The sequence below is a fragment of the Acidovorax sp. NPDC077693 genome (assembly GCF_044542805.1).
Taxonomy (GTDB): Bacteria; Pseudomonadota; Gammaproteobacteria; order Burkholderiales; family Burkholderiaceae_C; genus Acidovorax.
On record NZ_JBITVD010000015.1, the window covers coordinates 57672 to 115342 of the forward strand.

The 57671-nt window shown below is 66.9% G+C and carries 48 protein-coding genes, 2 tRNA genes and 1 riboswitch (2 of these 51 cut by a window edge); of the genes, 16 read left to right on the plus strand and 34 right to left on the minus strand.

The annotated features are described in order from the left end of the window. Positions 1–711, plus strand: the end of a protein-coding gene (locus ACIGHN_RS20590) for an EAL domain-containing protein (protein ID WP_396505784.1). It extends 1515 nt beyond the left edge of the window; only the last 711 of its 2226 coding nucleotides appear in the window; the start codon falls outside the window, past its left edge; its stop codon occupies positions 709–711. Positions 712–963: 252 nt separating this feature from the next. Here ACIGHN_RS20590 and ACIGHN_RS20595 read toward each other — a convergent pair whose 3' ends face one another. The 6 genes from ACIGHN_RS20595 to ACIGHN_RS20620 form a co-directional block, all read right to left on the minus strand. Continuing rightward, positions 964–2001 (minus strand): amino acid ABC transporter substrate-binding protein, encoded by a 1038-nt coding sequence (locus ACIGHN_RS20595; protein WP_056422316.1) that lies wholly within the window; start codon positions 1999–2001, stop codon positions 964–966. A 21-nt stretch (positions 2002–2022) separates the two neighbouring features. Then, positions 2023–2595, minus strand: a complete 573-nt coding sequence (locus tag ACIGHN_RS20600) for a GNAT family N-acetyltransferase (RefSeq protein ID WP_396505785.1) — start codon at positions 2593–2595, stop codon at positions 2023–2025. Positions 2596–2780: 185 nt separating this feature from the next. Continuing rightward, complete coding sequence (gene glmM / locus ACIGHN_RS20605; protein ID WP_396505786.1) at positions 2781–4115, minus strand: phosphoglucosamine mutase; 1335 nt, start codon at positions 4113–4115, stop codon at positions 2781–2783. A 125-nt stretch (positions 4116–4240) separates the two neighbouring features. Further along, a complete protein-coding gene (folP, locus tag ACIGHN_RS20610; protein WP_396505787.1) occupies positions 4241–5086 on the minus strand; it encodes a dihydropteroate synthase in 846 nt (281 codons plus the stop codon). A 168-nt stretch (positions 5087–5254) separates the two neighbouring features. Continuing rightward, the gene (gene ftsH / locus ACIGHN_RS20615) at positions 5255–7177 is read right to left on the minus strand and encodes an ATP-dependent zinc metalloprotease FtsH (RefSeq protein ID WP_056413293.1); all 1923 of its coding nucleotides are present in this window, start codon (positions 7175–7177) and stop codon (positions 5255–5257) included. Between the two features lie 179 nt (positions 7178–7356). Further along, a complete protein-coding gene (locus ACIGHN_RS20620; RefSeq protein ID WP_056413296.1) occupies positions 7357–8019 on the minus strand; it encodes an RlmE family RNA methyltransferase in 663 nt (220 codons plus the stop codon). 70 nt (positions 8020–8089) lie between these two features. Between ACIGHN_RS20620 and ACIGHN_RS20625 the strand changes: the two genes are divergently transcribed. Beyond that, positions 8090–8563, plus strand: a complete 474-nt coding sequence (locus ACIGHN_RS20625) for a YhbY family RNA-binding protein (protein WP_056413300.1) — start codon at positions 8090–8092, stop codon at positions 8561–8563. Beyond that, positions 8563–9357, plus strand: a complete 795-nt coding sequence (locus tag ACIGHN_RS20630) for a glycosyltransferase (RefSeq protein WP_396505788.1) — start codon at positions 8563–8565, stop codon at positions 9355–9357. Before ACIGHN_RS20625 ends, ACIGHN_RS20630 begins: the two co-directional genes overlap by 1 nt. 155 nt (positions 9358–9512) lie before the next feature. On the opposite strand, the gene ACIGHN_RS20635 is transcribed toward ACIGHN_RS20630, so the two are convergent. From ACIGHN_RS20635 to carA, 5 genes are all read right to left on the minus strand, one after another. After that, complete coding sequence (locus ACIGHN_RS20635; RefSeq protein WP_396505789.1) at positions 9513–9983, minus strand: DUF4149 domain-containing protein; 471 nt, start codon at positions 9981–9983, stop codon at positions 9513–9515. A gap of 11 nt (positions 9984–9994) precedes the next feature. Further along, on the minus strand, positions 9995–10471 hold the full coding sequence (gene greA / locus ACIGHN_RS20640) for a transcription elongation factor GreA (RefSeq protein ID WP_056413507.1): 477 nt from the start codon (positions 10469–10471) through the stop codon (positions 9995–9997). Positions 10472–10646: 175 nt separating this feature from the next. After that, entirely contained in the window at positions 10647–13913 is a 3267-nt protein-coding gene (gene carB, locus ACIGHN_RS20645; protein WP_056413305.1) for a carbamoyl-phosphate synthase large subunit, read from the minus strand. A gap of 10 nt (positions 13914–13923) precedes the next feature. Beyond that, positions 13924–14346, minus strand: coding sequence for a hypothetical protein (locus ACIGHN_RS20650; RefSeq protein WP_056413308.1), 423 nt, complete (start codon positions 14344–14346; stop codon positions 13924–13926). A gap of 17 nt (positions 14347–14363) precedes the next feature. Continuing rightward, on the minus strand, positions 14364–15536 hold the full coding sequence (gene carA, locus ACIGHN_RS20655) for a glutamine-hydrolyzing carbamoyl-phosphate synthase small subunit (RefSeq protein ID WP_396505790.1): 1173 nt from the start codon (positions 15534–15536) through the stop codon (positions 14364–14366). A gap of 300 nt (positions 15537–15836) precedes the next feature. Here carA and ACIGHN_RS20660 point away from each other — a divergent pair, with 300 nt between their 5' ends. Beyond that, positions 15837–16655: a hypothetical protein gene (locus ACIGHN_RS20660; protein WP_396505791.1), complete on the plus strand. Its 819-nt coding sequence runs from the start codon at positions 15837–15839 to the stop codon at positions 16653–16655. A 79-nt stretch (positions 16656–16734) separates the two neighbouring features. Here the strand turns inward: ACIGHN_RS20660 and ACIGHN_RS20665 are convergent, their stop codons facing one another. From ACIGHN_RS20665 to rpsB, 16 genes are all read right to left on the minus strand, one after another. Continuing rightward, on the minus strand, positions 16735–17508 hold the full coding sequence (locus ACIGHN_RS20665) for an RNA methyltransferase (protein WP_056413320.1): 774 nt from the start codon (positions 17506–17508) through the stop codon (positions 16735–16737). 37 nt (positions 17509–17545) lie between these two features. Then, positions 17546–18172 carry a ribonuclease HII gene (gene rnhB / locus ACIGHN_RS20670; protein WP_056413323.1) on the minus strand — a complete coding sequence of 209 codons (627 nt, stop codon included), beginning with the start codon at positions 18170–18172 and terminating at the stop codon, positions 17546–17548. Beyond that, positions 18138–19301 (minus strand): lipid-A-disaccharide synthase, encoded by a 1164-nt coding sequence (gene lpxB / locus ACIGHN_RS20675; protein ID WP_396505792.1) that lies wholly within the window; start codon positions 19299–19301, stop codon positions 18138–18140. The genes rnhB and lpxB overlap by 35 nt, the downstream gene beginning before the upstream one ends. A gap of 10 nt (positions 19302–19311) precedes the next feature. Next, a complete protein-coding gene (lpxA, locus tag ACIGHN_RS20680; protein WP_396505793.1) occupies positions 19312–20100 on the minus strand; it encodes an acyl-ACP--UDP-N-acetylglucosamine O-acyltransferase in 789 nt (262 codons plus the stop codon). 30 nt (positions 20101–20130) lie between these two features. Further along, positions 20131–20571: a 3-hydroxyacyl-ACP dehydratase FabZ gene (fabZ, locus tag ACIGHN_RS20685; RefSeq protein WP_056413333.1), complete on the minus strand. Its 441-nt coding sequence runs from the start codon at positions 20569–20571 to the stop codon at positions 20131–20133. A gap of 16 nt (positions 20572–20587) precedes the next feature. Further along, positions 20588–21571 carry a UDP-3-O-(3-hydroxymyristoyl)glucosamine N-acyltransferase gene (gene lpxD, locus ACIGHN_RS20690; RefSeq protein ID WP_396505794.1) on the minus strand — a complete coding sequence of 328 codons (984 nt, stop codon included), beginning with the start codon at positions 21569–21571 and terminating at the stop codon, positions 20588–20590. A 24-nt stretch (positions 21572–21595) separates the two neighbouring features. Continuing rightward, positions 21596–22120 (minus strand): OmpH family outer membrane protein, encoded by a 525-nt coding sequence (locus ACIGHN_RS20695; RefSeq protein WP_056413339.1) that lies wholly within the window; start codon positions 22118–22120, stop codon positions 21596–21598. After that, positions 22120–24417 carry an outer membrane protein assembly factor BamA gene (gene bamA, locus ACIGHN_RS20700; RefSeq protein ID WP_056413342.1) on the minus strand — a complete coding sequence of 766 codons (2298 nt, stop codon included), beginning with the start codon at positions 24415–24417 and terminating at the stop codon, positions 22120–22122. The genes ACIGHN_RS20695 and bamA overlap by 1 nt, the downstream gene beginning before the upstream one ends. Before the next feature lie 43 nt (positions 24418–24460). Beyond that, the gene (gene rseP, locus ACIGHN_RS20705) at positions 24461–25825 is read right to left on the minus strand and encodes an RIP metalloprotease RseP (protein WP_396505795.1); all 1365 of its coding nucleotides are present in this window, start codon (positions 25823–25825) and stop codon (positions 24461–24463) included. Positions 25826–25857: 32 nt separating this feature from the next. Further along, positions 25858–27036 carry a 1-deoxy-D-xylulose-5-phosphate reductoisomerase gene (gene ispC / locus ACIGHN_RS20710; RefSeq protein ID WP_396505833.1) on the minus strand — a complete coding sequence of 393 codons (1179 nt, stop codon included), beginning with the start codon at positions 27034–27036 and terminating at the stop codon, positions 25858–25860. A 9-nt stretch (positions 27037–27045) separates the two neighbouring features. Beyond that, positions 27046–27909 (minus strand): phosphatidate cytidylyltransferase, encoded by an 864-nt coding sequence (locus ACIGHN_RS20715; RefSeq protein WP_396505796.1) that lies wholly within the window; start codon positions 27907–27909, stop codon positions 27046–27048. A gap of 27 nt (positions 27910–27936) precedes the next feature. Further along, a complete protein-coding gene (gene uppS, locus ACIGHN_RS20720) occupies positions 27937–28668 on the minus strand; it encodes a polyprenyl diphosphate synthase (protein WP_056413351.1) in 732 nt (243 codons plus the stop codon). Between the two features lie 33 nt (positions 28669–28701). Continuing rightward, entirely contained in the window at positions 28702–29262 is a 561-nt protein-coding gene (frr, locus tag ACIGHN_RS20725; protein ID WP_056413354.1) for a ribosome recycling factor, read from the minus strand. Positions 29263–29313: 51 nt separating this feature from the next. Beyond that, positions 29314–30036: a UMP kinase gene (gene pyrH, locus ACIGHN_RS20730; RefSeq protein WP_056413356.1), complete on the minus strand. Its 723-nt coding sequence runs from the start codon at positions 30034–30036 to the stop codon at positions 29314–29316. A gap of 65 nt (positions 30037–30101) precedes the next feature. Continuing rightward, complete coding sequence (gene tsf / locus ACIGHN_RS20735; RefSeq protein ID WP_056413359.1) at positions 30102–31031, minus strand: translation elongation factor Ts; 930 nt, start codon at positions 31029–31031, stop codon at positions 30102–30104. Between the two features lie 123 nt (positions 31032–31154). Continuing rightward, positions 31155–31910 (minus strand): 30S ribosomal protein S2, encoded by a 756-nt coding sequence (gene rpsB, locus ACIGHN_RS20740; protein ID WP_056413362.1) that lies wholly within the window; start codon positions 31908–31910, stop codon positions 31155–31157. 239 nt (positions 31911–32149) lie between these two features. On the opposite strand from rpsB, the gene ACIGHN_RS20745 reads away from it, so the two are divergent. The 3 genes from ACIGHN_RS20745 to ACIGHN_RS20755 all read left to right on the plus strand — a co-directional run bounded on the left by ACIGHN_RS20745 (position 32150) and on the right by ACIGHN_RS20755 (position 36542). Then, positions 32150–33484 (plus strand): amidase, encoded by a 1335-nt coding sequence (locus tag ACIGHN_RS20745; RefSeq protein WP_396505797.1) that lies wholly within the window; start codon positions 32150–32152, stop codon positions 33482–33484. Between the two features lie 49 nt (positions 33485–33533). Continuing rightward, the gene (locus ACIGHN_RS20750) at positions 33534–34766 is read left to right on the plus strand and encodes an FAD-dependent oxidoreductase (RefSeq protein WP_396505798.1); all 1233 of its coding nucleotides are present in this window, start codon (positions 33534–33536) and stop codon (positions 34764–34766) included. A gap of 243 nt (positions 34767–35009) precedes the next feature. Next, a complete protein-coding gene (locus tag ACIGHN_RS20755; RefSeq protein WP_396505799.1) occupies positions 35010–36542 on the plus strand; it encodes an NAD(P)H-hydrate dehydratase in 1533 nt (510 codons plus the stop codon). A 208-nt stretch (positions 36543–36750) separates the two neighbouring features. Here ACIGHN_RS20755 and ACIGHN_RS20760 read toward each other — a convergent pair whose 3' ends face one another. Beyond that, positions 36751–37500, minus strand: a complete 750-nt coding sequence (locus ACIGHN_RS20760; protein ID WP_396505800.1) for a helix-turn-helix domain-containing protein — start codon at positions 37498–37500, stop codon at positions 36751–36753. Between the two features lie 146 nt (positions 37501–37646). Here ACIGHN_RS20760 and ACIGHN_RS20765 point away from each other — a divergent pair, with 146 nt between their 5' ends. Further along, complete coding sequence (locus ACIGHN_RS20765) at positions 37647–38687, plus strand: alpha/beta fold hydrolase (RefSeq protein WP_396505801.1); 1041 nt, start codon at positions 37647–37649, stop codon at positions 38685–38687. A gap of 128 nt (positions 38688–38815) precedes the next feature. Here ACIGHN_RS20765 and rnr read toward each other — a convergent pair whose 3' ends face one another. Then, complete coding sequence (gene rnr, locus ACIGHN_RS20770) at positions 38816–41155, minus strand: ribonuclease R (protein ID WP_056413380.1); 2340 nt, start codon at positions 41153–41155, stop codon at positions 38816–38818. A 19-nt stretch (positions 41156–41174) separates the two neighbouring features. Here rnr and ACIGHN_RS20775 point away from each other — a divergent pair. Both ACIGHN_RS20775 and ACIGHN_RS20780 read left to right on the plus strand, forming a co-directional pair. Continuing rightward, positions 41175–41259, plus strand: a tRNA-Leu gene (locus ACIGHN_RS20775). Positions 41260–41624: 365 nt separating this feature from the next. After that, a tRNA-Leu gene (locus tag ACIGHN_RS20780) sits at positions 41625–41709 on the plus strand. 204 nt (positions 41710–41913) lie between these two features. On the opposite strand, the gene ACIGHN_RS20785 is transcribed toward ACIGHN_RS20780, so the two are convergent. Together ACIGHN_RS20785 and ACIGHN_RS20790 are read right to left on the minus strand one after the other, a co-directional pair. Continuing rightward, positions 41914–42387: a GNAT family acetyltransferase gene (locus ACIGHN_RS20785; RefSeq protein ID WP_396505802.1), complete on the minus strand. Its 474-nt coding sequence runs from the start codon at positions 42385–42387 to the stop codon at positions 41914–41916. 45 nt (positions 42388–42432) lie between these two features. Then, positions 42433–45222 carry a DUF349 domain-containing protein gene (locus tag ACIGHN_RS20790; protein WP_396505803.1) on the minus strand — a complete coding sequence of 930 codons (2790 nt, stop codon included), beginning with the start codon at positions 45220–45222 and terminating at the stop codon, positions 42433–42435. Between the two features lie 935 nt (positions 45223–46157). Between ACIGHN_RS20790 and ACIGHN_RS20795 the strand changes: the two genes are divergently transcribed. The 4 genes from ACIGHN_RS20795 (at position 46158) to ACIGHN_RS20810 (ending at position 50346) form a co-directional block, all read left to right on the plus strand. Then, on the plus strand, positions 46158–47000 hold the full coding sequence (locus ACIGHN_RS20795; protein WP_056413384.1) for a lytic transglycosylase domain-containing protein: 843 nt from the start codon (positions 46158–46160) through the stop codon (positions 46998–47000). A gap of 94 nt (positions 47001–47094) precedes the next feature. Further along, positions 47095–47246, plus strand: a riboswitch (ZMP/ZTP riboswitch). 36 nt (positions 47247–47282) lie between these two features. Then, positions 47283–48527 (plus strand): serine hydroxymethyltransferase, encoded by a 1245-nt coding sequence (gene glyA, locus ACIGHN_RS20800; RefSeq protein WP_056413387.1) that lies wholly within the window; start codon positions 47283–47285, stop codon positions 48525–48527. 27 nt (positions 48528–48554) lie between these two features. Next, on the plus strand, positions 48555–49004 hold the full coding sequence (gene nrdR / locus ACIGHN_RS20805) for a transcriptional regulator NrdR (protein WP_056413391.1): 450 nt from the start codon (positions 48555–48557) through the stop codon (positions 49002–49004). 439 nt (positions 49005–49443) lie between these two features. Next, positions 49444–50346 (plus strand): DMT family transporter, encoded by a 903-nt coding sequence (locus ACIGHN_RS20810; protein WP_396505804.1) that lies wholly within the window; start codon positions 49444–49446, stop codon positions 50344–50346. A gap of 12 nt (positions 50347–50358) precedes the next feature. Here ACIGHN_RS20810 and ACIGHN_RS20815 read toward each other — a convergent pair whose 3' ends face one another. Further along, positions 50359–52203: a bifunctional metallophosphatase/5'-nucleotidase gene (locus tag ACIGHN_RS20815; protein WP_396505805.1), complete on the minus strand. Its 1845-nt coding sequence runs from the start codon at positions 52201–52203 to the stop codon at positions 50359–50361. A 105-nt stretch (positions 52204–52308) separates the two neighbouring features. Next, complete coding sequence (gene aroC, locus ACIGHN_RS20820; protein ID WP_056413400.1) at positions 52309–53406, minus strand: chorismate synthase; 1098 nt, start codon at positions 53404–53406, stop codon at positions 52309–52311. 139 nt (positions 53407–53545) lie between these two features. Here aroC and ACIGHN_RS20825 point away from each other — a divergent pair, with 139 nt between their 5' ends. Further along, positions 53546–55777 (plus strand): EAL domain-containing protein, encoded by a 2232-nt coding sequence (locus ACIGHN_RS20825; RefSeq protein WP_396505806.1) that lies wholly within the window; start codon positions 53546–53548, stop codon positions 55775–55777. 75 nt (positions 55778–55852) lie between these two features. Here ACIGHN_RS20825 and ACIGHN_RS20830 read toward each other — a convergent pair whose 3' ends face one another. Further along, on the minus strand, positions 55853–56302 hold the full coding sequence (locus ACIGHN_RS20830; RefSeq protein WP_056163554.1) for a CBS domain-containing protein: 450 nt from the start codon (positions 56300–56302) through the stop codon (positions 55853–55855). 153 nt (positions 56303–56455) lie between these two features. Here ACIGHN_RS20830 and ACIGHN_RS20835 point away from each other — a divergent pair, with 153 nt between their 5' ends. Beyond that, a protein-coding gene (locus ACIGHN_RS20835) for an O-acetylhomoserine aminocarboxypropyltransferase (RefSeq protein ID WP_396505807.1) crosses the window boundary here: on the plus strand, positions 56456–57671 show its 5' portion. Its footprint extends 95 nt past the window's final position; 1216 of the gene's 1311 nt are visible here — the first part of the coding sequence; it begins with the start codon at positions 56456–56458; the stop codon falls past the right edge of the window.

Consider the following 57671-nt stretch of genomic DNA (forward strand, 5'->3'; position numbering starts at 1 on the left):
TACCAGCCCCAGATGAGCCTGACCACGGGCGCCGTGCGCAGCGTGGAGGCCCTGCTGCGGTGGAACCACCCGCAACTGGGCGGCATATCGCCGGCCGAGTTCATCCCGATCGCCGAGGACAGCGGCCAGATCCTGCAGATTGGCGAATGGGTGCTGCGCACCGCGCTCGCGCAGCTGAAGGTGTGGCGCGCGAGCGGCTTCCCCCGGCTGATGATGGCGGTCAACCTGTCGGCCATCCAGTTCCGGCAGCCGCAGCTGCCCGAGATGGTCAGCCGCACCCTCGCCGAGTTCGACCTGCCCCCCGATGCGCTGGAACTCGAGCTGACCGAAGGCGTGGCCGTGGACGACCCCCATGCCGCCGTGGCCACCATGGACCAGCTGCATGCGCGCGGCGTGCGCATGTCGATGGACGACTTCGGCACGGGCTATTCATCACTGAGCCAGCTCAAGCGCTTTCAGATCTTCAAGCTCAAGATCGACCAGTCGTTCGTGCGGGACCTGGGCGACGCGGGCAACGACCGCGCCATCGTGAGCGCCATCATCCGCATGGCGCAGGCGCTGGGCATGCGCACCACGGCGGAAGGCGTGGAAACCGAAGGGCAGCTCGCCTTCCTGCTGGAACAGGGCTGCGACGAAGCGCAGGGCTACCACTTCAGCATGCCGCTGGCCGCGCCCGAGCTGGAAGCCTTCATGCGCCGGCTGGCGCACTGACACGCCAGCAGGCACGACGGCAGCGCTGCAGCACAGCCGGCAGAACGCGAGGGCCGCGCCGGCCCGCGCCCGCCCAACCATCGCCTTCAGATAAAAACAGGCTCCACCGCTTGATGGACAAGCGCGGGCAGCTATATTTTCAATAGCAAACGTTGCTACACCGAGGCACGGGGCATGTCAGCCCATGCGACCGTGGCCACCATGGCGCCATGGCGCCCACGCAAGGCGTGCGCAACCCCCACCACCACGCGCTCAGCGGATCGGTACGGCGTACATCAGCCCCTGCTTGTTCCACTGGTTGTTCAGGCCGCGCGGCAGCCCCAGCGCGGACTTGGGGCCGACGTTGCGCTCGAAGATCTCGCCGTAGTTGCCGGTGGTCTTCACCGCCCGCAGCAGCCAGTCGCGGTCCAGGCCCAGCAGCTTGCCCGTGTCTTCCGACGTGCCCAGCATGCGCTGCACCACGGGATGGGTGCTGCTGGTTTTCAGCTGCTCCGCATTCGCCTGGGTCACGCCGTATTCCTCGGCCTCGATCAGGCCGTAGATCACCCACTTCACCACGGCGAACCACTCGTCGTCGCCCCGGCGCACCAGGGGCCCCAGCGGCTCCTTGGAGATCAGCTCAGGCAGGATGGCATGGGTGGCGGCGCCATCGCGGATGGTGCTGCGCAGCGAGGCCAGGCCCGACGCATCGGTGGTGTAGGCCGTGCAGCGGCCGGCCAGATAGGCACTGGTGGCGGCATCGATCTTCTCGAACATCACCGGCTTCACGTCCAGGCCGTTCGTGCGGGAGTAGTCGAGCAGGTTCTTCTCGGTGGTGGTGCCCGACTGCACGCACACGGTCTGCCCCTTGAGCTGGCGGGTGCTTTTGATCTTGCTCTTGGCGGGCACGATGAAACCCTGCCCGTCGTAGTAGGTCACCACGGTCTGGTGCAGGCCCAGCGAGGCGTCGCGGGTGAGCGAGAACGTGGTGTTGCGCGAGAGCACATCCACCTCGCCGGACTGCAGCGCGGTGAAGCGCTGGGGCACGTCCACCGGCACGTACTTGACCTTGTGCCCATCGCCGAGCACGGCCGCAGCCAGGGCGCGGCACACGTCCACGTCCAGGCCCGACCACTTGCCGCTCGCGTCCGCCATCGCAAACCCGGCCAGGCCGGTGTTGACGCCGCACACCACCTGCCCCCGCGCCTTGATGCCGTCGAGCGTCTTGCCTGCATGCGCGGCAGGCACCGCGGCCACGGCCGCCAGCGCGGCCCATCCCATCACAGCGATCCGGTGCCAAGATGTCTTCATGCGGAGGTCTCCGGGGAAAGTTCAGAGTGCGGGCGCTGCGGCGGGCCCGGGGCCGTGCAGCACCTTCTGCAGGAATTGCGCCTGCCCCATGCCGGGGTCCAGAGTGTAGGCCGCGAAGCCTTCGCGCTCGTACGCGCGCAGGGCACTGTGGTTGCCCGACAGCACCTCCATGGTCAGCTTGCAGGCGCCCCGCTCCCGGGCGATCACCTCCACCGCCTGCAGCATGCGCTGCGCGATGCGGTGGCCGCGCCACCCGGGCGCCACGGCCACGTCGTGCACGTTAACCAGCGGCTTGCAGGCAAAGGTGGAAAACCCCTCGAGGCAATTGATCAGCCCCACCGGAACCTCGCCGTGCGGCGCGGCAGCGTCTGCAGCCCAGGCGATCACGCTGAAGGCCTGGGGACGCTGCCGCAGGGCCGCGGGCAGCCCCTGCTTCACTTCGTCGCTGAGCGGCTCTCCGCCGCCCGCTGCGTCGCGTGCATAGCCATCGAGCAGATCGACCAGCGCCCGGGCATCGCGGGCGTTGGCAAAGTCGACGCGGCGGACGTGGATGGCCAGGGGTGTCGAGGTGGAAGTCAAAGCGGCAGACGGCATGAGAGGAATCCTGAGCGGCGGCCGAGGAGCTTCAGCCGCAAAAGTGACAGCGTACCGGATCGCCCACCCCGCCCGCTCGCCGCCAGGCCGAGCGAAATGGATGAACTAGGGATGGAGGACTGCGCGGCGGCGGTGAACGGCGTTTGGGGCTCGGCGTGCCGGAAGCGAGGTGCTTGTTGGCGCGATCAGCCCGCTCGGGCCGCATCCGCGAGCCTTTGCGCGCACAGGCTGGCCTGCTGGGCGTCGCGCGCCTCCACCATCACACGCAGCAAGGGCTCGGTGCCGCTGGCGCGGATCAGCACCCGGCCTGACGAGCCCAGCTCTTGCTCCACGCAGCGCGTGGTGTCTTCCAAAAGGCGATTGGCTTTCCAGTCCTGGCCCGGCGCCAGGCGAACGTTGAGCAGCACCTGCGGGTACAGCGTGATCTCGGCCAGCAACTGGGACACCGTACGGCCACTGCGCACGCAGGCCTGCAGCACCTGCAGCGCACTCACCAGGCCGTCGCCCGTGGTGTGGCGGTCCAGGGCCAGCAGGTGGCCGGAGCCCTCCCCGCCCAGCACCCAGCGGTGGCGGGCCAGCTCTTCCAGCACGTACCGGTCGCCGACCTTGGCGCGCACGAACTTCACGCCGCGTGCCTGCAAGGCGACTTCCACCGCCATGTTGGTCATCAGCGTGCCCACCACGCCAGGCACATGCTCGTCGCGGCCCATGCGGTCGGCGGCCATCAGGTACAGCAGTTCGTCGCCGTTGTACAAACGGCCCGTGGCGTCCACCACCTGCAGGCGGTCGGCGTCGCCGTCCAGGGCAATGCCGTAATCCGCGCGGTTGGCACGCACCGCCCGCACCAGCGCATCGGGGTGCGTGGCGCCCACGTCGCGGTTGATGTTGAGGCCGTCCGGCGAGCAACCGATGGACAGCACCTCGGCCCCCAGCTCGTGGAATACCTTGGGCGCCACCTGGTAGGCCGCGCCGTGTGCAGCATCGACCACGATCTTCAGGCCCTTGAGCGTGAGGTCCTGCGGAAAGGTGCTCTTGCAGAATTCGATGTAACGGCCGGCCGCATCGTCCAGGCGCCGCGCCTTGCCCAGGTTGGCCGAATCGGCCCACACCGGCGGCTCGGCCAGGGCGGCCTCGACGGCCAGCTCCCAGGCATCGGACAGCTTGGTGCCCTGGGCACTGAAGAACTTGATGCCGTTGTCAGGGTAAGGGTTGTGGCTGGCACTGATGACCACGCCCAGGCTGGCCCGCTGGGCCCGCGTGAGGTAGGCCACGCCCGGCGTGGGCAATGGGCCCAGTAGCACGACGTCCACCCCGGCGGAATTGAAGCCGGACTCGAGCGCGCTCTCCAGCATGTAGCCCGAGATGCGGGTGTCCTTGCCGATCAGCACCGTCGGGCGCTCTTCGGTGCGGCGCAGCACGCGGCCCACGGCATGGGCCAGGCGCAGCACAAAATCCGGGGTGATGGGGGGCTGGCCCACCGTGCCGCGGATGCCATCGGTTCCAAAGTATTGGCGCGTCATGTTGGAGCGTCTCCTCGTGTATCTCGTTGTTGGTTGTTGGCTATTTATTGGCTACCGGTCGCGGGCCACCCTCGGCGCCCTCGAATCCGCTGCGCCTGCGCCTTCGGGCGCCGGCTGCATCCATCTCACTGCATCAGCCCCCGGCTTGCTGCATGGCACGCACTCCACACCTTCAATGCCGAGGCGGTGTCTCGCACGTCGTGCACGCGCACGACCGACGCACCGCGCTCCACCGCCAGCACGGCAGCGGCCACGCTGGGCACCATGCGCTGGTCCACCGGGAGGTCCGTCACCGCACCCAGCGACGACTTGCGCGACCACCCGGCCAACACTGCATGGCCCGCATCGCGCAGCCGTTGCTGGTGCGCGAGCAGGGCGAAGTTCTGCGCCACGGTCTTGCCAAAGCCGATGCCCGGGTCGACCACGATGCGATCCTTGTGCACGCCTGCGGCCAGCAGATTCTGCGCCGACAGCTGCAAAAAAGATAGCACCTGCGCCACCACATCGCCCTCCATCGGCGCGGCCTGCATGGTTTGCGGATCGCGGTGCATGTGCATCAGGCACACGCCACAGCGCGCGTGCGCGGCCACGGCGGCAACAGCGCCCGGCTGCCGCAGGGCCCAGATGTCATTGACGATGTCAGCACCCAGGTCCAGGACAGCCTGCATGACCTTGGGCTTGTAGGTATCTACCGAGATCGGCACGCCGAAGCTGACGGCATCACGCACCAGCGGCACCACACGGGCAAGCTCTTCATCCAGAGGCACCGCCGGGCTGCCAGGGCGCGTGGACTCCCCCCCGATGTCGAGGATGTCCGCGCCGTCTTGCAGCAACTGCTCGCAGTGCCTCAATGCGGCCAGCGTGGACCCATGGTGTCCGCCGTCGGAGAACGAGTCCGGCGTGACATTGACGATCCCCATGATCTGCGGACGGCTGAGGTCGATGACGAAACGGGAGGTCTGCCAGATCATGGTCTATCGCAGGAAAAAGACTCTGTGGAATTGGGCTGGAGCGGGACGGCCCGCCCAGATCGCGTGGATCGGAGCGGCCGGCAAACGCGGGGCATCATCCGGCGCGCTGAAACAGAAAAACGGGGCACAAGGCCCCGTTCGTTCAGCGATGGGAACGCACCCCAGCCGTCAGGCAGCCGAAGGAGCGGTGTCCGTGGCAACGGCCGGTGTGCCGCCGCTGGAGTTGTCGCCACCCGACGAGGGGGGCGTGCGTGGCGTCCAGTCCTTGGGTGGACGTGGTTCCTTGCCAGCCATGATGTCGTCCAGCTGCTCGGTATCGATGGTTTCCCATTCGAGCAGGGCTTTGGCCATGGCGTGCATCTTGTCGCTGTTCTCTTCGATCAGGCGGCGGGCCAGGTTGTACTGCTCGTCGATGATGCGGCGCACTTCCATGTCGACCTTTTCCATGGTCTGCTCGCTCATCGTGGTGGTCTTGGTGACCGAACGGCCCAGGAACACCTCGCCTTCGTTTTCCGCATAGACCATCGGGCCCAGGGCATCCGTCATACCATAGCGGGTGACCATGTCGCGCGCAATGTGCGTTGCACGTTCGAAGTCGTTGCTGGCGCCGGTGGTCATCTGGTTCATGAACACTTCTTCAGCGATGCGGCCACCGAACAGCATGCTGATCTGGTTGAGCATGTACTCGCGGTCGTAGCTGTAGCGGTCCTGTGCGGGCAGGCTCATCGTCACGCCCAGGGCACGGCCACGGGGAATGATGGTGACCTTGTGCACCGGGTCGCACTTGGGCAGCAGCTTGCCGATCAGGGCGTGGCCGGACTCGTGGTAGGCCGTGTTGCGGCGCTCTTCCTCGGGCATGACCATGCTCTTGCGCTCGGGACCCATGAGGATCTTGTCCTTGGCCTTCTCGAAGTCCTGCATTTCCACCGTGCGCGCATTGCGCCGGGCCGCCATCAGGGCCGCCTCATTGCACAGGTTGGCCAGGTCGGCACCGCTCATGCCGGGCGTGCCACGGGCGATGATGCCGGGCGCCACGTCCTGCCCGATCGGGATCTTGCGCATGTGCACGTTCAGGATCTGCTCGCGACCCCGGATGTCGGGCAGCGTCACGTACACCTGGCGGTCAAAGCGGCCGGGGCGCAGCAGGGCGGCGTCCAGGATGTCCGGGCGGTTGGTGGCAGCCACCACGATCACGCCCAGGTTGGTCTCGAAACCGTCCATCTCGACCAGCATCTGGTTCAGGGTCTGCTCGCGCTCGTCGTTGCCGCCGCCCAGGCCCGCGCCACGCTGGCGGCCCACGGCGTCGATTTCATCGATGAAGATGATGCAGGGAGCGTTCTTCTTGGCGTTGTCGAACATGTCGCGCACACGGGCCGCGCCCACACCGACGAACATTTCCACGAAGTCCGAGCCCGAGATGCTGAAGAACGGCACCTTGGCTTCGCCCGCGATGGACTTGGCCAGCAAGGTCTTGCCGGTACCGGGAGGGCCGACCAACAGCAGGCCGCGCGGAATGCGCCCGCCGAGCTTCTGGAACTTCTGCGGGTCCTTGAGGAAATCCACGACTTCCTTGACTTCTTCCTTGGCCTCGTCGCAGCCAGCCACGTCCGCGAACGTGACCTGGTTGTTGTTCTCGTCGAGCATGCGCGCCTTGCTTTTACCGAAGCTGAAGGCACCGCCCTTGCCGCCGCCCTGCATCTGGCGCATGAAGTACACCCACACACCGATCAGCAGCAGCATGGGACCCCAGCTGACCAGCAGGGTCATGAGCAGGGAGCCCTCTTCGCGGGGCTTGACGTCGAACTTGACGTTGTTGTTGATGAGGTCGCCCACGAGGCCGCGGTCGAGGTAGGTGGCGGTCGTGCGGATCTTGCGGTCGTCGTTGGTGACGGCCACGATCTCGGTGCCGCCCTGGCCTTCCTGGATGGTTGCACTCTTGATGCGGTTGCTGCGGACTTCCTCGAGGAACTCCGAGTAGCCGACGTGGCCTGCGCTGGCGCCTGCACGGGTGTCAAACTGTTTGAACACCGTGAAAAGCACCATGGCGATGACCAGCCACACGGCAATTTTTGAAAACCACTGATTGTTCAAGCGGGGCTCCAGTTGCAGGAAACAGAAAACGGACACACTGCCGTCACGTCACGGCTTGCATGTGTGGCCCATTTTAGGTCTTTCAAGCCACCCGGCCATAGCTATTCCCCCTATCGGCCATGGAAACAGCACGGACTTTGTGGCCATCCGTCACGCTTCTTGACCCCGGACAAGGCAATTCAGGCGGTTTTCTTGAGCCCCATCCCGACCAGGAAGGTTTCCGACGACTTGTCGCGCGACGCCTTGGGCTTCAAGGGTTTCACCACCTTGAAGGTCTGCTTGAAAAGCGTCACCAGGTCGCTGTAGCCGCTGCCATGGAAGAGCTTGACCACCAGCGCGCCATCCGGTTTCAAATGGTTGCAAGCAAAATCCACCGCCAGCTCCACCAGATGGGCGATTCGCGCTGCGTCGGCCGACTCGATCCCCGACAGATTGGGCGCCATGTCGGACACCACCACATCCACCACCTTGCCTGCCAGGGCTTCTTCCAGCCGTGCGAGGACATCGGCCTCGCGGAAATCGCCGTTCAGGTACGTGACGCCTTCGATGGGCTCCATGGGCAGGATGTCCAGCGCGATGATCGTCCCGTTGAGCTGCCCCGCTGCCGCCCCGGCGGGTGACATGCGGCGGCGCAGGTACTGGCTCCAGGCGCCGGGGGTCGAGCCCAGGTCCACCACGGTGTGGCCCGGCTTGACCAGCCCCAGTTGCTCGTCGATCTCCTTGAGCTTGTAGGCCGCCCGTGCGCGGTATCCCTCCTTGTGGGCCAGCTTGACGTACGTGTCGTTCACGTGGTCGTTCAACCAGGCTTTGTTGACCTTCTTGCTCTGCGTTTTGACTTTCATACGGCCGTATTGTCTCCCGACACGCAAGATGACCGGGGCACCGGACGGCAGGCCGCGGATAATACGGCCCATGCCCCAAATTCAACTGACCCCCGCCGAGCGCCGATTTCACCGCGCTGATGCCCACCATCTGGACCCCGTGGTCCTGGTCGGCGGCGACGGCCTGACCCCTGCCGTCAAAAAAGAGATCGACGCTGCGCTCAATGCCCACGGCCTCATCAAGGTCCGTGTGTTCGGCGATGACCGCGCAGCCCGCGAGCTGATGTACCAGGAGCTTGCTGCCGACCTCAACGCCGCCCCCGTGCAGCACATCGGCAAGCTGCTGGTGCTTTGGCGCCCCGTGCCCGCCAAGGAAAAGGCGGTGGATGAAGACCGCATGCCCGGCCCGCGCGACGTGAAGGTGCTCAAGTTCAGCAAGCGCGGCGGCCAGCGCCCGGAAATCAAGCAATTGCGCGTGCTGGGCAACCAGCGCCTGACCTCCGGCGGCCAGATCAAGCGCGCCAAGCCCAAGCAAAAGTCCATCAAGAAGCGCCAGGCCGACTGATGAGCGTCCCTGCAGCCTCTGCAGGAACTGCAGCTTCTGCCGCCCCACCCGGCCCGGCCGGCCCGGCGCCCGTGCGCCACATCCTGTGCATGAAGTGGGGCACGAAATACGGCCCCGAGTATGTCAATCGGCTGTATGCGATGGTGCGAAGGCATCTGGCGGGGGACTTCCGCTTCGTCTGCCTGACGGACGACAGCGCGGGCATTCGCGCCGAGGTGCTGTGCCTGCCCATTCCGGCGCTCGACCTGCCGCCCGGCATTCCGGAGCGCGGCTGGACCAAGCTGGCCACCTTCGCCGCCGATCTGCACGGGCTGCGGGGCACCGCCTTGTTCCTCGATGTGGACGTGGTCGTCACCGGTAGCCTGGAGGGGTTCTTCACCCAGCCTGGCCAGTTCCTGATCATTCACGACTACAAGCGCCCGTGGCGCATCACCGGCAATTCGTCGGTCTACCGGTTCGAGCTGGGTGCGCACCCGAACGTGCTGGAGCATTTCCGCGCGCACTTTGCCGAGATCCGGCAGGAGTTTCGCAACGAGCAGGCGTACCTGTCGGACTTCCTGCACAAGCAGGGCAAACTGCAGTACTGGCCCGCCGAGTGGTGCCCGAGCTTCAAGTACCACGGCATCCCGCCCTGGCCCACCAACTACTGGCGGCCCCCTTTTGTACCGCCGGGGGCCCGCATCGTGATCTTTCACGGGGAATGCAATCCGCCCGATGCACTGGCAGGACGGCGCAACCGGCGGTTTCGCTATATCCGCCCGGCCACGTGGGTGGCGGAACACTGGCGGGAATAAGACAGACGAGGCGCGGGTTGCAGGGCACTGCACCGCCCCCACGACGCCAGGCGTTGCGGTGACTGGCTGACGGCGGCACCGAAGCTTGGGCGCGCACGCCACACAGCACCGCCGCCCGCCCCGTGCAGCGCCCCTTCAAACGGTTCGACGCAGCGTCAGTGCCCGTCGACAGGCGCGCCGGCCGCATCGTCCGCTGGCGACCCGGGCGCATCGGTGGCCCCGGGGCGCAAGGTGCTCCAGAGCACCGCCAGGGCGCAGCCCCACTGCAGCACATACATGACGGACCCCACGCTGTGCCAAAGGCGCAGATCCTGGCGGGCCACGATGCGCGGCGCCACGCCGAACTGGGACAACAATGCCAGCAGCATGCCCCCCAGTATGAAAACCATAGCAGCCTGCGCCCACAGGTATTGCCGTACCGCTTGTTTGGGACGCGACATCAGCAGCAACACCACGCAGCATGCGACCGCCACCCAGGTCTGCGCGGCGAACAGCCTGGCGGCCATGTTGCCGGCGATGGACGGGGACGGAAGGTGGGCAAAAAGCAGCGGCACCACCAGGAATCCGATGGTGGTGAGGCTGCCCCACCACAGGGCCGCCACGAGGGCGGGAAGACGCTGGCGCATGCCCGGGCCGGTCACTGGTAGCTCACGCCCACCACTTCGTAGCGGCGGATGCCACCGGGCGCCTGCACTTCGGCCGTGTCGCCCTCTTCCTTGCCGATCAGTGCACGGGCGATGGGGCTCGAAATATTGATCAGGCCCTGCTTCAGATCCGCTTCGTCCTCGCCCACGATCTGGTACTTGACGGCTTCGCCGGACTCTTCGTCCTCCAGCTCGACCGTGGCGCCGAACACCACCTTGCCGCCGCCGTCCACAGCGCTGGGGTCGATCACCTGCGCCACCGAGAGCTTGCCTTCGATTTCCTGGATGCGGCCTTCAATGAAGCCCTGGCGGTCCTTGGCCGCGTCGTAGTCGGCGTTTTCGCTCAGGTCGCCCTGCGCACGGGCTTCGGCGATGGCGGTGATCACTGCGGGGCGTTCCACGGTCTTGAGGCGGTGCAGCTCCTCCTTGAGCTTCTCCGAGCCGCGCTTGGTGATTGGAATGGTGGCCATGTTTTTCGTCTCCATAGGTCAACAAGGCCGGCGCCTGCCACGGGGGCACGGCACCGGTCGGTCAGCCCGCAAGGCAAGCAATGCTGTGCGATTGGCGACCCTACAAAAGGAAACCGCCGCACGTTGCCGCGCGGCGGTGTTGTTCAGCGGCCAATTATGCCGCTTTTGGGGGCCTTCAGGCCGCCAGTTGCGCGTGCAGTTCCTGCACCGAATACACGTCGAGCTTGTCCATGTACTTCATGCCTTCCACCGCAGCTTCGGCACCGAAGATCGTGGTGAAGGTCGTGACGCGTGCGAGCAGCGAGCTCGTGCGGATCGCACGCGAATCGGCGATCGCGTTGCGGCGCTCTTCCACGGTGTTGATCACCATCACGATCTCGTTGTTCTTGATCATGTCCACGATGTGCGGGCGGCCCTCGGTGACCTTGTTGACCACCTTGACCGGCACGCCGGCCGCTTCGATCGCTGCGGCCGTGCCCTTGGTGGCCACGAGCTCGAAGCCCAGGGCCACGAGCTGGCGGGCGATGTCCACCGCGCGCGGCTTGTCGGCGTTCTTCACGGTCAGGAACACCTGGCCCGAGGTGGGCAGCTTGGTGCCCGCACCCAGCTGGCTCTTCACGAAGGCTTCGCCGAAGGTCTTGCCCACGCCCATCACTTCACCGGTGGACTTCATCTCGGGGCCGAGGATGGTGTCCACGCCCGGGAACTTCACGAAGGGGAACACGGCCTCCTTCACGCTGAAGTACGGGGGCGTCACTTCCTTGGTGATGCCTTGCGACGCCAGCGTCTGGCCGGCCATGCAGCGCGCGGCCACCTTGGCCAGCTGGATGCCGGTGGCCTTGCTCACGAAGGGCACCGTGCGCGAAGCGCGCGGGTTCACTTCCAGCACGTAGATCACGTCCTTGCCGTCCACTTCCTGGATGGCGAACTGCACGTTCATCAGGCCCACCACGCTCAGGCCCGCGGCCATGGCGGCGGTCTGGCGCTTGATCTCGTCGATGGTGGGCTGCGACAGGTAGTACGGCGGCAGCGAGCAGGCGGAGTCACCGCTGTGCACGCCCGCCTGTTCGATGTGCTCCATCACGCCGCCGATGAAGGTGACGCCTGCGGAGTCGCGCACGCAGTCCACATCGCACTCGATGGCGTTGGAGAGGAAGCGGTCCAGCAGCACGGGCGAGTCGTTGCTCACCTTGACGGCTTCGCGCATGTAGCGCTCCAGGTCACGCTGCTCGTGCACGATTTCCATCGCGCGGCCGCCCAGCACGTAGCTGGGGCGCACCACCAGGGGGTAGCCCAGGGCGGCGGCCTTTTCCAGGGCCTCGGGTTCGGTGCGCGCAGTCGCATTGGGCGGCTGGCGCAGGCCCAGTTCGCCCAGCAGCTTCTGGAAGCGCTCGCGGTCTTCGGCCGCATCGATCATGTCGGGGCTGGTGCCGATGATGGGCACGCCAGCGGCTTCGAGGCCCAGGGCGAGCTTCAGCGGCGTCTGTCCGCCGTACTGCACGATCACGCCGACCGGCTTTTCCTTGTCCACGATCTCCAGCACGTCCTCGAGCGTCACGGGCTCGAAGTACAGGCGGTCGGACGTGTCGTAGTCGGTGGAGACGGTCTCGGGGTTGCAGTTGACCATGATGGTCTCGTAGCCGTCCTCGCGCATCGCCAGCGCCGCGTGCACGCAGCAGTAATCGAACTCGATGCCCTGGCCGATGCGGTTGGGACCTCCGCCCAGCACCATGATCTTCTTGTTGCTGGTGGGCTCCGACTCGCATTCCGCGACGCCGCCGTGAGTGGCGGCTTCGTAGGTGGAGTACAGGTAGGCCGTGTTGGTGGCGAACTCGGCCGCGCAGGTGTCCACGCGCTTGTAGACCGGGCGCACGTTCTGCGCGTGGCGCGCTTCACGCACGGCCTTTTCGGTGGTCTTGAGCAGCTTGGCCAGGCGGCGGTCGGAGAAGCCCTTTTGCTTGAGCGTGAACAGCGTGCCCGCGTCGAGCGCCGCCAGGGCACCCTCGCCTTTTTCGGCCACCAGCTTGTCGATGTCGAGCTCGATCTTCACGATCTGCTCGATCTGCACCAGGAACCACTTGTCGATCTTGGTGAGGTCGAACACTTCGTCGACCGACAGGCCCATGGCGAAGGCATCGCCCACGTACCAGATGCGCTCAGGACCGGGCTCGCCGAGTTCCTTTTCGAGCACTTCGCGGTCCTGGGTCTTCTCGTTCATGCCGTCCACGCCCACTTCCAGGCCACGCAGGGCCTTCTGGAAGGATTCCTGGAAGGTACGGCCCATGGCCATGACCTCGCCCACGGACTTCATCTGCGTGGTCAGGCGGCTGTCGGCCGTGGGGAATTTCTCGAACGCGAAACGCGGGATCTTGGTGACCACGTAGTCGATGGAGGGCTCGAACGATGCGGGCGTGATGCCGCCCGTGATCTCGTTGCGCAGCTCATCGAGCGTGTAGCCCACGGCCAGCTTGGCGGCGACCTTGGCGATCGGGAAGCCCGTGGCCTTGGAGGCCAGCGCCGAAGAGCGCGAGACGCGCGGGTTCATCTCGATCACGACCATGCGGCCGTCCTGCGGGTTGATCGAGAACTGCACGTTGGAGCCGCCCGTGTCCACGCCGATCTCGCGCAGCACTGCCAGGGACGCATTGCGCAGGATCTGGTATTCCTTGTCGGTCAGCGTCTGCGCGGGGGCCACGGTGATCGAGTCGCCGGTGTGCACGCCCATGGGGTCGAGGTTCTCGATGGAGCAGATGATGATGCAGTTGTCCGCCTTGTCGCGCACCACTTCCATCTCGTACTCCTTCCAGCCGAGCAGCGATTCTTCAATCAGCAGTTCGTTGGTGGGCGAGGCTTCCAGGCCGCGCTTGCAGATGGTCTCGAATTCTTCGGGGTTGTAGGCAATGCCGCCTCCCGTGCCGCCCAGCGTGAAGCTGGGGCGGATCACGGTAGGAAAGCCCACGCTCTTTTGCACGGCCCAGGCTTCGTCCATGCTGTGGGCGATGCCCGAGCGCGCGGAGCCCAGACCGATCTTGGTCATGGCGTCCTTGAACTTCAGGCGGTCTTCGGCCTTGTCGATGGCCTCGGGCGTGGCGCCGATGAGCTCGACCTTGTACTTGTCGAGCACGCCGTTGTGCCACAGGTCCAGTGCGCAGTTGAGCGCGGTCTGGCCACCCATGGTGGGCAGGATGGCGTCGGGGCGTTCCTTGGCGATGATCTTCTCGACCGTCTGCCAGGTGATGGGCTCGATGTAGGTGACGTCGGCCGTGGCCGGGTCGGTCATGATCGTCGCAGGGTTGCTGTTGATCAGGATGACCTTGTAGCCCTCTTCGCGCAGCGCCTTGCAGGCCTGTACGCCGGAGTAGTCGAATTCGCAGGCCTGGCCGATGATGATCGGGCCAGCGCCGATGATGAGAATGCTTTGGATGTCTGTGCGTTTTGGCATGGTGCGTCGATCAGTCGATCGTGGGTTCGGCTGCCTGGGAGCCAGGGGTCTCTACAGAGGGTGCGGCGTCCGCCTGCGGGCGGCGGGCGGTCAGCTTGGCAAGCAGCGCCTCGGCCCGGGCGGGGGGAAGGTTCTTCTGCATCAGTTGCAGCAGGCCATCCCCCTGGATCAGCGGGCGCAGGACTTCCTCTTCAGCGTCATAAAAGGTCACTTCCCAGTCCTGGAGCAGCTCTGCAAACTCTGCGTCGTCCAGCGTCTTGCCCTTGGCCACGAGCGTGATCAGGGGCATGGCCTTGTTCTCGACAAAGGCCTTCTTGTAGGGCTTTTGCGCCCATCGCTCGGTGAACCATTCGCGGTGGGGCGACGGCAGCGTCAGGACGCGCTTGTGGATCGCCTTTTCCAGGGTTGCGAGGGGGAAGCTGAAAAATTTCATGGCGCTGTTCCTTGATTTCAGGCCGCCTTGGCCGCGCGCATGGCGTCGGTGAAGCGGTCGAACAGGTAGGCGATGTCGTGCGGGCCGGGCGATGCCTCGGGGTGGCCCTGGAAGCAGAACGCCGGCTTGTCCTTGTGCGCCAGGCCCTGCAGCGTGCCGTCGAACAAACTGACGTGCGTGGCACGCAGGTGGGCCGGCAGCGACTGCATGTCCACCGCGAAACCGTGGTTCTGGCTGGTGATGCTCACGCGGCCGTTGTCCAGGTCCTTCACGGGGTGGTTGGCACCGTGGTGGCTGTTCGTCATCTTGAAGGTCTTGGCGCCCGCGGCCAGGGCCATGATCTGGTGGCCCAGGCAGATGCCGAAGGTCGGCACGCCGCTGTCGACGATGGTGCGGGTGGCGGCGATGGCGTAGTCGCAGGGCTCCGGGTCGCCAGGGCCGTTGGACAGGAACACGCCATCAGGCTTCAGGGCCAGCACATCGGCCGCTGGCGTCTGCGCGGGCACCACGGTGACCTTGCAGCCGCGCTGGGCCAGCATGCGCAGGATGTTCAGCTTCACACCGTAGTCGTAGGCCACCACGTGGAACTCGGGAGACTCGAGCTTGCCGTAGCCCTTGCCCAGCACCCACTCGGTCTGGGTCCACTCGTAAGTGGCTTTGGTCGACACCACTTTGGCCAGGTCCAGCCCGGCCATGTTGGGAGCCGCCTTGGCAGCGGCCAGGGCCTCGTCGATCAGAGCCTGCGTCACCGCCTGGCCTTGCGCCAGGCCGACGATGGCGCCGTTTTGTGCGCCCTTGCTGCGCAGCAGGCGGGTGAGCTTGCGGGTGTCGATGTTGGCGATGGCGACCGTGTTCTCGCGCACGAGGTACTGGGACAGGGTTTCCGTCTGGCGGAAATTGCTGGCCAACAGGGGCAGGTCCTTGATGATCAGGCCCGCGGCATAGACCTTGTCGGCCTCGATATCCTCGCTGTTGACGCCGTAGTTGCCGATGTGCGGATACGTGAGCGTCACGATCTGCTGGCAATAGCTGGGGTCGGTGAGGATTTCCTGATAACCGGTGATGGCGGTGTTGAACACCACCTCACCGACGGTGGTGCCGGTAGCACCAATCGAGTTGCCGATAAAGACCGTGCCGTCTGCGAGCGCCAGGATGGCGGGCGGGAAGTTTCCCTTGAGAGACAAAAGCACTGGGTTCTCCGGATGGTTACGGTCGCCCGGCGCCTGCAGGCCACTCGTACACGCAAACGTACGCAGTGCTGGTGGCTGCTCTCAGAAAAGATTTTTGCTTTGGGTGCGATCGGGCGACGCTGTTGCGAGAAAAGCTCCCGATTATACCCTTCGGGCGTCTTCGCCCGGCAAATGCATGTCTTGCATAACCTTGTTACGTAAGGAAGTGTTCCAGGCATTTCAATGCATCACTGCGCGCCTAGACTCCGCCCGGCGCCCATTCAACCATCAACGTTTTCAACCTTCAGAGAGGCTGTTTTCATGTTTGCTTTCATTCGTCCCCTTGCTGTCGCAGCGGCAGGTCTCGGCATCGCCTTGACCGCCCAGGCCATGGAGCTGGCCAAGTATCCGAAAGTCTTTGTGGGCCCGCAGGGAGTCGAAGTCGTTTTGGCCCCCAGCGTGGACGGCAAGCAGGCGCTGGTGCGCGTGAGCGGCATCAACGACCCGATCGACCAGGTGGTCTTTCTGAGCAACCTGGAGCGGCAAGGCGCAGCGCGCGACGTGTACTCCACCCGCATCGACGGCCGCAACTACGGCCTGCTGCACAAGCAGACCGACGCGTACGTCGGTGGCGACAACTATGTGGTCTACCTGCCTGGCAAGCGCGACGGCGTGGTGCTGGCCTTCCATGAAGACAAGACCAAGGCGTTCAAGCTGGCAGACCTGCAGGCGAGCTATGAGCGCCAGCAAAAGCAAGGCGTGCAGGAAAAGCTGGCCCGCTTTGACCGCAACAAGCGCCTGGCCAGCGCGCAGGCCGATCTGACCAAGGCCGATCAGGATGCCAGCGCCGCGTGCGGCACACCCGTCAAGACCACGGTCGACTGGGCGTCCATCGATGACGAAAAGCTGCAGACCCTGAGCATTGGCAGCTTCTGCGGCGTGGTCGCCTCGGAACTGGAGTCCCTGTGCCGCAACACCCCCGCGGCCAAGGCCAAGGCGGCCAGCCTGGGCCAGGTGCAGTGCAAGTTCGCATCCGCGCTGAAAATCCGCGTGGAAGGCCAGCAAGTGGTGTTCACGACCGAGAAGGACGCGCCCAACCAGGAAGACTTCGTGCGCCAGTTCCTGCGCAACCAGCAGTAATCAGCCTCCCGCGCCACCTCCGGGTGGCGCGAACCTGACCGGCACCCCCGGCAGGAATCTCCTGCCCGAGACCGGCCCTTCAGCGCGCAGCGCCGCTCGCGTGCAGGCAAATGGCGGCGGCGGCAGCCACGTTCAGCGACTCCTCGCCGCCGGGCTGCGCAATGCGGATGCGCAGGGCCGAGCGCTCTTCCAGCACCGGCGACACGCCCTGCCCTTCGTGCCCCATGACCCAGGCACAGGGCCAGGGCAATGCGGCGCGGTGCAGCCAGTCTCCGGCATGGGAGCTGGTGACGAGCAGGGGCACCTGCAGCGCCTGCAGCTCTGCGTGCTCCACACCTTCGATGAGATCCAGCGCGAAATGCGCGCCCATGCCGGCCCGCAGCACCTTGGGTGACCAGAGGGCCGCGCTGCCCTTGACGGCCACCACCTGGCGGAATCCAAACGCCGAGGCACTGCGCAGGATGGAGCCCACGTTGCCCGCGTCCTGCACACGGTCGAGCACCACGGTGGCAACCCCCGGCTGCAGCGACGCCGGCACCGCCCAGTCGATGACGAAGCCCATGCGCGCCGGCGACTCCAGCCCGCTGATCTCGGCGAACAAGGCATCCGAGAGCACTATGATTTTAGGAGCTGCTTGCGCCCACTCCACCTGCGCCAGCGGCCAAAAAGACTCTGCAAATACCGCCACCGCCGGGCGCTGGTGCCGCTCCAGCGCGGCGCGGCACAGATGGTCGCCCTCCAGCCACACCCTGCCCTGCTTGCGATAGGCCGTGCTGTCCTGCGCCAGGCGGCGCAGGTCCTTGACGAAAGCGTTGTCGCGCGAATGGATGGGGGTGACGGAAGGTGATGTCATCGGCAATGGGGTCACCTGGGCGGTCACCCGCAACGGGTCACAGGAACAGGTTTTGGGCCACCGGTGCGAACGAGCGCCGGTGGTGGATGCAGGCGCCGTGCTCGCGCAGCGCGGCCATGTGGATCGCCGTGCCGTAGCCTTTGTGGCCGGCAAAGCCGTAATGGGGGAAGTCCTGGTCGATCTGCGCGCACCAGCGGTCGCGGTGCACCTTGGCCAGGATGGAGGCGGCCGAGATGGCCTGCACCAGCGCATCGCCCTTGACGATGGCCTCGGCCGGCACGTCCAGCAGCGGCAAGCGGTTGCCGTCCACCAGCACCCGCACCGGCTTGAGCCGCAGGCCGATCACCGCGCGGCGCATCGCCAGCAGGGTGGCCTGCAGGATGTTCAGGCTGTCGATCTCTTCGACGCTCGCCTCGGCGATGGAGCAGCACAGCGCCTTGGCGCGGATCTCGTCGTAGAGCTTCTCGCGCCGGGCTGCGGTCAGGGTCTTGGAGTCCGCCAGGCCTGCGATGGGATGCAGGTCGTCCAGGATGACGGCGGCAGCCACCACCGGGCCGGCCAGGGGCCCGCGGCCGGCCTCGTCCACCCCGGCAAGAAGTCCGGGGGGATGCCAGGGCAGGCTGGCTTGCTCAGGCTGTGGGAGCGAGGATTTTCTGGATCGCATCGGCTGCCAGTCGGGGAGTGTTGCGGAGAAGGCTTTCATGCAGCGCGGTGAAGCGCTGCTCCAGCGCGCTGATCCGGGACGGATTGTGCCTGCGTGCGTCCAGCCAATCCAGCGTGGCGGCGCACAGCGCTTGCGGCGTGGCGGCGTCCTGGATCAGTTCGGGCACCACGAAGTCGCCGCACAGGATGTTGGGCAGCCCCACCCAGGGCTGCAACTGCTTGCGGCGCATGAGCCACCAGCTCACGGGCTGCATGTGGTAGGCGATCACCATGGGCCGCTTGAAGAGCGCGGCCTCCAGCGTGGCCGTGCCGCTGGCGATCAAGGTGGCATCGCAGGCCGCCAGCACCGTGTGCGACTGGCCCGCCACGATCTGCACCGCGTCCTGCAGGCCGCATTCCTGTGCGACCTGCGCAATGCGGCTTTGCAAGGCGGGTACCGCGGGCACTACCAATTTGATAGCTGGGCGCGCCTGACGGATCAGCGCTGCAGCCTCGAGGAATGGCTTGGCGATGTACTGTATTTCAGACGACCGGCTGCCCGGCAGGATGGCCAGGACCTCATCCGCATCCTGCAGACCCAGATGTGCCCTGGCGGCTGAGCGGTCGGGCACCATCGGGATCACACCAGCGAGCGGGTGACCGACGTAGGTCGCCTCGATGCCATGCTGGGCCAGCAGTGCGGGCTCGAAGGGAAAGATGCACAGCACGTGGTCGGCGCTGCGGCGGATCTTCTCGACCCGATCCGCACGCCACGCCCAGATGGAGGGGCAGACGAAATGCACGGTCTTGATGCCGGCAGCGCGCAGGTCGGCTTCGAGCCCCAGGTTGAAATCCGGCGCGTCCACGCCGATGAACACATCGGGCCGGCTCTGGAGGAGGTCGTTGCGCAACGACTTGCGGATGGCGAGCAACTCGCGCAGGCGCCGCAGCACCTCCATGCTGTAGCCATGCACGGCCAGCTTGTCGCTGGGCCACCGGGCCTCGAAGCCGCGGCGTGCCATCTGGGGCCCACCGATGCCAAAGGACTGCAGGGCGGGCCAGTGCGCCTGCATGCCGTCGAGCAGCAGCCCGGCGAGCAAGTCGCCCGACGTTTCGCCCGCCACCATGGCGATGCGGGGAGATGTCTGCATGCGCCGGACCTCAGCGGGCGATGCCGCGGCTGGAGCTGGACAGGAAAGCCATCACCAGCGCCACGTCCGCCGTGGCCTCGGGGTGCGCCACCGGCAGGTCCGCGATGGCGGCGCGGGCCGCCTCGAGCGTGAGGCCCTGGCGGTACATCAGCCGGTGGATCTGCTTGATCACTGCCACACGCTCCGCAGAGAACCCGCGGCGGCGCAGGCCCTCGGCATTCAGCCCCCGCACGGACAGCGGATTGCCATCGACCGTCATGAAGGGCGGTACGTCCTGCGACACGGCGCTGGAAAATCCGATCATGGCGTGCGCCCCGATCTTCACGAACTGGTGGATGCCGGTCAGCCCGCCCACCGTCACCCAGTCGCCGATCAGCACATGGCCGGCCAGCGTGGTGTTGTTGGCCATGGTCGTGTGGTTGCCCACATGGCAGTCGTGCGCAATGTGGGTATAGGCCATGATCCAGTTGTCGTCGCCGATGCTGGTCTTGCCGCCCGCGCCCGGCACGCCGCGGTTGAAGGTGCAGAACTCGCGCACCGTGTTGCGGTCACCGATGACCAGCTCGGTGTCCTCGCCCTTGTACTTCTTGTCCTGCGGATCGGCCCCCAGGGAGGCGAACTGGAAAATGCGGTTGTCCTTGCCGATGGTCGTGCGGCCTTCGATCACGCAGTGGGCCCCCACGGTGCAGCCCGGGCCGATCACGACCTGCGGGCCGATCACGGCATACGGCCCCACCGTGACGGAGGGGTCGATGCGTGCACCGTCCGCAATGATGGCGGTGGGATGGATATTGCTCACGGTCCGGTCAGCCCAGGTCGTCGCTGCGGCTCAGCCCACGCTGCGCATGGTGCACATGAGCTCGGCTTCGCAGGCCACATCGTCGCCCACGCTCGCCACGCCCTTGAACTTCCAGATGCCGCCGCGCACGCGGTCGATGGTGATGGTCAGGATCAGTTGGTCGCCCGGCTCCACAGGGCGCTTGAAACGCGCGCCGTCAATGCCGACGAAGTAATAGATGTTGTTCTCGTCCGGCACCTTGCCCATGGCATCGAAGGCCAGCAGCCCGGCCGCCTGGGCCAGGGCTTCGAGGATCAGCACGCCGGGCATCACGGGACGCCCTGGAAAATGCCCGCCGAAGTAAGGTTCGTTGAACGTGACGTTCTTGATGGCCTTGATACGGGTGTTGCTCTCAAGCTCGATCACCTTGTCTACCAGCAAGAAGGGGTAGCGGTGCGGCAGTTGCTTGAGAATTGCGTGGATATCCATCATCGAGTTCTTCTTCCGTTCATGCTGCTTTCAGGGCCTGCTCCAGCGCTTTGATGCGCTCTCGCAAGCTGTGCAATTGTTTGAGTGTCGCAGCGTTCTTTTCCCAGCGCGCATTGTCGTCGATGGGAAACATGCCCGTGTACTGTCCTGGCCGTGTGATGGATCGCGTGACGACCGTGGCCGCCGAAATGTGCACGTTGTCGGCCAGCTCCAGATGCCCCAGCACGATGGCGCCTCCGCCCACCGTGCAATGCGCGCCGATGGTGGCACTGCCGGCCACACCCACGCAGCCGGCCATGGCCGAGTGCTTGCCGATGCGCACGTTGTGGCCCACCTGGATCAGGTTGTCGAGCTTGACGCCGTCTTCGATCACGGTGTCCTGCAGGGCACCCCGGTCGATGCAGGTGTTGGCCCCGATCTCGACATCGTCGCCGATGCGAACGGCGCCGAGCTGCTCGATCTTGACCCACTGCCCCCTCTCCGGCGCGAAGCCGAAGCCGTCGGCACCGATCACCACGCCCGCATGGACGATGCAGCGCTCGCCGATGTGGCAGTCTTCGCCGACCGTCACGCGTGATTTGAGCACCGTGCCTGCACCAATGCGAGCGCCGCGCTCAACGACGCACAGCGGGCCGACAACAGCTGTGGGATGCACGTGGGCCGACGGGTCCACCACGGCGCTGGCATGCACCGAGCCCTGCACCACAGGCGATGTGTGCTGCCGCCAGAGCTGCGTGGCCCTTGCAAAATAGACGTAGGGGTTGTCCGCAACGATGCAGGGGCCGCGCGCCAGCGCCACCTCGCGCATGGCGGGCGCCACAATGACACAGGCCGCCCGGGAGGCGGCCAGTTGCTGTTGGTAGCGGGGGTTGCTCAGAAAACTGAGGTCCCCCGGGCCCGCAACCTCCAGTGGCGCGATGCGGGAGATGGTGGTGTCAGCCACCGCCCCCCCCTCCAGCGAACCACCGAGCGCATCAACAATGTGCCCGAGAAGCAAGCTCACGCGCCACCCGTCCTGCGCTGCGGCTTACTTGGTGGTGGCAGCGGCATTCAGCGCCTTGATCACCTTGTCGGTGATGTCGTGCTTGGGGTTGATGTAGACAGCCTCTTGCAGGATCACGTCGTACTTTTCAGCTTCTGCGACCTGCTTGACCACCTTGTTGGCGCGCTCGAGAACCTGGGAGAGTTCTTCGTTCTTGCGGGCGCTCAGGTCTTCCTGGAACTCACGGCGCTTGCGCTGGAAGTCACGGTCCTGGTCCACCAACTGGCGCTGGCGCGTGGTGCGCTGGCTCTCGGCCATGGTGGGCGCTTCACGTTCGAACTTTTCGCTGGCGGTCTTCAGGGTGTTGCCCAGGTCCACCAACTCTTTTTCACGGCGAGCGAATTCCTGCTCCAGCTTGGCCTGGGCCGCCTTGGCCGTGTTGGCCTCACGGAAGATGCGGTCGGTGTTGACGAAACCGGCACGGAAGGACTCTTGCGCTTGCACAGGCGCTGCAGCGGCGAATGCGCCGAGCAGCAGGGCCAAGGAGATATGGCGAGAAAAGGATTTCATTAGAAAGACGTTCCAATCTGGAATTGCAGTTTCTGGATTCTATCGCCAGCGAACTTGCGCACCGGTTGCGCAAACGCCAGACGCAGCGGACCGAGCGGGGAAATCCAGCTCAGGCCCAGACCCACGGAGGCACGCATGTCACTGAAGGTGACCTTGTCGTTCTCTCCGTACACGTTACCCACGTCGACGAAGGTAAACACGCGCAGGGTCCGGTCGTTCCCCGCGCCAGGGAACGGAGCGATCAGCTCCGCATTGAGGGTGACTTTCTTCGGACCGCCGAGAGACGCACCCGTCACGTCGCGCGGACCCAGCGTGCCCTGGTCGAAGCCGCGCACCGAGCCCAGGCCGCCCGAGTAGAAGTTCTTGAACACGGGGAACGGCCGGCCGTTCATCCCCTTGCCGATACCCGCCTCGCCGTTGAACGCCAGCGTGAAGCGCTTGTTCAGCGGAACGTACTGCTGGTACTGGTAGTTGGCGCGCACGTAGCGGGCGTCGCCTGCCACGGACCATTCGGAATTGAGGCGCTGGTAGCGACCCGAATTGGGCGCCAGCGCACTGTCGCGGTCATCGCGAGACCAGCCGACGGTCAGCGGAATGGAGGTACTGCTGTAGCCGAACCTGTCTGCATAGGCCAGGTAGGTGGCGGGGATGTTCGTGCCAGGCTTGATCTTGGTCTGCTCAAGGCCGCCACCGAAGAACACCGTGTCGGTCTCGCTGAAAGGCACGCCGAAGCGCAACGAACTGCCGGTGGTCACAAGCTGGTAGTTGCCGCCCTGGTCTTCGTAAGGCTTGTCCGTGCGGTAGTAGAGGTCCACCGTGCGCGAAATGCCTTCCTTGGTGAAATACGGGTCGGTGGTGCTGAACACCAGCGTGCGGCGGTACTTGCTGGTGTTCACATCGATGCCCAGGTAGTTGCCCGAGCCGAAGATGTTTTCCTGCTTGATGCCGAACGAGAGCGAGACCTTTTCCGCGCTGGAGAAGCCCACGCCCATCTGCAGCGAGCCCGTGGGCTTTTCGGCCACGTTGATCACCAGGTCCACCTGGTCGGGCGAGCCCGGCACTTCCTGCGTCTCGACGTTCACTTCGGTGAAGAAGCCCAGGCGGTCCACGCGGTCGCGCGACAGGCGGATCTTCTCGCCGTCGTACCACGAGGCTTCGTACTGGCGGAACTCGCGGCGGATCACTTCGTCGCGCGTGCGGTTGTTGCCGCTCACGTTGATGCGGCGCACGTAGGCGCGGCGCGATGGTTCGGCCTGCAGCACGAAGGCGACGCGGTTGTTCTCGCGGTCGATCTCCGGCACGGCCTCGACGCGGGCAAACGCAAAGCCGAAGCGCGCGAAATACTCCGAGAAAGCCTTGGTGGTCTCGGTGATCTGGTCGGCGTTGTAGGGCTCGCCTGCGCGGATCGTGACGAGCGACTTGAATTCGTCATCGCGGTCCAGGTAGTTGCCCTCCAGCTTGACGCCGGACACGACATAGCGCTCGCCTTCGGTCACGTTGACGATGATGGAGATGTCCTGCTTGTCGGGCGAGATCGCGACCTGCGTGGAATCGACGCGGAACTCGAGGTAGCCGCGCTGCAGGTAGTACGAGCGAAGGGTTTCCAGGTCGGCGTTGAGCTTGGCGCGCGAATAGCGGTCGGACTTGGTGTACCAGCTGAGCCAGCCGCCCGTGTCCTGGTCGAACAGGCCCTTGAGCGTGGATTCGCTGAACGCCTTGTTGCCGACGATGCGCACTTCCTTGATCTTGGCGGGCTCGCCTTCGACCACCGTGAACGTCAGGTTCACCCGGTTGCGCTCGATGGGGGTCACCGTGGTCACCACTTCGGCGCCGTAGAGGCTCTTGTTGATGTACTGGCGCTTGAGCTCCTGCTCGGCGCGGTCGGTCAGCGCCTTGTCATAGGGCCGCCCTTCGGTCAGCCCCACCTCGCGCATGGCTTTCTTGAGCGTGTCCTTGTCGAATTCGCGCGTGCCGGCGAAGTCGACATCCGCCACCGTGGGGCGCTCTTCCACCACCACCACCAGCACGTTGCCAGTGGCCTCCAGGCGCACATCCTTGAAAAGCCCCAGGCCGAACAGCGCCCGGATGGCGGCCGCGCCCTTTTCGTCGTTGTAGTCGTCGCCCACGCGCAGCGGCATGGATGCGAACACCGTACCGGGCTCCACGCGCTGCAGGCCCTCGACGCGGATGTCCTGCACCTTGAAGGGCTCCAGTGCCCATGCCGCATTGGCAGCGAAAATCATGGCTGCAACGGCCGATGCGGTACGCACGCCCAGGCGATTGATGTGTTTTTTCATGAATGAAGCTGGAGCCGCAGTTGCGTTGCAAGCGCGGCAAAGGTTAGCCAAAAAGCCGGGTGACGTCGTTGAACAAGGCTATGGACATCATGACAAGCAACACTGCAACGCCTCCGCGCTGCAGGCGTTCCATCCATGCGTCCGACACTCCCTTGCCCGTGACACCCTCCCAAAGATAATACATCAGGTGCCCACCGTCCAAAACTGGCAGCGGCAGCAGGTTCAGCACCCCCAGGCTCACGCTGATGAGCGCAAGGAAAACCAGGTACTGCGTGAGGCCCAGGCTGGCCGAGCGGCCGGCATAGTCGGCAATCGTGAGCGGCCCGCTGAGGTTCTTGAGCGACGCCTCGCCGATCACCATGCGGCCCATCATGCGCAGCGTCAGGATCGAGACGTCCCACGTCTTCACCACACCGCCCCAGGCCCCTTCGAGCACACCGTACTCCACGGTCACGAACTCGGGCGCCGCCCCCACATACGCACCAATACGGCCGACGGTCGTGCCAGCGTCCGTCCTGGCCTCGGGCACCACGTCCAGCGTCAGCACCTGGCCCGCGCGGTCGATGCGCCAGGGCTGGGCCACGGCTTGTGTGCCCTTCACGGACTGCCGGATCAATTCGCGCAGTTGCTGGCCGTCCACCACGTCGGTGGCGCCCACCTTCAGCACCACGTCGCCCTGGCGCAGCCCGGAGCGGGCGGCGGCGCCGTCGGCCATCACATCGCCCAGCACGGGCCGCGTCCACGGCCCCAGGATCCCGATCTTGCGAAACAGCTGTGCGTCGGCCTCGCGGGTGTCGATCTTGGACATGTCGAGCCGCACTTCGCGGTGCGCCGCGCCCGACTGGGGCTGCACGTCCAGGCGCACCGTCTCGCCCTCGAGCGCGCCGCGCGTAAGGAGCCAGCGCAGGTCTTCGAACGACCGCACGGGCTCCATGTCGTCGGTGCCCAGCGCAGCCTGCGCGACGAGTTCGCCACCGCGCAGCCCTGCGGCCTGCGCGACCGAACCCGCCACCGGGCTGGCCAGCACGGCCTTAGGCTCCTGCACGCCGTTCCAGTTGACGATGGCGTACAGCAGCATCGCCAGCAGCAAGTTGGCCATGGGCCCTGCCGCCACGATGGCGGCACGCGAGCGCAGGGGCTGGGTGTTGAACGCCAGATGCCGCTCTTCAGGCGCCACGGGCGCCTCCCGCTCGTCGAGCATCTTGACGTAGCCGCCCAGGGGAAAGGCGCCCAGCACGAATTCCGTCGGCGACCCCTTGGGCTGCCAGCGCAGCAGCGGGTGGCCAAAGCCGACCGAGAAGCGCAGCACCTTGACCCCGCACGCCACCGCCACGCGGTAGTGCCCGTACTCGTGCACGGCAATCAGGATGCCCAGGGCAACGACGAAGGCAACGAGGGTGAGCAGCATGGTGGGGTTTCCGTAGATCTCTGTGGAGGCGCTCAGGCCGCCATGCGGACTGCCGCGTGTTCTGCCGCATGCCGGGCCTGGGCGTCCAGGTCCAGCAGCGCAGCCAGCGAGTCTGGCTTGGAGGGGGACACCGCATCCAAAGTTGCAAGATTTACCGCATGGATACGGTCAAAACGCAGCCGGCCCTGCAAAAACGCCCCGACAGCCACCTCGTTGGCGGCATTGAGCACCGCGGTCGTTCCCTCGGCTGCCTTGAGCGCCTGCCAGGACAGGTGCAGGCCGGGGAAGCGAATGGCATCGGCATCCTCGAAGGCCAGGGCGGAAAGCGTGGAAAAATCGAGCCGGCTGGCGCCACTGGCGATGCGCTCGGGCCAGGCCAGGCCGCAGGCGATGGGCACCCGCATGTCGGGCGTGCCCAGTTGCGCCAGGATCGACGCATCCTTGAACTGCACCATCGAATGGATGATCTGCTGCGGATGGATCACCACCTTGATCTGGTCCGGGTGCAGGTCGAACAGCCAGCGCGCCTCGATCACTTCGAGCGCCTTGTTCATCATGGTGGCGGAGTCGACCGAAATCTTGCGCCCCATCGAGAAATTGGGATGCGCGCAAGCCTGGGCCGGCGTGATCTCCGACAGCGTGGCCGGGTCGCGCTGGCGAAACGGCCCGCCCGAAGCGGTCAGCAGGATGCTGTCCACCCGGTCAGGCCAGGTGGCAGGGTCTTCCGGCAGGCACTGGAAAATGGCCGAATGCTCGCTGTCGATCGGCAGCAGCGTGGCGCCGCCCTGCTTGACCGTCTGCATGAACAGCCCGCCGCCAACCACCAGCGCCTCCTTGTTGGCCAGCATCAGGCGCTTGCCGGCGCGGGCTGCCGCCAGGCACGGCGACAGGCCTGCCGCACCCACGATGGCTGCCATGACGGCATCCACCTCCGGGTGAGACGCTATCGTTTCAAGAGCATCTGCCGCTTGCAGGACTTGCGTGGGAATGCCATTGGCGGCCAGCTTTTCGGCCAGTTGGCGCGCGTGCGGTGCGCTGGCCATCACCGCAAAGCGCGGTGTGAACTGCGCGCACTGCGCAAGGATCAGGTCCACCTGCGTGGCCGCGCTCAGCGCGAACACTTCAAAGCGGTCCGGGTGGCGGGCCACCACATCCAGCGTGCTGGTACCGATGGAGCCCGTGGAGCCCAATACCGTGAGTCGTTGTTTCATCATTGCGAGCTACCGTGCTGCTGCTGTCGTCAGGCTGGTGAGCATCATGGCCAGTGGCAGGGTCGGCAGCAGCGCGTCCACCCGGTCGAGCACGCCGCCGTGGCCGGGCAGCAGGTTGCTGCTGTCCTTGACGCCTGCGCTGCGCTTGATGAGGGACTCCACCAGGTCGCCCGAGACGCTCATGGCCACCATGAACAGCGCCGCGATCACCAGCAGCCACCAGCCTTGCTGCGCCATGCGGCTGTAGAAACTGGGCACGGCAGCCTGCCAGTGCGCGTCAGCGGCCACCCAGACGAACGCCATGACCACCACGCCCGCCAGCCCACCCCACACGCCTTCCCAGCTCTTGCCGGGACTGATCGAGGGGGCCAGCTTGCCCTTGGTGAAGCGCAGCCCGAAAGCGCGGCCGGCGAAATACGCGAAGATGTCGGCCACCCACACCAGCAGCAGCACCGACAGCAAGAAATTGATGCCCACATTGCGCGCCTGAACGACCGCAAGCCAGGCCAGCCACAGCGCCAGCACGCCCGCCACCAGCCGCACGGCGGAAGGAATGCGCGGCCAGCCCGGAACCCCGGCCTTGAGCAGCCAGGCGGTGGACAGCACCCACAGCCCCCCGCCCACGACCCAGAGCGCCGTCAACGGCCGCTCCACCCAGCCCAGAGCCCAGGACCCCGCGCACAGCGCGACGCAGGCGGCGCCCACAGCCACCGAGCCTGCCTGTCCGAAACCGCTCAGGCGCCCCCACTCCCAGGCACCGGCGGCCATGAGCACCAGCACCACGACGGTGAACGGCACGGTGGACGCGTAAAAAAGCGCCGGCAGCAAGATGGCCAGCAGGACGAGGGCTGTGATGACACGCTGTTTGAGCATGGGACCTTTCAGAACCCGTTCAGGTTCTCAACCGGGCATCGGCTGGGGATGCGCGGACAGGATCTGTTCGGAGGTTTTACCAAAACGGCGTTCGCGGCCACTGTAGGCTGCAATCGCCTCATCCAGCGCCGACTCATCGAAATCCGGCCACAGCCGGTCACTGAAAATGAACTCGGAGTATGCAGCCTGCCACAGCAGAAAATTGCTGATCCGCATTTCGCCCCCGGTGCGGATCACGAGATCGGGGTCGGGCACGTGGGCCAGGCCCATCGCGCCGTGCAGGCTCGCTTCGGTGATGGGCTCTCCGCGTGCGGCCAGCGATGCCGCCGCCTGGGCGATGTCCCAGCGGCCCCCATAGTTGAAGCAGACGTTCAGAATCAGGCGGTCGTTGCCCGCCGTGGCGGCCTCCGCCTGGGCCAGGCCGCCCTGCACCTTGGGCGAAAGACCTGCGCGGTCGCCCACGAAGTACAGGCGCACGCCGTCCTTCTTGAGCTCGGGCACCTCGCGCGCCAGCGCCAGGGCCAGCAGCTCCATGAGGCCGGAGACCTCTTCCACGGGGCGGTTCCAGTTTTCGGACGAAAAGGCAAAGACGGTCAGCACCGCCACGCCCCGCTGCGCGCAGGCACGGGCACAGCGGCGCAGCGAATCCACCCCTTGCTTGTGGCCTGCCAGGCGCGGCAGGAAGCGGCGCTTGGCCCAGCGGCCGTTGCCATCCATGACGATGGCGATGTGGTGAGGCACCACCGGAGATTCAGACATGCAGAACGTTGAGAGAACCCTGGTAACGGGAACTCAGACCGCCATGATTTCCTGTTCCTTGGCCGCCACCAGCGCATCGATCTCTGCGATGTGCCGGTCGGTGAACTTCTGCACGTCGGTTTCGGCGCGCTTTTGGTCGTCTTCGGACGCGAGCTTGTCCTTGACCAGCTTCTTGACCGATTCGTTGGCATCGCGGCGCAGGTTGCGCACGGCGATCTTGGCGCTCTCGCCTTCGTTGCGGGCCAGCTTGGTCATTTCCTTGCGGCGCTCTTCGCTCATGGGCGGCATCGGCACGCGGATGAGGTCGCCCAGGGAGGCGGGATTCAGGCCCAGGTCGCTTTCGCGGATGGCCTTCTCGATCTTGGCGCCCATGCCCTTTTCCCAGGGCTGGACGCTGATGGTGCGCGCATCGATCAGGGAGACGTTGGCCACCTGGCTCAGCGGCACGAACGAGCCGTAGTACTCCACCTGGACCGAATCGAGCAATGCGGGATTGGCACGGCCGGTGCGGATCTTCTGCAGGTTGTTCTTGAACGCCCCGATGGACTGGTCCATCTTGGTTTCTGCATTTTTCTTGATATCGGCAATCGTCATATTGTTCTCCTCTAGCCAGTCACCGGCAATGCGCAGCGCGGCGGCAAATCATCAAGCGTAAACCAGCGTACCTTCGTCTTCGCCCATCACCACGCGCTTCAAGGCGCCGTGCTTGATGATGGAGAACACGCGCACCGGCAGCTTCTGGTCGCGGCACAGCGCGAACGCCGTCGCATCCATGATGCCCAGGTTGCGGGACATGGCCTCGTCGAAGCTGAGCTTGGTGTAGCGTGTGGCGGTCGGGTCTTTCTGGGGGTCGGCAGTATAAACGCCGTCCACCTTGGTGGCCTTGAGCACCAGCTCGGCGCCGATCTCGGCACCACGCAGGGCCGCAGCCGTGTCGGTGGTGAAGAAGGGGTTGCCCGTGCCAGCCGCGAAGACCACGACCTTGCCCTCTTCGAGGTACTGCAGCGCTTTGGGCCGCACATAGGGCTCGACCACCTGTTCGATGGCAATGGCGGACATCACGCGGGCCACCAGGCCCTGCTTGTCCATCGCGTCGGCCAGGGCCAGCGCGTTCATCACGGTGGCCAGCATGCCCATGTAGTCGGCCGTGGCCCGGTCCATGCCGACCGAGCCGCCCGCCACACCGCGGAAAATGTTGCCCCCACCGATCACCACGGCCACCTGGACACCCAGGCGGGTCACTTCGGCGATCTCTTCCACCATGCGCACGATGGTCGCGCGGTTGATGCCAAAGGCGTCGTCACCCATCAGCGCCTCACCAGACAGCTTGAGCAGGATGCGCTTGTGGGCTGGTGCGGCGTGGGACATGTGTGATTTCTCCAAAGGCAATACGTACGGCGGTGTGTGCGGGGGCAGGGCTTTTTTGCGGCCTGTCAGGCTGCAGCAGCCTTGGCGGCGGCGACTTGTGCGGCCACTTCGGCAGCGAAGTCGTCGGCCTTCTTCTCGATGCCTTCACCCACGACGTAGAGCGTGAAGCCCTTCACGTTGGTGTTGGCAGCCTTGAGCATCTGGGCCACGGTCTGCTTGCCATCGGCGGCCTTCACGAAGACCTGGTCAGCCAGCGAGACTTCCTTGAGGTACTTCTGCACGGCGCCGTCGATGCGCTTGGCGGTGATTTCAGCGCTTTGCGCGGGCTTGCCGGCAGCCACCAGTTCCTTGTTGGCTTCGTCGGCCTTGCCTTCGGCGACCGAGCGCTCCTTGGCGATCAGTTCGGCAGGCACGTCGGCGCTGGTCAGGGACACGGGCTTCATGGCAGCCACGTGCATGGCCACGTCCTTGGCGGCCGCAGCGTCACCGTCGAATTCGACGACCACGCCGATGCGCGAGCCGTGCAGGTAGGCCGCCAGGTTGGAGCCGCTGAAGTGCTTGAAGCGGCGGAACGACATGTTCTCGCCGATCTTGCCGATCAGGCCCTTGCGCACGTCTTCCAGGGTGGGGCCGAAACTGTCTTGCTCGTAGGGCAGTGCACCCAGGGCTTCGATGTTGGCGGGGTTGTGCTCGGCCACCAGCTTGGCAGCGGCGTTGGCCATGGCCAGGAAGCTGTCGTTCTTGGACACGAAGTCGGTTTCGCTGTTGACTTCGATCAGCGCGCCCACGTTGCCGTTGATGAAGCTGGCGACCACGCCTTCGGCGGTGACGCGCGAAGCAGCCTTGCCGGCCTTGGTGCCGAGCTTGACGCGCAGCAGCTCTTCAGCCTTGGCCAGATCGCCTTCAGCTTCCGTCAGGGCCTTCTTGCATTCCATCATGGGAGCGTCGGTCTTGGCGCGCAGTTCGGCGACCATGCTTGCGGTAATTGCAGCCATCTTTGTTCCTTCAGTGTTCAGTTCAATCGATTGATCGGATCGGATCGGATTGGGTTCAGCCTAAAAAAAAGGGGGCTAACCAGGAGCCCCGCTTTCATTCGCGACGAGTCGCGCAGCCGGGTATCAGGCGGCGGCTTCTTGCACTTCCACGAACTCGTCGGAGCTCTCGGTCGTGGTAGCGGCCTTGACCACTTCGTTCACGGCATTGGCACGGCCTTCGATGATCGCGTCGGCGATGCCGCGGGCGTACAGCGTCACGGCCTTGGCCGAGTCGTCGTTGCCGGGGATCACGTAGTCGATGCCTTCAGGCGAGTGGTTCGTGTCGACCACACCGATCAGCGGGATGCCCAGCTTCTTGGCTTCGGCCACGGCGATCTTGTGGAAGCCCACGTCGATGATGAAGATGGCGTCGGGCAGAGCAGCCATGTCCTGGATGCCGCCGATGTCCTTTTCGAGCTTGGCGATTTCGCGGGAGAACGTCAGTTGCTCCTTCTTGCTCAGGCTGTCGAGGCCAGCTTCTTGCTGGGCCTTCATGTCCTTGAGGCGCTTGATCGAGGTCTTGACCGTCTTGAAGTTGGTCAGCATGCCGCCGAGCCAACGCTGGTCCACGAAGGGCACGCCAGCGCGCAGGGCTTCGGTGGACAGGATTTCACGGGCTTGGCGCTTCGTGCCGACCATCAGGATCGTGCCGCGATTGGCTGCCAGTTGCTTGGCGAACTTCTGGGCTTCCTGGAACAATGGCAGCGACTTTTCCAGGTTGATGATGTGAATCTTGTTGCGATGGCCGAAGATGTAGGGGGCCATCTTGGGGTTCCAGAAGCGGGTTTGGTGACCGAAGTGGACACCGGCTTCCAGCATTTCGCGCATGGTAACGGACATAAAAATACTCCAAAGGTTGGGTCTAAAATCCAGCCCCAATACTTGCGCTACGGTGCTTTTGCACCCGCAGCGCAACACCTTGACAGGGCTGGTTTGCGATTGGTCTTGCGAAAGCTGCCCCACGTGCCGACTGCGGTGCCCGTTGACGACGATCGACTTCAAGCCGATGACCCCCACACTGCACAGCCGCCTTGCACGCGCTGCTGCTCCCAGCAAAACCCAAAGATTCTAGCACACCCATGTTTGCCGACCTGATCGCCACCCGGGGCAGCCTGCACGCCGGCGCCACCACCTCGCCCGCCGAACTGGAACGCTGCATCGCTGCCGCCCAGGCGCCCGCCAACGCGCACAGCTTCGTCCGCGCCGACTTCGAATCGGCACGCACCACGGCGGTGCAGCCCGGCATCACCCAATTACCCTTGGCAGGTCTGGCCGTGTCGGTCAAGGACCTGTTCGATGTGGCGGGCCAGCCCACCGCAGCAGGCTCCACGGCCCTGGCAGGCGCCCCGCTGGCGGTTGCCGACAGCCCTGCCGTGGCGCGCCTGCGCGCCGCAGGGGCCAGCCTCATCGGGCGCACGAACATGGTGGAGTTCGCCTTTTCGGGCGTGGGTGTGAACCCGCACTTCGGCACGCCGGCGGCGTTCGACGCGCTCCACGGCGCCCTGCCCGGCGCGCCGCGCGTGCCGGGCGGCTCCTCGTCGGGCGCCGGGGTCTCGGTGGCCACGGGCGCGGCGTTCATCGGCCTGGGGTCGGACACTGGCGGCTCCATCCGCATTCCGGCAGCGCTCAACGGCATCGTGGGGTTCAAGAACACGGCGCGGCTCGTGCCGACGTCGGGCGCCGTGCCGCTGTCCACCACGCTCGACACCGCCTGCGCACTGACCCGCACGGTGCGCGATGCCATCGTGGCGCACGAAATCCTGGCCGCCCGCCGCGTGACGCGCAGCCAGGCGCCGCTGTCCCTGTACCGCCTGGCCATGCCCCGCACGCTGTTCCTGGACGGCATGGACGCCACCGTGGCGCGCGCCTTCGAGCGCACCCTCTCCACGCTGCGCGCCGCCGGGGCGACCATCGACACCATCGACCTTCCAGCCGTGCAGGAGCAGCCCGCCTACGGTTTCGCTGCGCCGGAGGCCTATGCTTGGCACCGCGATCTGCTCCAGCAGGTGCCGGAGCGCTACGACCCCCGGGTGCGCCAGCGCATCGAAAAAGGCGCCACGCTGATGGCCTGGGAATACATCGACCTGCTCCAGGCGCGCCAGCAATGGATTGCGCGCATGCACGCGGCCATCGACGGGTACGACGCCCTGCTGTCGCCCACGGTGCCCATCGTGGCGCCCTTGCAGTCGGACGTGGCGCCCGGGGCCGAACGCGACACCGAGTTCTTTCGCGTCAACAATCTGCTGCTGCGCAATACCAGCGCCATCAACCTGCTGGACGGCTGCGCGCTGTCGCTGCCCTGCCACGTGGCCGGGGAACTCCCGGTCGGCATCATGGTCTGGCACGGGGCGCTGCGGGATGATGCGGTGCTCAATGTCGGCCAGCAGATCGAGCAAATACTACAAAAACAATAGCTGTCAGCGCTTGCCCATCAAGCGCCAACGCCTCAAAACACGCATATTCATGAAGATTGCCATCGTGGGCGCCGGCATTGTCGGCGTCACCACTGCCTACGAACTGGCCAGCGACGGCCACGAGGTCACCGTCTTTGAACAGCGCAGCGCCGCAGCCGAAGAGGCGAGCTTTGCCACGGCCGGCCTGCTGGCCCCCCATCTGCTGAACCCCTGGGCCGTACCCGGCTTCGGCCACGCGCTACGGCTCACGGGCGCCCACGCCACGCTGCGGCTGGCCGGCGGCATGGGGCGCGCCAACCTCGCATGGCTGTGGCGCTGGCGCAGCGCCGCGCGCCAGCACAGCGCCCCGGCCGCAGCCCTCGAACGCCTGGCGCAGTACAGCCTGGCGCGGCTCAAGACCATCGCCATCCAGCACGAGCTCGACTTCGAAGCCTGCGACGGGCGGCTGGTGCTGCTGCGCAGCGAGGCCGAACGCCAGGCGCTGCAGCCTGCGCTGCAGGTGCTGCGCGATGCGGGCGTGGCCGTGCACGAGATCGACGCCGACGCAGCGCGCAAGATCGAGCCCGGCCTGTCGCCCGAAGCCCCCCTGGCAGGCGCCATCCACCTGCCGGAGGCCTGGGCGGGCAACTGCCGCCTGTTTGCCCAGTTGCTGCGCCAGGGCACGCAGGGCGCGGGCGTGCAGTTCGCGTTCGGCACCCGCATCGACCGCGTCAGCAGCAGCCCCACCGGCGTGGCCGTGCAGGGCGAGGCCGAGCTGCGCCGCTTCGATGCGGTGGTGCTGTGCGCGGGCATGGCCTCTGCCGCCCTGCTGCCTGCGCTGGGCCTGGGCCTGCCGATGACCGCCGTGTATGGCTACTCGGTGAGCGCGCCGCTGCGGGAAGACACCCACGCTCCGCGCTCCAGCGTGGTGGACATGGCCCAGCAGATCAGCATCACCCGGCTGGGCCAGCGCGTGCGCATCGCCGGCGGCGCCGAGCTGGCGGGTGCCGGTGCCGAGCACCACACGCCCACGCTGCAGCGCCTGTACCGCACGCTCAACGACTGGTTTCCGGGCGGCGCGCAGCTGTCCTCCAGCCTGCAGATCTGGCGCGGCGCCCGCACCATGCTGCCCGACGGGGCGCCGGTGGTCGGCGCGAGCGGCCTGCCGGGCCTGTGGCTCAACACCGGCCACGGCGCCGGCGGCTGGGCCCTGGCCTGCGGCAGCGCGCGGGCCGTGGCCGATCTGGTGGCGCAACGCGAGCCCGAGATCAACCTCGACGGCCTGGGCATCCGCAGGTTCTGACACGCCCCGGCGCCCGCAGCACGCGCGGCAGGTACTTGCCCCCGGCGCACCGGCAGGCTGGGCCAGGCCGCCGGCCGGGCATGCAGGCTGCCGGGGTTGGGATCTTTCGGTCCCCACCAACGCGATGAGCCCCCCCACCCCGCAAGGCGCGAGGGGCACAATGACCGCCATCACAGCTTGCAGCATTGCAGCGCGCCGTAAGCGGTCCCGGACCGCACCTGGCGCGCGCCCCCCCCACACCCCATGCACCGCATCGCTCCCCACCAGCCCCACCCGCTGTTCAACACCGCGGCCACCCGGCGCATCGAGCACGCGGCTGCAGCCGCCCTGCCCCCGTACACGCTGATGCAGCGCGCGGGCAGTGCCGTGGCCCGGCTGGCCCTGGCCCTTGCCCCACATGCCCGCACGGTGTGGATCGCCTGCGGCCCGGGCAACAACGGCGGAGACGGCCTGGAAGCCGCCGCCCATCTGCAGCGCAGCGGCCGCCAGGTGGTGGTGACCTGGCTGGGCGAGCCCGACCGCGCGCCGGCCGACGCACTGGCGTCATGGCACCGGGCGCGCGATGCGGGCGTGCGCTGGGCCGAGGGCCCGTCCGGGCAGATGACGGCTGCAGACCTGTGCATCGATGCGCTGCTGGGCATCGGCGTGTCGTCGCAACCCACCGCACCCAGCCGCGTGCAGGACCCACGCCTGCTGGCCTGCCTGCACGCACTGCGCGCCAGCCCGGCGCCGGTGCTGTGCGTCGACCTGCCCAGCGGGCTGGATGCCGACAACGGCCAGTTCGCCAGCGGACTCACGCCCGCGCCCGAGCACCACCTGCCTGCCGCCCGCCACACCGCACCCGCGCGCCACACGCTGAGCCTGCTCACCCTGAAGCCCGGGCTGTTCACCGCCGCCGGGCGCGATGCGGCGGGACAGGTGTGGCTGGACACCCTGGGCATGGACATCGGCCAGGCGACCCCCTCTGCCTGGCTGTCGGGCCCCGCCCACGCCACGCCGCGTGCGCATGCCAGCCACAAGGGCAGCTACGGCGATGTGGCCGTGGTGGGTGGCGAGGGCCTGGCCGACCGCGGCATGGGCATGGGTGGCGCGGCGCTGCTGGCGGCGTCGGCAGCCCTGCACGCGGGGGCGGGCCGGGTGCTGGTCGCGCTGCTCGACCACGGGCACCTGCAGCTGGACCTGCAGCAGCCTGAACTCATGTTCCGCCGGTTCGAGGCGCTGGACCTGGAGCAGCTCACCGTCGTCTGCGGTTGCGGGGGCGGCCAGGCCGTGGAGCGCGTGCTGTCCGACGTCATCGAACGTGCGGCGCGCCTGGTGCTGGATGCCGATGCGCTCAACGCCATCGCACCCAACGCCGCGCTGCATGCGCTGGTGGTCGCACGCGGCCAGCGCGGCCAGCCGACGGTGCTGACGCCCCACCCGCTTGAAGCCGCACGGCTGCTGGGCCTGTCCACCGCCGAGGTGCAGGCCGACCGCCTGGCCGCGGCGCACCAGCTGGCGGCCCAGTTCAACTGTGTTGCGGTGCTCAAGGGCTCAGGCACCGTGGTGGCGGCGGCCGACCGGGTGCCGGCCATCAACCCCACCGGCAACGCCCGGCTGGCCACGGCAGGCACCGGTGATGTGCTGGCTGGCATGGTGGGGGCCCACCTGGCGGCAGGTGCCAGCGCTTTGCGCGCCGCCAGCGAAGCGGTGTACCTGCACGGCCAGGCCGCGGACGACTGGCCTGCCGGGTACGCACTGACCGCCAGCGCGCTGGCGCGGCGATTGGGCAGTTGACGCAGCGCTTTGCGGGCAGAAAGACAAAGGCACATCGCACATCGCGCGTTGCCTTGGTTGAGCTGCGCCGCAAGGCCACCCAGGCCGCCGCGGTCTTGCGTTGACTTCGACCTCCACCTCGTCCTCGTCCTCGACCCCGGCAGCAGGGCGCAGGACGCAATGCTGGGTGCAGCGCCTGCCTGACCCTCACCTGCTCCTCACCTGACCCTCACGCCAGCAGCGTGACTTGCCTCAAGGGCTTGAGCACGCTCGACGGCGTCATGCCGAAGGTCTGGCGGAACATGCGGCTGAAATGCGCCGAGTCGGCAAACTCGCCGTGCAGTGCCGCGTCGGTCAGGCGGGGGCTGACGGCCAGGCCCGCCATGGCCAGCCGCACCTGCGACCACACCCGGTAGCTGCGCAGGCTCACCCCCATCTCGGCGCGAAACAGGTGGTTGAAACGCGAGGGGGACAGCTGCACGCCAGCTGCCAGCCCGGCGCGTGCAATGCGCTCCGGGCGCTCCTGCGGAGGGTGACGCAAAGCCTGCAAGCTGCGCGCCACCCGCGCATCCAGCGGCCGCCCCGGGTCACCGCCCAGGCACGGCAGCAATGCGGGCAGGTCGAAGTGCCGCAGATAGGCATCCATGGTGCTGCGCGCCGCCACAGGCACCGCCACATCCAGCACCACCCCGCCCAGTTGCTCGAACGGTCGGCGCAGGCTGCGTGCCTCGCGGGAGTCGGGCTCCAGGTACACCAACGCCACCGTCTCGCCGCACGGGTCAAACACATGCTCGACGCCTGCCGCCACGAGCGCGCTTCGGCAGGTCTCCGCCCGCCCCGCGCCCCAGTGCAACGCAAACCGGCCCGACAGCCCGATCAGCAGAACGGGAGCGGCATGGCAGTGCCAGCCCGTGGCCGGAATCTCGCCCACATAGAGCGCCTTGTCAGTGCACAGAGTCAGTGTGTTGGTCGCTGGCATAGCCCAAACCTGCAAGTTTTATGAGCGTGTTCTCGGTAGCCTCGCCCGGCCGCCATGACGCGACGACGCACCGGCACACCGCGTGGCACCACCCACGCAACCCGCTGCACCGCAGCATGAACACACCACTTCTCGGAGACCCGCTCTTGAAACGCATCGCTTTCTTTTCTGCAGCTGCAGCAGCAGCCCTGGCCCTGATGGTGAGCGCCACCGCGCTCTACTACGGCGCTCCGTCGCTGTTCAAGGAGCCGTTGCTGCACCTGAACCGCAGCCTGTCGGGCATGGAAGAAAAGACCGTCGCCGCCGCGATGCACACCGTGCACTACCTGGACAGCGGCACGCCCAAAGCCCCCGCGCCGCAGGGCGCCCGCGACGGCGGCCCGCCCATCGTCTTGCTGCACGGCATTTTTGCGGAGAAGGACCATTGGGTGGATTTTGCGCGACCCCTGACCGGCCAGTACCGCGTGATTGCCCCCGACATTCCCGGCTTTGGCGAGAGCACCCGGCGTGACGACCAGCCGTACGACTATGCCGCGCACACGCGGCGCCTGGCCGCGTGGCTTGATGCGGTGGGTCTGGAGCGCGTTCACCTGGCGGGCAACTCCATGGGCGGCACCATCGCTGCGCTTTTTGCCACGCAGTACCCGGACCGCGTGGCCAGCGTGGCCTTCATCGGTGCACCGCACGGCATCCGGTCCCCACAACCCAGCGCCATGGACCGGCTGATCGACGCGGGGCAACGTCCCCTCGTGGCGCACGATGCGGCAGCCTTTGACGCCATGATGGCGCTGGTGTTTGAAAAGCGCCCCTTCCTCCCCTACCCCATCCTGCAGGCCTCCGAGCAGGATGCCTTGCGCAACGCGGCATCGAACACCCGGCTGTGGGACGCGCAGCTGAAGGACCGCTATCTGCTGGAACAGCACCTGGGCCAATTGCGGAGCCACCCCACCCTTGCGCTGTGGGGCGGCAGCGACCGCGTGTTCGACCCGTCAGGGCTGCAGCGGCTGCGGACACTGTTACCGCAGGCCCGCGCCGAAACGCTGCCCGGCATCGGCCACCTGCCCATGATGGAAGCACCGGCAGACACAGCGCAGCGATACGCCCGTTTTCTGGAGTCGCTGGCCGAGGCTGCTCAATCTGCTCAATCTGCTCAATCTGCCCAGGCGGCTGCCGGCTTCATGAAATAAAAATAGCCGCTACCGCCTGTCCATCAAGCGCTAGCAGCTATCAATAAGTGAGCATTCAGCTCCGGCAGACCGGCAGATGCCCGTCGCCCAGGCACGCAGCCGCGGGCACGGGCGAGCGCCGGCCTCGGTCAGCTGCGGCGCGGCTTGCGCGCCTTGGACTTGTTTTGCTTGCCGGCCACGGCGCTCTTGACCGACGCTTTCAACGACTGGATCGGCGAGCGTGCAGCACGCTCGCGCGACAGGCCCGCCTGCTCGGTGGCTGACGGGGCCGCGCCCTTGTCACCCTTGCGCCCGCCCGACCGGCCGCCCGACTTGCGCGCGCTGCCGCCACCGGGGCCTCCGCCACCACCGCCGACACCCTTGTCCTTGAGCGCACGGCCCAGCAGCTCTTCGCCTTCGCGCACCAGGCGGAAGTCGATCTTGCGGCCGTCCAGGTCCACGCGGCTCACCTGCACCCGCACTCGCGCGCCGATGGCGTAGCGGATACCGGTGCGCTCGCCGCGCAGCTCCTGGCGCGCCTCGTCGAACTTGTAGTACTCGCCACCGAGCTCGGTGATGTGCACCAGGCCTTCGACGTACATGGCGTCCAGCGTGACGAAGATGCCGAAGCTGGTGGCCGCACTGACCACGCCGCTGAACTCCTCGCCCAGGTGCTCGCGCATGTACTTGCACTTGAGCCAGGCTTCCACATCGCGGCTGGCCTCGTCGGCACGGCGTTCGTTGGCACTGCAGTGCAGGCCGGCGGCCTCCCAGGCCTGGACCTCGCGGCTCGGAGGCTTGACGTCCTTGCGCGGCTTCATGCCCGGCGCCGCGACGCGGGACGCCAGGCGCTTGGCCAGCTTGGCATGCGCCTCGCCCGGTGTGGGCAGCGATGGCAGCTTGTACTGCGTCTTGGCCAGGATGGCCTTGATCACGCGGTGCACCAGCAGGTCCGGGTAGCGCCGGATGGGGCTGGTGAAGTGGGTGTACGCGTCGAACGCCAGGCCGAAGTGGCCGCTGTTGATGGGCGTGTAGATGGCCTGCTGCATGGAGCGCAGCAGCATGGTGTGGATCTGCTGCGCGTCGGGCCGGTCCTTGGTCGCCGTGGCAATCGCCTGGAAGTCGCCCGGCTTGGGGTCGTCGCCGATGGTCATGCCCACGGCCATGGCCTTGAGGTAGTTGCGCAGGATCTCCTGCTTCTCGGGCGTGGGGCCTTCGTGCACACGGAACAGGCCGGGCTGGCCGCCCTGCGCGATGAAGTCGGCGCTGCACACGTTCGCGGCCAGCATGGCCTCTTCGATGAGCTTGTGCGCATCGTTGCGGGTGCGCGGCACGATCTTTTCGATGCGGCCGTTCTCGTCGCAGACGATCTGCGTCTCGGTGGTTTCGAAGTCCACCGCGCCGCGCGCCTGGCGTGCAATGAGCAGCGCGCGGTACACGTCGTGCAGGTTGAGCAGGTCCTTGACCCGGTCTTTGCGCTTGCTCGCCTCGGGCCCACGGGTGTTGGCCAAAATAGCCGCCACCTCGGTGTAGGTGAAGCGTGCGTGGCTGTGCATCACGGCCGGGTAGAACTGGTACGCATGCACCTCGCCCTTGGCCGTGACCAGCATGTCGCAGACCATGCACAGGCGCTCCACATCGGGGTTCAGGGAACAGAGCCCGTTGGAGAGCTTCTCGGGCAGCATGGGGATCACGCGGCGCGGAAAGTACACGCTGGTGGCGCGGTCGTACGCATCGATGTCGATGGGGCTGCCGGTCTCCACGTAGTTGCTCACATCGGCAATGGCCACCAGCAGGCGCCAGCCCTTGCCGCGGCCGACCTTGGCGGGCTCGCAATACACCGCGTCGTCGAAGTCGCGCGCATCTTCGCCATCGATGGTGACCAGGGGCACATCGGTCAGGTCCACGCGGCGCTTCTTGTCCTGCGCACGCACCTTGTCGGGCAGCTCCTTGGCCTGGGCCAGGCACTCGGCCGAGAACTCGTGCGGCACGCCGTACTTGCGCACCGCGATCTCGATCTCCATGCCGGGGTCGTCCACTTCACCGAGTACCTCAGTGATGCGACCCACGGGCTGGCCGAACAGTGCGGGCGGTTCGGTCAGTTCGACAACGACCACCTGGCCCGGCTTGGCGGCGCCGGTGGCGCCCTTGGGGATCAATACGTCCTGGCCGTAGCGCTTGTCTTCCGGTGCCACCAGCCACACGCCGCTTTCCTGCAGCAGGCGTCCAATGATGGGCTGCGGCGGGCGTTCGATGATCTCGACCACACGGCCTTCGGGACGGCCGCGGCGGTCCTGGCGCACGATGCGCACGCGCACACGGTCCTTGTGCAGGACGGCGCGCATTTCGTTGGGGGGGATATAGATGTCGCCTTCGCCATCGTCGCGGATGACGAAACCGTGTCCATCACGGTGCCCCTGCACGCTGCCTTCAATTTCGTCCGACAAATGCGCGGACTGCGCGCCGGGGGTGGTTTTTTTGATATACAATCTTAGTCTTTCCTGAAATGCCCAGGTGGCGGAATTGGTAGACGCACTAGTTTCAGGTACTAGCGAGTAACATCGTGGAGGTTCGAGTCCTCTCCTGGGCACCAAGTTTAACGAGAACCAGTGATGGTTTTCAAAATATCGAAGCCGCTGTAGCCACAGCGGCTTTTTTATTTTCCGATCCTGCAGCAGCAGGCCGCATCCACGGCGGTCGTCAGCGATGCCTGGGCAGACACTTCCGGACCGTGCAACTGCCGCGTGCAGCACACTGCGGTCCCACGCCCGAGGTTGTGATCCGCCCCACCCTCCGCTGCCGTGCCACACCACGCGGTGCGGCACGCGCGGACTGCACGCAGCGCATCGCACTGCAAGAACGCACCCCCTGCAGCCTGCCGAAGACATTTTTCAAAAATCTTCAACATTTGATCCGACACCCCAATTTGTTGTCCTATAATTCGAGGCTGATCTGAAAGCCCAGGTGGCGGAATTGGTAGACGCACTAGTTTCAGGTACTAGCGAGTAACATCGTGGAGGTTCGAGTCCTCTCCTGGGCACCAAACACATAAAAAGCCGTTGCATCCGCAACGGCTTTTTTGTTGGTGGCGGCTGTGTTCAACAGCATCGGCTGCCTGCGTTCATGGCGTCGCAAGGCCCGGCACCCCACTGGCCTTGCACTGCGTGGACCAAACCCAGCGCGGCGGTGCCCCATGCCCCTGGCGCAACGCCATCTCCATGTTGACCGCGCTCGTGGCGATCGAGTCTCAGTCGTCCGGGATCAGACGCTTGCCCAGGCTGAGCGACTCATGGCGTTCATAGCCCAGCCGGTCGTAGAAGCCCAGCACCTGCGCGTTGCCGGTGCGCACCAGCACGTGGATCTTGGGGCAGCCCATCGCCAGCAGGCGCTCTTGCACTTCGTCCATGAGGCGCCGGCCGAGCGCGGCACGCTGGTGTGCAGGCGCCACCGCCAGGTAGTACACCGAGCCCCGGTGGCCGTCGTAGCCGGCCATGGCGGTGCCCACCAGCTGCCCCTCCTCGCCGCCCGGCGCCACCACCGTGGCCACCAGAAACAGCTCCGGCTGCACCTGAAGCTTGCGGGCAATGTCTTTGTGGGGGTCGTTCCAGGGGCGCACCAGGCCGCAGTCACGCCATAGCGCGACGGCGGCGGTCTCGTCCGTGGCCGCCTGGAAGGCCCGGATGCGAACCTCCGGCAGCACCGCAGCGCCGGCCCTGCTCATGCCGTGCGTGGCCAAGGCCGAAGCGGGTGCAACGCCGGCCCTGCGTTACTTGCGCAGCAGCGTCTTGAGCACCGTCTGCAGGCGGCGCGCACTGCCAGCGTCGCTGGGGCTGGCCAGCACGCGGGCGGCGTCCTGCCCCCAGGTCTGCGCGGGTGCTGGGTCGTTGCGGCGGGTGAGCAATTGCAGCTGCAGCATGCGCCGCGCCGCGATGTGCTCGGCGGGCGTGGGTGCTTCGGCCGCCATCTCCAGGCGCAGCAGCGCCTCGCCCGCATCGCCTTGGGGTGCCGACGATACGGCCTGCGTCCAGGCGCTGCGCACGGATGCGGTCACGCCGGAGCCCAGCTCCTGGGTGCTGGGCACCAGGGCTGCGTCACGCTTTTCCCAAGCCGTCATCAACTGGGTCAGCGCCTCGCCATGGGCTTGTGCCGCCAGCTTCTTCAGGGCCTGCTGCGCATGCTCCACGGCATCGCGCTGGGCGCGGAAGGCCGTATCACCCAGGCGGGGGCCACGGTCTTCGTACGCCGGGCGGTCGCCAAAGCGGCCACCACGGTCGCCACGCTCTGCACCGCCGAAGCGGCCATCGCCGCGCGGAGCGCCACGGCCTGCATCGCGGTCACCCGGGCGGCCGTCGCGGCGGTCGCCAGGACGTGCGCCGCGGCCGGGGGCTGCGGGCGCGTCCTTCTTCATGCCGGGGCGGTCGTCGCCGCGCACCGCCACCACGGGGCGTGCTGGCTTGGGCGGCGCTGCAGGGGCAGGGGCCGGCGCAGCAGCTTCTGCGGCGTCGCCTTCTGCCGGCGCTTCGCCATCCGATCCAGATTCAGCAGCAGCAGCCGCCGCCGGCTCTGCAGATTCCGCCGGCGCGGCAGCGGCATTGCCTTCGGCCTTCGCAGCCGCAGTGGCCGCCTCGGCAGCCTGGGCCTGGCCGCGCAGGGCGGCTTCGAGGGCTTGCAACGCAGAGCGGATCTGCTGCGCATCGCCTGTCGCGTTCGCGGCTTCCAGGGCCTTGGAGGCTTCCAGCACCACGCGGTCACGGGCGCTCAGCTCAGTCACCGAGCGTTCACGGTCCGCCGTCTTGCGGTTGAAGGCTTCGTCGATGGGCTTGCGGAAGGCATCCCACAGTTTTTGTTCGTGCTTGCGGTCCAGCGGCACGGTCTGCGCCTCGGCCTGCCAGCGTTGCTGCAGCGCCTTGATGGCGTCGATGCGCAGCGCAGGGGCAGCACCCAGGGCCGTGGCTTCGTCGATCATGGCGTGGCGGCGGGCCAGGCTGTCCTTTTGCGCCGCCTCGAGCGGGGCTGCAGCGGCCGAGATCGCCTGCTTCCACAGGGGCTGCAGTTCGGCAAACAGCTTCTCGCCCACATGGCCGCCTTCGCGCCAGCGGTCGCCGAACTGATGGAGGGCGCGGTTGATCGCCTTCCAGTCGCCGGAGGTGGCGTGCTCCGCCGCCCAGGCCTTGACCTCTTCGATCAATGCCAGGCGCTGGGCCTTGTGCTCTGCGGCTTCCGAGCGGATCTTGTCCAGCCAGGCCTCGACCACCTTGTGCGCGGCGTTGCAGGCTTCGTCGAACTTCTTCCACAGCGCGTGGTTGGGCGCACCACCCTGGTCGGCCTGCTTCCACTGCTCGCGCAGGGTGCGCAGGGTTTCCTGCATCTTGCGGCCACCCAGGGCCTGGCCCTCGGGGCGGTTGAGCAGCGCTTCGGCCTTGGCCACCAGGTCTTCACGGACCTGGTCGGCGCTCCAGCGCTGCCAGCCTTCCAGCTCGCCCGCAGCCACCAGGGCCGTGTGGACCTGCTGTTCCAGCGCGTTGTCGATGTGCTTGCCGTGCACCTTGAGCACGGCACGCAGTGCGGCGGCAGCGCCGGCACTGGCCTTGCCATGGCCTTCGGCGGTTTCTTTCTCGAGGGTGGCCAGCGCGGTACGCACGGTGTCGGCGGCCTTCTCGACGACCTCGGGCGCGACCTTGGGCTTGGCGGCACGGGCGGGCTTGGCAGCGGCTGCTGCAGCAGCGGCGGCCGCAGCCGCCTCCGTGGGCAGGCCACGCGCGGCGCGCAGCTCATCAGCCCACACCGGCACGGGCGGCAGCGGGGCGTTGGTGTCTTCCGATGCGGCAACGGCCTGGGCCAGGGCCGGCTGGAACGCCTCCCACACCACCAGCAGCTGCGTGCGCGATGCATCGAGCAGCGGCGGGAAGCGCGCCTCCACGCTGGCCCAGCTCGCGTCGCCGGTCAGCTCCTGCGCCTGCTCCTGCCACCGGGCCACATCGGCACGCAACAGTTCCAGCGCCGCCTGCGCATCGCGCCAGGGCTTGGTGGACAGCACTTCGATGCGCTGGGCCAGCAGCACGGCGGCCTCGCGCTGCACCTGCACGCGGTGCTGCAGGTCTTCGATCACCTTCACGCGGTCGGCCACCTGCACCTTGAGCAGCGACAGCGGCTCGCGCGACAGCGGCGCGCCGGCCTTAGCGGCATCGCGCTGCCATGCCAGTGCATCGGCGATGTTGAGCTTGGGCGCGGACAGCAGGGCCTGGGCCTTCTCGGCCCACTCGGCCGCGATGACCTCCTGGCCCTTGGCGCGGCGGATCTCGTCCAGGCGCTCGCGCACGGCACGTGCCGCACCCTTGTCGCGCCCGCTCAGCTCCTTGAAGACCTCCTGCAGCTGCTCGGGTGCGGGCTGCGTGGCCAGCCAGTCACGGATGCGGGAAGCGCGCTCGCCAGACGTGGCGGCCGAAAAAGCGCCGCCGGTCAGCGCATCCAGCGGATGGGGCTCATGGGTTTTGGCCGGAGCCGGATTCACGTCAGGTGCGTCGGACATTTTGCTGCGAGAAAAAAATGGAAACATGGATCCAATGGATAACAAAGGCGTCTTCTGGCGCACTGCCAAAAGGACCTGCCACGGCCGCCGCACTGCAAGGCGAGCCAAGGCAACAAAGGGGCTATTTTCACCGGGTTCTGGGTTGGGGCCGTTGCGGGCACCGCGCCAAGCCCGGGGATGTGATCTGGCACAAGGCCTGGGCGTGCCGGACTCGCCGCGCGCCTTGTGGGAAGCCTGTGCGCCACAGAGAGACAAGCCCCATTATCTATATATAGACGCCAATGCCCAATTGCAAAGGGCACAGCACCAACAAGAAAGCCCGGCAGACAGTGCCTGAAGGCCTGCCTGCCGGGCTTGACGGCTGACACAACGGTCTTTGCCATCGGTCGCAATGCGGAGATGAAGGTCCGCAAGGCGCGGAGGCAAGGTATTGCCTCCAAGGGGTGCCGTGGAAGCTGGGTCTGCTGCACCGTGGCACTGAATGCCCTCGGCGGGAGACTTCGCTTCGTCTGGCGATGCCTGAAAACTACAGGCAACTGCACCTTACCAAAGTTGCACCGCGAACTCAAACACCATTCTCAATGATGCGATCGGGGCCGATTGAATTTGACATCGGCTTGTAACAAGGCATTGCTCCCAACCGACCACCGTCCTGCCAAAAAGCGCCAAAAACTGTGATTTCTTACAGTTTTTTCATGACTTATCAATCTAACAAAGCTTTTTCTTAGTATTGACTATGCATTTAGTGAACTTCTAGAATCCGCCAGCCCCAAAAACAGGGCTAGTAAAAACCCCAACCCGCTGCCGAACCCGGCTAAGTCGAACCAGGGCACAGGGCACGTTCCCCACCGTGCTGCCCGAATCGATGGCGTACCAATCCAGGCGACTGCCGGGAAAGGCGCAGGGCTCAGTCACTGACTGACTGTCCCGCCTGTCCTGCTGCGCTTCAGAAAGGAAGAGCTATGACAGCGTCAGGAAAGTTAGTCTCCGGCGTAAGGACCTTCGTGTCCGACGTGACCGAAGGCTTCGTTGAAATCACCCACAACAGCTTCGCCCTCATCGGCCTGGCTGTGGCCTTCGTGGTCATCACCCTCACGGCCCGGCCCGACCTGCGCCAGGCGGGCGAAGAGCAGCTCATGAACTGGCTGCAGGCGCGCCAGGTCGAAGTGGTCGGCATGCCCATCGAGCCCGAGGCGAGCGAGCGCGCCACCGCAAGCAACCCCAAGGACCTGCCCAAGGAGCAGGCCGCCGTCGCCTTCTGGCTGAGCAAGAAGTACCGCGTGGCGCCCGAACCGCTGGCCGTGCTGGTGGCCGAGGCCTACGACATCGGCCACCGCGCCAAGATCGACCCCACGCTGATCCTGGCCATCATGGCCATCGAGTCGAGCTTCAATCCGTTTGCGCAAAGCGCAGTGGGTGCCCAGGGCCTGATGCAGGTGATGACCAACATCCACACCGACAAGTACCAGAACTTCGGCGGCCACTTTGCCGCGTTCGACCCGGTGAGCAATCTGCGGGTGGGCGTGAAGGTGCTGCAGGAATGCATCGCCCGCGCCGGCTCGGTGGAAGGCGGACTGCGTTTTTACGTGGGCGCCGCCAACCTGGCCGATGACGGCGGCTATGCCGCCAAGGTGATGGCCGAGCACTTTCGCCTGCGCCAGGTCGCCGGTGGCCGCGCGGTGCCCACCACGCCGCCGATGCTCTCGACCCAGGCCCCCGTGCAGATGGTGCCCGCAGCCAACTCGCCTGCCACGCCCGCTCCCGCCCCCAGTGCCGACAAGGTGGCACTGCTCTCCGACCTCTGACCCCTGGTGCGGCCGCCCCTGCTGGCGGCCCGTGCCGTGCCAGGCAACCCCACCCGCATCGGACACATCCTGCGCGCGCCGGCTCAGCTACACTAGCGGGGTACGCAACTGGCGATAGGCGCAGCTCCTGCACAGGACTGCCGCTGACGTGGAAACCGACAAGGGCTGGCCTCTTGTGAACCACTGGGGAGCGTGCCGCACGGGTGTCATGCCCGCCGCGTTCAGCCGTTCGCCTGGGCAGCCCTTGTTTCAAGGGACACAAGTTCATAGGACTGCCAAAAAATGTACGACCGCAATATTCTTGTCGAACAAACCGACCCCGAACTCTTCGCCGCCATCCAGGCCGAGAACGCCCGCCAAGAGCACCACATCGAGCTGATCGCCAGCGAGAACTACGCCTCCCCCGCCGTGATGTGGGCGCAAGGCACCCAGCTGACCAACAAGTACGCCGAAGGCTACCCCGGCAAGCGCTACTACGGTGGCTGCGAGCATGTGGACGTGGCCGAGCAACTGGCCATCGACCGCGTCAAGAAGATCTTCGGCGCCGAAGCCGCCAACGTGCAGCCCCATTGCGGCGCGTCGGCCAACGAGGCCGTGTTCCTGGCCTTCCTCAAGCCCGGCGACACCATCATGGGCATGAGCCTGGCCGAAGGCGGCCACCTCACGCACGGCATGCCGCTGAACATGTCGGGCAAGTGGTTCAACGTGGTGTCCTACGGCCTCGATGCCAACGAAGCCATCGACTACGAAGCGATGGAAAAGAAGGCCCACGAAACCAAACCCAAGCTCATCATCGCCGGTGCATCGGCCTACAGCCTGCACATCGACTTCGCACGCTTTGCCAAGGTGGCCAAGGACGTGGGCGCGATCTTCATGGTGGACATGGCCCACTACGCCGGCCTGATCGCCGCGGGTGTGTACCCCAACCCCGTGCCCCACGCCGACGTGGTGACCAGCACCACGCACAAGAGCCTGCGCGGACCGCGCGGCGGCATCATCCTGATGAAGGCCGAGCACGAGAAGGCCATCAACAGCGCCATCTTCCCCGGCCTGCAAGGCGGCCCGCTGATGCATGTGATCGCGGCCAAGGCCGTGGCCTTCAAGGAAGCGCTGCAGCCCGACTTCAAGGCCTACCAGGAACAGGTGGTGAAGAACGCCAAGGTGGTGGCCGAGACGCTGACCGCACGCGGCCTGCGCATCGTCTCCGGCGGCACGCAAAGCCACGTGATGCTGGTCGACCTGCGCGCCAAAGGCATCACCGGCAAGGAAGCAGAGGCCGTGCTGGGCGCCGCCCACATGACCATCAACAAGAACGCGATCCCCAACGACCCTGAAAAGCCGATGGTGACGAGCGGCGTGCGCATCGGCACCCCGGCCATGACCACGCGCGGCTTCAAGGAAGAAGAAGCGCGCACCACGGCCAACCTGATCGCCGACGTGCTGGACAACCCACGCGACGAAGCCAACATCGCCGCCGTGCGCGAGAAGGTCAACGCGCTGACCGCCCGCTTCCCTGTCTACCGCTAATCCACCGACTCCGGCCGATCAGCTCCCATGAAGTGTCCCTTCTGCAGCCACCTCGAAACGCAAGTCGTCGAAACGCGGGTGTCTGAAGAAGGGGACTTCATCCGGCGCCGCCGCCAGTGCGGCGCCTGCGACAAGCGCTTTACCACCTACGAGCGGCCGGAAGTGAGCTTCCCGGCCATCGTGAAAAAGGACGGCCGTCGCATCGAGTACGAGCGCGGCAAGCTGCAGGGCTCGTTCAACCTGGCGCTGCGCAAGCGCCCGGTGAGCACCACGCAGATCGACAGCGCCATCGAGCGCATCGAGGAAAAGCTGCTCAACCTGGGCCAGCGTGAAATCATGTCCGCGCGCATCGGCGAACTCGTGATGCGCGAGCTGAAAAAGCTCGACAAGGTGGCCTACATCCGCTTTGCCAGCGTGTACCGCAGCTTCGAGGACATCGACGACTTCCGCGCGATGGTGGACGAAGTCCGCAAGTAAGCCGCCACTGGCCCGCCCAGGGCTGTTTCGGCATTGCCACTTTTGGGTATAAATAGCCTCTACCGCTTGCCTGGTGTGCGCCAGAAGCTACTACTTTCATAGCACCCACTCGGCAATGCGCTCCTGCGCATGCCGCTCTTGGCACCCCTGGCAGACCCGCCCTGAAAGTGATGGGCACACCGCTGACAAGCTGCGCCTGCGGACCTTGCACCCCATGACAGCGGCGCGCACCACGGGTGAACCGACCATCTTCCGCTGAGCGTCACCTGTTGCACGGCGCTCGGTGCTCGGTGCTCGGTGCACGCCCTACTCTGCGCACCACAATTCGTTTGCTATATTTTCAATAGCTGCCAGCGCTTACTGGTCGAGCGGTAGAGGCATTTTTTGCTCCCATCGACCGCTGCAGCCGTGCAGGCAACGCCCCGCGCGGTGCCCGACAATGCGCCCGGTGAAATCACGCCACTTCCTGCAGCTCGTGCTGCTGTCTGCCCTGTGGGGCGCCTCGTTCCTCTTCATCCGCATTGCCAGCCCGGTGCTCGGGCCCAACGTGATGGCGGCGCTGCGCATCGGCCTGGCCACGCTCACGCTGATCGGCATCATGCGCGTGGCCGGCGAGCGCTGGCCGTGGCGCCATTGGCGCGAGCTGCTGGGGCTGGGCACGCTCACGGTGGCTGCGCCCTTTCTGCTGTACTCCTGGGCGGCCCTGTACCTGCCGGCGGGGTACAGCTCGCTGCTCAACACCATGGCCGTCCCGTTCAGCGTGCTGGCCGCTGCGTGGATGAAAGAAGACACGCTGAGCCTGCGCAAGTGGCTGGGCTGCCTGTGCGGCTTTGCGGGCGTGGCGCTGATCGTGCAGCTGGGCCCGGTGCAGCCCACGCCCGCGCTGCTGATCGCTGCGGCGGGTTGCATCGTCGCGTCGGCCTGCTATGGCATCTCCACCACCTGGATGAAGCGCGCCACCACGCGCATGTCGCCCCTGTCGATCGCGGCGGGCATCCACGCCGCCGCGCTGGTGCTGCTGCTGCCGGGCGCGGCCTGGAGCCTGCCCGAAGCACGCTTTACCACCGGTGCCGTGGCGGCGGTGGTGGTGATGGGCGTTTTCACCTCGGGCCTGGCCTACTGGCTCAACCTGCGCGTGCTGTCGCAGGTGTCGCCGGTGGCAGCCATGAGTTCGGCGTTCATGATTCCGCTGTTCGGCGTGGCCTGGGGCCATGTGTTCCTGGGCGAGGCGCTGGGCCCCGGCATGCTCTGGGGCGGCGCGCTGGTGCTGGTGGCCACTGGCCTGGTGACGGGCTTCAACCCCCTGCGCTGGATCGCCGCGCTGCGCCCCGGCAAGGGGTAGCCCGCGCCCGCCTCAGCGCGCCGGTGGTCCCGCAGGTGCGGTGTCTGCAGCCGACCGGATACGGTCCGTGGCGGGCACCGCCACCGGGCTTCGCGTGCGGAAGTAGGCTTCCAGCGCATCCAGGTCCAGCCCGCCCACCAGGCGGTCGCGGCCTTCGGTCAGCACGGTGAAGTTGTCGCCGCCGCTGTCCAGGTAGCTGCTCATCACCACCCGCACGGGGGTGTCGTCCTGCAGCGGCACGCCGTGCAGCACCACCTGGCTGATGCGCGCGCCGGGCGGCTGGGTCCGGTCGAACTGGTAGGCGAACCCTGCGGACACCGACAGCACGCGGGGCCGCTGGACGGTGTTGGTGCCGCTCGCAAACTGCTGCTCCAGCACCGCCTTGATCTGCGCGCCGGTGAAGGTCTTCACCACCAGCTGGTTGCCGAACGGCTGCACCGCATACAACTGCCCGTAGCGCACGAGGCCCTGTTCATCCGGCACCAGGTCGGCCCGCAGGCCGCCCGGGTTCATGAACGACAGCTGCGCCCCGCCCTGCTCCGGGGCCTGCGTGGCCGCCAACTGTGCATCGGCCACCAGGTTGCCCAGCGTGCTCTCCAGCGATGGGGTGGGCACACGCCGCATCGGCCCCGCCGCCTGCCCTACCGGGCGCTGCGCCAGTGGCACGGCGGCTGTGCGGTAGGTGTCGACGATTTTTTGCACCACCGGGTCGGCGGTGAACGACGGCACCGCGGCCGTCATGTCCACGCGCCCCTGGCTGCCGGTGAAGGCCTCGCTCTGCACGATGACGTTGCGCGCTGATTTGCTCACCACGCGGCGGGTGCGGGTGTCCACGCGCAGCGCGATGTCGGTGAGCAACGTGCCGTACTGGCCCGCGCTGGTCAAAAGGAAGGGCTTGGCCGGGTTCACCGTGCCGTAGTCGCACACATAGGCCTGGTGCGTGTGGCCCGAGACCACCACGTCCACCGCAGGGTCCAGGCGTTCCAGGATGGGCACGATGTCGCCCGACAGGCCTGCGCAGCTGGTGGCTTCTACGCCGGCCGTGGTGTTGCCGCCTTCGTGGATCACCACGGCGATCACGTCGGCGCCCTTGGCGCGCAGTTGCGGGATCAGCGCGTTGGCCGTGGCCGCTTCGTCCTCGAAGCGCAGGCCCGCCACGCCCGACGGGCTCACCATGGTGGGCGTGGCGCGCAGGGTCAGGCCGATCACGCCCAGCGTGACGGTGGCACCACCCTGCGTGAAGCGCTTGATGCCGGTGGCGGGCAGCAGCGTGCGGCCGTCTTCCACCCGCACAGTGTTCGCCGCCAGAAACCCGAAACGCGCGCCGGTGAAGGGCTGGCTGATCTGGCAGGGCTGGCGGGCGGTGAACTTCTCGCAGCCACCCTGCTGCAGCCGCAGCAGCTCGCGCCAGCCGCGGTCGAACTCGTGGTTGCCCACGGCGTTGAAGTCGATGTGCATCGCGTTGACGGCCTCGATGGTGGGCTCATCGAGGAACAGCGACGACACCAGGGGCGATGCGCCCACCATGTCGCCCGCCGACACCACCGCGTGGTGCGGGTTGCGGGACTTCAGCGAGGCCATGGCGCTCGCGAAATACGCCATGCCGCCCGCAGGCACCGCCACCGGCCCGGACGCCGTCTGCACCGTGTGCGCCATGCGGGGCGGCTCCATGTTGCCGTGCAGGTCGTTGAAGCCGATGAGCGTGATGTCGATGTGGTCGGGCAATGCCTGCCCCGGCGGGGGCGCCACCGTGCCGCAGCCCGCCAGCAAGGCGCCCGCAGCGCCTGCCGCCGCCCACGCCGCGGCGCTGCGCGCCCATCCCGACCCCACGGATGCCTGTGCCTTCAATCTGCGCATGGGTGTGCCTTTGTTGCTCAACCGAATAAAAAAAGGGCGCGCATTCCTGCACGCCCAGCCGCCATGGTCCGCCCGACGCCAAGGTGCGGCGACGCTGCGCCGCGGCTACAGGAACGACGCCTGGATCGGCGGCACGGGCGGCGCCACGTCGGCGCACTGTGCGCGGTGGCGCAGTGCGTGGTCCATCACCACCAGCGCCAGCAGGGCCTCGGCGATGGGTGCTGCGCGGATGCCCACGCAGGGGTCGTGGCGGCCCTTGGTGATGACCTCGGTGCTCTGGCCGTGCACGTCGATGGACTCGCGCGGGCTGATGATGGAGCTGGTGGGCTTGATGGCAATGCTCACCTCCAGGTCCTGCCCGGTGCTGATGCCGCCCAGCACGCCGCCGGAGTTGTTGGTGCGAAAGCCGCCGGGCGTCATCGAGTCGCCGTGGGTGGTGCCGCGCTGCGCCACGCTGGCAAAGCCGGCGCCGATCTCCACGCCCTTGACGGCATTGAGGCCCATCATGGCGTAGGCGATGTCGGCGTCGAGCTTGTCGTACAGCGGCTCGCCCAGGCCCACGGGCACGCCGGTGGCCTGCACGCGGATGCGGGCCCCGCACGAATCGCCCGCCTTGCGCAGCGCGTCCATGTAGTCCTCGTACTGCGCCACGTCGGCCACGGGGGCAAAGAAGGGGTTGCTGCGCACGTGGTCCCAGCTCTCGAACGGAATGGCCAGCTCGCCCAGCTGCGTCATGCACGCCCGGAACTGCACGCCGTAGCGCTGCGCCAGCCACTTCTTGGCCACGGCGCCGGCGGCCACGGTGGGCGCTGTCAGGCGCGCCGACGACCGGCCGCCGCCGCGCGGGTCGCGGATGCCGTACTTGTGCCAGTAGGTGTAGTCGGCATGGCCGGGGCGAAAGCTCTCGGCGATGTTGCTGTAGTCCTTGCTGCGCTGGTCGGTGTTGCGGATCAACAGCGCGATCGGCGTGCCGGTGGTCTTGCCCTCGTACACGCCCGAGAGGATCTCCACCGCGTCGGGCTCGTTGCGCTGGGTGACGTGGCGGCTGGTGCCGGGGCGGCGCCGGTCCAGGTCGGCCTGGATGTCGGCCTCGGTCAGCAGCATGCCGGGCGGACAGCCGTCGATCACGCAGCCAATGGCCGGGCCGTGGGATTCACCAAAGTTGGTGACTGCGAATAGGGATCCGAAGGTATTGCCGCTCATGGCGCAGGATTATCCCAGAGCAGAGGCCGCCAAAGTCCGGGTGTGGCCTGGGCGCGCCGCGCCAACGCGCCGCCACGCAGGCGGCCTTGGCATTGTCCTGCGCGCTTGCTAGCATCGCAGCACGATCACCGGGACCTCCATGCCCACCTCCGCCCCGCCGAGCCCCGGCATCCCAAGCCCCTCCCCCACCGCCTGGCTGGCCGATGCGCCCTTGCGCAAGGCGCTCGACGACAGCGACAACGCCATCGTGATGAGCAACAGCGAGCGGCTGGTGGTGTATGTGAACGAGGGCTTCGCCCGCCTGTTCGGCTTTGAAGCCCACGAAGTGCTGGGGCGCAACCTCAGCCACGTGCTCATCGGCCCGCGCTCCGACCCCGACCTGCTCGGGCAGATCCGCGGCAGCCTGGGCACGAGCGGCTCGTTCCATGTGGAGACGCTGCTGTACAGCAAGTCGGGCCAGCCGCGCTGGGTGTCGATGATGATCAATGCCTCCGACGAGGCCTCGGGCGGGCCCGGCGGCAGCATCACCATCCTCACCGACATCACGCTCACCAAGATGCACGAGATGCTGCAAAAGCGCGTGCTGGAAGGCCTGGTCAACGAGCTGCCCCTGTCCGGGCTCATGGCCTTGCTGTGCGACGAGGTGGAACGCATCGCCCCCGAGGTCACGGCCTCGGTGCTGGCGGTGGACGACCAGGGCCGTCTGCGCCCGCTGGCCGCACCGGGCCTGCCCGCCGCCATCAGCCGGGCCATCGACGGCCTGCCCATCGGCCCCAGTGCCGGCTCGTGCGGTACCGCCGCCTACCGGCGCGAGCCGGTGCTCACCACCGACATCGCGACCGACCCGCTGTGGACGGACCAGGACCGCGCGCTCTACCTCGCCAGCGGCTTCAAGGCGTGCTGGTCCAGCCCCATCTGCGACCACCAGGGCAAGGTCGCCGGCACGCTCGCGTTCTACTTTCGCGAGCCCCGCCAGCCCGATGCCCTGCACGAGCGGCTGGTGGACATGTGCCTGCACCTGTGCGCACTGGCCATCGAGCGCAACGCCACCCGCCAGCGCCTGCACCAGCTGGCGTTCTTCGACGCCCTCACCGGTCTGCCCAACCGCGCACTGTTCCACGACAGCGCAGAGCACCGGCTCGCCCAGCTGCAGGCTGCCCGGCACGGCGGCGCCGTGCTGTTCGTGGACCTGGACCGGTTCAAGCAGGTCAACGACACCCAAGGGCACGCTGCCGGAGACGCCGTGCTGTGCGAGGTCGCCCGGCGGCTGTCCCGTGCGCTGCGAGAGCACGACCTGATCGGCCGTCTGGCGGCCGACGAGTTCGTGCTGCTGCTGCCCGAATGCGACACCGACCGCGCCGTGCAGACGGCCCGCTCCTTGCTGGAGGCCGTGGCAGCGCCCATGGACATCGAGGGCCAGGCGCACGTCTGCCACGCCAGCATCGGCATCGCCATGTTCCCCGGCGACGGCGAAAGCATCGACACCTTGCTGCGCCACGCCGACCAGGCGATGTACCAGGCCAAGAGCGACCACCGGCACAGCCTGCAGCTGTTCAGTGCCGAGATGAACCGGCACGCCCAGGAGCGCGTGGCCGTGGAGCGCGCACTGCGCCAGGCGATGGCCGAGCGCAGCGGCATCACGCTGCACTACCAGCCGCAGGTGCTCAGCAGCTCACCCGGCACCCTGCATGGGGTGGAAGCGCTGGCGCGCTGGCACCATGCCGACTGGGGCATGGTGCCGCCCGGCCGGTTCATCGCGGTGGCCGAAGAGGCGGGGCTGATCCACGAGCTGACGCTGTGGCTGCTCGACCAGGCCTGCGCACAGCTGGCCGCCTGGCGTGCCGCGGGGCATGACGTGCCCTGCGTCGCGGTCAACCTGTCGGGGCGCAGCTTTCACCAGCCCGAGTTCGCGCAGCAGGTCTGCGAGGCGCTGGCGCGCCACGGCCTGCGCACCGGCGACGTGCTGCTGGAGATCACCGAAAGCGTGATGATGGACGCGCGCCCCATGACGCGGACCAACATCGACACCCTGCACAGCCGGGGGTTCAGGCTGTCGCTGGACGACTTCGGCACCGGCTACTCGTCGTTGAGCTACCTGCACCGCCTGCCGATTTCGGAGCTGAAGCTGGACATGGCCTTCGTGCGGGACCTCACCACCAGCCCCACGGCGCGCGCGCTCACGGTGTCGGTGCTGAGCATTGCCCACAGCCTGGGCATGGCGGTGGTGGCCGAAGGGGTGGAGACACCCGGCCAGCAGCAGTGGCTGCAGGCCCACGGGTGCCCGGTGATGCAGGGCTACCTGTTCGGCAAGCCGATGCCGCCCGACGAGATCGAGGCCTGGCTGTGCGCGCAGGCGCCGCACAAGCGCTGACGAAGACGCCACCGCGGCCCGCGAACAACAAGGCCGGGGCCGCAGGGTGCAGGGGCAATGCCCTGCCCCCCGGCATCAGCCGCCGGATTCGTCCTCGGGCCAGTCGCGGATGTAGGCCTTGAGCATCTTGTTCTCGAAGTTCTGGCTGTCCACCACGGCCTTGGCCACGTCGTAGAAGCTGATCACGCCCATCAGCATGCGGCGGTCCATCACCGGCATGTAGCGTGCGTGGCGGTCCAGCATCATGCGGCGCACTTCGTCCATCTCGGTTTCCATCGTGCAGGTCAGGGGCGCATCGTCCATGGCCGAGCGGACCTGCATGGTGCCCACGCTGCCGCCGTTTTTCACGATGGCCTGGATCACCTCGCGGAAGGTGAGCATGCCCACCAGGTCGCCCAGCTCCATGACCACCAGCGAGCCGATGTCGCGCTCGGCCATCAGGTTCACGGCGTCGGCCAGCGGCTCCTCGGGGGTGACGGTGTACAAGGTGTTGCCCTTGACGCGAAGGATGTCGCTGACTTTCATGGTGTAGGTCTCCGGGAAGGCGAAAAGAGCGCGTCGCGCGCTGCACAGGTCTGCCACCAAATATAGCCCACAATGCCGCGTGCCCTGTCCCGCAAGCAACTGTGCGGGGCATGGATTCAGAACATCCGCCTGACCCTCTGGGAGACAAACCACATGCCCGGCTACTCCGACCCTGGCTTCGACACGCTTGCGCTGCACGCTGGCGCCACGCCCGACCCCGCCACCGGCGCACGCGCCGTGCCCATCCACCTGACCACGTCGTTCGTGTTCGAGTCGAGCGACCACGCGGCCTCGCTCTTCAACCTGGAGCGGCCCGGCCACGTCTACAGCCGCATCAGCAACCCCACCAACGCGGTGCTCGAGCAGCGCGTCTCGGCCCTGGAAGGCGGCGTGGGGGCGATTGCCACCGCCAGCGGGCAGGCAGCGTTGCACCTGGCCATCTGCACGCTGATGGGTGCGGGCAGCCACATCGTGGCCAGCACGGCGCTGTACGGCGGATCGCAGAACCTGCTGCACTACACGCTGTCGCGCTTCGGCATCGACACCACCTTCGTCAAGCCCGGCGACATCGACGGCTGGCGCGCCGCCGTGCGGCCCAACACCAAGCTCTTCTTCGGCGAGACGGTGGGCAACCCGGGCCTCGATGTGCTGGACATCCCCACCATCAGCGCGATCGCGCACGAGGCGGGCGTGCCGCTGCTGGTGGACTCGACCCTCACCTCGCCCTGGCTCATGAAGCCGCTGGAGCTGGGTGCCGACCTGGTCTACCACTCGGCCACCAAATTCCTGTCGGGCCACGGCACAGTGGTGGGCGGCATCGTGGTCGATGGCGGCAGCTTCGACTGGGACGGCCCGCGCTCGGCGGGCAAGTTCGCCGAACTCACCGCGCCCTACCCGGGCTTTCACAACATGGTGTTCAGCGAGGAAAGCTCGGTGGGCGCGTTCCTGCTGCGCGCGCGGCGCGAGGGGCTGCGCGACTTCGGCGCGTGCATGAGCCCGCACACCGCCTGGCTCATCCTGCAGGGCATCGAGACCCTGCCGCTGCGCATGGAGCGGCACATGCGCAACACCGCGCGCGTGGTCGAGTTCCTGGCCAGCCAGCCCTTCGTCTCGCGCGTGGGCCACCCCATGCTGGAGTCGCATGCAAGCCACGCCCTGGCGCAAAAGCTGCTGCCGCGCGGCGCGGGCTCGGTGTTCAGCTTCGACCTCAAGGGCAACCGCGAGCAGGGCAAGAAGTTCATCGAGACGCTCAAGGTCTTCAGCCACCTGGCCAACGTGGGCGACTGCCGCAGCCTGGTGATCCACCCGGCCAGCACCACGCACTTCCGGATGAGCGACGAGGCGCTGGTGAACGCCGGCATCACGCAGG

Coding starts and splice junctions, on each gene's coding strand:
- ACIGHN_RS20635 (WP_396505789.1), bottom strand. CDS start 9,983: ATGCGCCAGCGTCTTCCCGCCCTCGTGGCGGCCCTGTGGTGGGGCAGC.
- ACIGHN_RS20665 (WP_056413320.1), bottom strand. CDS start 17,508: ATGACATCACCTTCCGTCACCCCCATCCATTCGCGCGACAACGCTTTC.
- ACIGHN_RS20595 (WP_056422316.1), bottom strand. CDS start 2,001: ATGAAGACATCTTGGCACCGGATCGCTGTGATGGGATGGGCCGCGCTG.
- uppS (WP_056413351.1), bottom strand. CDS start 28,668: ATGTCTGAATCTCCGGTGGTGCCTCACCACATCGCCATCGTCATGGAT.
- ACIGHN_RS20750 (WP_396505798.1), top strand. CDS start 33,534: ATGAAGATTGCCATCGTGGGCGCCGGCATTGTCGGCGTCACCACTGCC.
- folP (WP_396505787.1), bottom strand. CDS start 5,086: ATGATCTGGCAGACCTCCCGTTTCGTCATCGACCTCAGCCGTCCGCAG.
- ACIGHN_RS20745 (WP_396505797.1), top strand. CDS start 32,150: ATGTTTGCCGACCTGATCGCCACCCGGGGCAGCCTGCACGCCGGCGCC.
- carB (WP_056413305.1), bottom strand. CDS start 13,913: ATGCCAAAACGCACAGACATCCAAAGCATTCTCATCATCGGCGCTGGC.
- ACIGHN_RS20830 (WP_056163554.1), bottom strand. CDS start 56,302: ATGAAAGTCAGCGACATCCTTCGCGTCAAGGGCAACACCTTGTACACC.
- ACIGHN_RS20620 (WP_056413296.1), bottom strand. CDS start 8,019: ATGAAAGTCAAAACGCAGAGCAAGAAGGTCAACAAAGCCTGGTTGAAC.
- ACIGHN_RS20660 (WP_396505791.1), top strand. CDS start 15,837: ATGTTTGCTTTCATTCGTCCCCTTGCTGTCGCAGCGGCAGGTCTCGGC.
- glmM (WP_396505786.1), bottom strand. CDS start 4,115: ATGACGCGCCAATACTTTGGAACCGATGGCATCCGCGGCACGGTGGGC.
- lpxB (WP_396505792.1), bottom strand. CDS start 19,301: ATGCAGACATCTCCCCGCATCGCCATGGTGGCGGGCGAAACGTCGGGC.
- ACIGHN_RS20760 (WP_396505800.1), bottom strand. CDS start 37,500: ATGCCAGCGACCAACACACTGACTCTGTGCACTGACAAGGCGCTCTAT.
- ACIGHN_RS20650 (WP_056413308.1), bottom strand. CDS start 14,346: ATGAAATTTTTCAGCTTCCCCCTCGCAACCCTGGAAAAGGCGATCCAC.
- ACIGHN_RS20715 (WP_396505796.1), bottom strand. CDS start 27,909: ATGCTCAAACAGCGTGTCATCACAGCCCTCGTCCTGCTGGCCATCTTG.
- ACIGHN_RS20695 (WP_056413339.1), bottom strand. CDS start 22,120: ATGAAATCCTTTTCTCGCCATATCTCCTTGGCCCTGCTGCTCGGCGCA.
- frr (WP_056413354.1), bottom strand. CDS start 29,262: ATGACGATTGCCGATATCAAGAAAAATGCAGAAACCAAGATGGACCAG.
- ACIGHN_RS20785 (WP_396505802.1), bottom strand. CDS start 42,387: ATGAGCAGGGCCGGCGCTGCGGTGCTGCCGGAGGTTCGCATCCGGGCC.
- ACIGHN_RS20825 (WP_396505806.1), top strand. CDS start 53,546: ATGCCCACCTCCGCCCCGCCGAGCCCCGGCATCCCAAGCCCCTCCCCC.
- tsf (WP_056413359.1), bottom strand. CDS start 31,031: ATGGCTGCAATTACCGCAAGCATGGTCGCCGAACTGCGCGCCAAGACC.
- greA (WP_056413507.1), bottom strand. CDS start 10,471: ATGGCCACCATTCCAATCACCAAGCGCGGCTCGGAGAAGCTCAAGGAG.
- bamA (WP_056413342.1), bottom strand. CDS start 24,417: ATGAAAAAACACATCAATCGCCTGGGCGTGCGTACCGCATCGGCCGTT.
- rnhB (WP_056413323.1), bottom strand. CDS start 18,172: ATGCGATCCAGAAAATCCTCGCTCCCACAGCCTGAGCAAGCCAGCCTG.
- ACIGHN_RS20630 (WP_396505788.1), top strand. CDS start 8,563: ATGAGCGTCCCTGCAGCCTCTGCAGGAACTGCAGCTTCTGCCGCCCCA.
- nrdR (WP_056413391.1), top strand. CDS start 48,555: ATGAAGTGTCCCTTCTGCAGCCACCTCGAAACGCAAGTCGTCGAAACG.
- pyrH (WP_056413356.1), bottom strand. CDS start 30,036: ATGTCCCACGCCGCACCAGCCCACAAGCGCATCCTGCTCAAGCTGTCT.
- glyA (WP_056413387.1), top strand. CDS start 47,283: ATGTACGACCGCAATATTCTTGTCGAACAAACCGACCCCGAACTCTTC.
- rseP (WP_396505795.1), bottom strand. CDS start 25,825: ATGCTGCTCACCCTCGTTGCCTTCGTCGTTGCCCTGGGCATCCTGATT.
- ACIGHN_RS20625 (WP_056413300.1), top strand. CDS start 8,090: ATGCCCCAAATTCAACTGACCCCCGCCGAGCGCCGATTTCACCGCGCT.
- ispC (WP_396505833.1), bottom strand. CDS start 27,036: ATGAAACAACGACTCACGGTATTGGGCTCCACGGGCTCCATCGGTACC.
- ACIGHN_RS20795 (WP_056413384.1), top strand. CDS start 46,158: ATGACAGCGTCAGGAAAGTTAGTCTCCGGCGTAAGGACCTTCGTGTCC.
- ACIGHN_RS20790 (WP_396505803.1), bottom strand. CDS start 45,222: ATGTTTCCATTTTTTTCTCGCAGCAAAATGTCCGACGCACCTGACGTG.
- ACIGHN_RS20810 (WP_396505804.1), top strand. CDS start 49,444: ATGCGCCCGGTGAAATCACGCCACTTCCTGCAGCTCGTGCTGCTGTCT.
- ACIGHN_RS20755 (WP_396505799.1), top strand. CDS start 35,010: ATGCACCGCATCGCTCCCCACCAGCCCCACCCGCTGTTCAACACCGCG.
- ACIGHN_RS20815 (WP_396505805.1), bottom strand. CDS start 52,203: ATGCGCAGATTGAAGGCACAGGCATCCGTGGGGTCGGGATGGGCGCGC.
- aroC (WP_056413400.1), bottom strand. CDS start 53,406: ATGAGCGGCAATACCTTCGGATCCCTATTCGCAGTCACCAACTTTGGT.
- ACIGHN_RS20600 (WP_396505785.1), bottom strand. CDS start 2,595: ATGCCGTCTGCCGCTTTGACTTCCACCTCGACACCCCTGGCCATCCAC.
- fabZ (WP_056413333.1), bottom strand. CDS start 20,571: ATGATGGATATCCACGCAATTCTCAAGCAACTGCCGCACCGCTACCCC.
- rpsB (WP_056413362.1), bottom strand. CDS start 31,910: ATGTCCGTTACCATGCGCGAAATGCTGGAAGCCGGTGTCCACTTCGGT.